Source organism: Deltaproteobacteria bacterium, from assembly GCA_029858205.1.
GTDB lineage: Bacteria > Desulfobacterota > GWC2-55-46 > GWC2-55-46 > DRQE01 > JAOUFM01.
The window spans coordinates 57,672-114,972 of the sequence record JAOUFM010000005.1; the positions used below are offsets into that span (position 1 = coordinate 57,672).

Consider the following 57,301-nt stretch of genomic DNA (forward strand, 5'->3'; position numbering starts at 1 on the left):
ATAGAGGTAAACGGCAAGTACTCGATGGAATTCCAAAAGAACCTCGTCTTGAGCTTTGGCGGCGGCGCATCGCTAAACTACATCGACGAGACGTTCAAAGTGGGCAACTGGCTCTCCGACTCGACCACGGAATGGAACCTTGGCTTGCAGATATTTGGCAACATAGACTACAAGGTCCAGGACAAGCTCTTTATCGGAGGCGAGCTTAAGATATCCACCATAGACAACCTCTTTATCTTCGGCACCGGATACAACACCTACAAGCTCGGCGTGCGCGTGGGGACTACCTTCTAAAATAACGCCATTATATGCCCTTCGACGGGCCGGCCCGCAAGGGCCGGCCCGTTATTTTTTATAACGACAAGAAAAACACTTGCCGCCCTCTGCTATTGACAAGCGCGGCTCCTTGTGTAATTATTTATAAAACCACGGAGGTCAGCACAAAGTGAAAAAATTCATAGTTCCAATCATACTCTTTGCCGCAATAGCGCTTATGCCGCAGGCATCCGGTGCAGCCGATACATACCCGCTGGGCGACGCAACCATAGAACTTAAAATCGCAAGAATCAACTTCACCGACAGCGTTGTAAAACGCGCCAATGTCGACAGCGGCCTCTACCTCGGGCTCGAGGCCTACACCGCGGCAGCGCCAAACATCTACCTTGGCGGCGAGTTCGGGTACTCTAACCTCGACGGTTCCTCAACCGTGTTCGCCGTAAGAACGGAAAACGAGATAACCTACGTTCCTCTCGAGTTCAATGCCAAATTCGCCATAGGCAACCCGAATAACCTCGCATTCTCCATGGGCGGCGGAGTTTCGCTAAACTACGTCAAGGAACGCGCAACACTGCCAAACAGTGTCATCAAAACATCGAGCGACTGGCTCCTTGGGCTCCAGCTCTTTGCCGCAATACACTACGTGCAAGATCAGTTCTTCTTTGGCGCGGACTTAAAACTCAAGCTCACCGAAGAGTTTCACAGCGCCGGGTACGACTATAACAACTTCGTCTACGGCATACACGGCGGCCTCAAGTTCTAAAAAAACAACCCGCAGTTTAACGCGTTACGTTTTTGCCGATAAAGCAAGCGTAACGCGTTTTTCTTTGTTATTTCAAATAACTACGAATTTGAGAGCCCAAACTCCGACATAAAATATTTGACTACCACTTGAATTTACCGTATCATTTAATGCATTACGATAGCTCTCACTGGATACAAGGAGGATATACGATGCTCGAATGGAAAAGTTCATTTCTCGTAGGCGTTGATGCGATAGACTCCCAGCACAAGGAGCTCTTCGATAAGGTAAACAGCTTTCTAAAGGCAATGGGCCCTGATAAGCGGGCCGCGGAGTTCGAGGAAACGCTTAAATTCCTAGAGGACTACGTCATAAAGCACTTCTCTGATGAGGAAAAGCTCATGCACCTGCACTGCTTTCCGCACGCGGACTCGCACATGATGCAGCACAAGGAATTCAAGAACAGGCTAAACGACTTTAAAGCCGCATACGCCGCAAAGGGCATCACCTTGCCGTTCACCGTGGAGGTAAGCGGTTATCTCACGAACTGGCTGATTAAGCACATAAGTGTGCTCGATAAGGAACTCGGCGCATTCATAAACACCAAGAAGTAGGGCCCCCTATCCTACGAACCCTTCCTTCACAATCGCGCCGTCCTTGTTCATTATAAAGGCATAGGATATGGGCGTATAGCAATCCATGGTCTTCTCGAAGATTACTATCTGCACCCTTATGTCGCCGCCCTCTTCCTCTTCCCACATGCTCTCGACCTCGAAGTCGTACTCCATGCCGGAAGCCCCTCTGCCCTCGTAACTAAGAGCACTGGCAGCGCCGCCCATGTACCCGGTAAGCCTCGTATAAGGCATCTTCTTTAACCTGTCGACCTGTATCTTAAGCAGCCCTTCGGCCTCTTGAACGTCCATTTTATATTCCTACCTCCGTTTTTTAAGTTGTATATTTTAATATATGGCGGGCTTGTGAGGCAAGTGTTTTTAAAAGACCTCGGTTCCTGGCCGGAAACCGCGGCCCTACCCGGCCTTCCTTGAAAACCTGGCGGCAAAGAAGCCGTCGGTATTATGCAGATGCGGCAGGGTCTTTACAAATCCTTCGTCCGTAATAAGCCCTGAGGCAGAGGCAGGCAAAAAGGCCGCCGCGTTCTCGGCCGCATACTCCGGGTTCTCAGCAAGGAACGCCTTCGCGACCTCGATTGTTTCCTCTGGCTCTATCGAGCACACCGAGTACACGATGCGTCCTCCGGGCCTCACGAGCTTTGCCATGTTCCTTAGAATCCTGACCTGCTCCGTTGCCATTCTTTTTATATCGGCCTCGGTCTTTCTGTACTTTATCTCGGGTGTGCGGCGTATTACGCCAAGCCCCGTGCACGGCGCATCAACGAGCACGGCATCGAAGAACTCCGGAAGCTCTGCGTCTTTACCCGGCAAAAGAGAGGGCTGAAAGGCAAAGCTTACTGCGTCGGCAACGACTGTTCTTATGCTCTTTAGAGAGAACCTTTTGGCCAGCTTTTCAACTGTCTTTAACCTCGACGGGTTCTTGTCGAGCGCGAACACTGCGCCCTCATCCTTCATCATCTCGGCCATTTCCGTTGCCTTGCCTCCCGGGGCTGCGCACGCATCACAGATTATCTCGCCCGGTTTGGGTGCAACAAGCAGCGCTACTAGCTGCGAGGCCTCGTCCTGAAAATAAAACCTTTTATCATCCGTATCGAGCCTTGCCCAGGTCTTTTCCAGCACTTCTATGCCAAGCGGCGAGTACTCTGTCGGCCTGGCCACTATGCCGGCGCTGCCAAGCTCCTCGATTAGCCCGGCCCTGTCCTTATAGATGGTATTTACCCTTGCAACAGTCGGAGGCACCCTAAGATTGGCCTGGCACATTTCGAGCGCGTCCTTTACTCCGTAATTGGCAATCCAGCGCTCAACTAGCCACTCCGGGTGGGAAAAAACTATCGAGATGTATTTTACCGGCCCTTTCGATAAGACCGGGAAGTTGACGGAATTTTTCGAAGCGTCCGCTGCCCTTAGTACAGCGTTCACAAAGCCTCTTTTCTTGTCATTTGCTCCGCCAAGCAGCTCGACACTCTCGCCCACAGCAGCGTGCGATGCAACACCGCCGAGGAAAAAGAGCTGATACACGCCAAGCCTCAATGCAGTCAGCGCGTCGTGCTCGAGCTTTTGTGTCTTTATCTTGGAGAAGGCGTCTATTATCCAGTCTATCTTAATGAGCCATCTAAGCGTGCCGTAGACAAGCTCCGTTGCAAAGGCCGCGTCGCGCGTAGAGAGCCCGGCTGCTTCCCTCGAAAGCAGCACATCCGCGTACGAATCCGCGCTCTCGACCCGAAGGAGCACGTTAAATGCAACGCTACGCGCGGTTACCGGGCGCGCTGCCGCCTTCTTCGCCCTTACTTCCTTATCGTTCTCTGACGCCATGTGCGAAAACATCAAACTCCAGCCGAATATGATTTGCGTACAGTTTACCATATACCGCCAAAGCGTCAATATCCATATTTGCGCCGTGCTTCCTTGCAAACAGACGGCATCTTCTGATACTATCTATGGATGATAGAGGAGCGCGCTACAGTTGCATCCATAAGGGAAAACGGCCTTGCCGTGCTACGGGCAAAGAGGACGAAGTCCTGCGACGGATGCACCTCAAAGGACACGTGCCTAAGCGTTAGCGACGAGGAGATGGAAATCGAGGCAATTAACGAGGCAGGCGCAAAGGCAGGCGACAGGGTCGTCTTCACCATGCCAGAGGGTGCGGTGATACGGGCGGGAGTGCTTGTGTACCTTGTGCCGCTTATCGGGTTTATCATCGGAGTCGTGGTGGCGCAAATAGCTACTCCAAGCCTTTTCCCGGACATGAACGCTGACGCGGCATCGGCAGTACTCGGTTTTATCGTAATGATCGCGGCATACTTCGCCGTATCCGCGTACTCGAAGAAAGCGGGCGCAACAAACGACACGGCTCGCATAATCAGGATAGAATAGAGCATGAAAAAGCAAAAACCGGAAAAGAAAACAACCGCGCCAAAGACAGACGACAAGCCAGTTTACAAGACCGTGTGCCAGAATAAAAAGGCCTTCCACGATTATTTTATCGAGGAAACAATCGAGGCAGGCGTGTGCCTTGTGGGCGCGGAGGTAAAATCCCTTCGCCAGGGCCAGGCAAACCTTCGCGACTCATACGCGCGCGTAAAGGACGGCGAGATGTTCCTCATTGGCGCGCATATCTCTCCCTACAACCAGTCCGACGTGTTCACGCGGCCTGACCCGGACAGGACAAGAAAGCTGCTTTTAAAAAAAGACCAGATACGCCGCATGATTGGCAAGATTGCGGAAAAGGGCTTTACGCTCGTTGCAACACGCATATATTTCAAGAACGGCAAGGTCAAGGTGGAACTCGGGCTCGCAAAAGGCAAAAAACTCTACGATAAGAGAGAAACCCTCAAGGAACGAGACGTGTCAAGGGAGATAGCAAAGGCAACAAAGGTCGCAAAATAATTTTATTACCCCTAATGTAACTTTATACTATAATAGATACATCCAATCCAATCTAACTATGGACTTTATAGCTAATGCTTTAAATGGCAAATATATAAATCTCCCTCCCACAAACACTCCGTGGGTTAAAATTGCTGTAGCCTATGCCAGTGACAATACGCAGCTCCTCAGTTTTTGCCTATCAAATAAAATTCCTTTAACATTCTGGTGCAGATACGACAACACGGTTCCTGTTTCATTGAAAATATTAGAAAAATTTCTAACCGAAGGATCCTCAAATTTCACATGTAAACTAGTTCAAAATTTTCATTCTAAAGTAATATGGTATGCCGACTATGGTGTATACATTGGGTCTGCAAACCTAACAAAAAACGGATGGGAAGCCAATATCGAGTCTGGCCTTTTCTTAACTCACAAAGAAATTATAAGTAATAATCTCTTGCCAACCTTAGAGGACTTCTTTTTGCGACTAGACAGCAATTCCCATCCCCTCACAAGGGAAGCTTTTGACCATCTTGCAAACCACAAAAACAAGTTATCATCTTTTGAAAGCAAAGAAAAACAGCAGGAAGATAATAACTTCTGGCAACATGGGCCGATTAAAAAGGAGGGATTTTTAATTTCTCGCTCTCCAGAAGAGAGCATAGACAGTCAAAAAAAGTTGTTTTTAAAAGAGTGGTACGAAACGTTGCAAATTACAAGAAATATAGCCGAAAAAGTTTCATTAGATACTTATAGACCGTCTTGGGTGCCGAAAACAACACCTAAAGGCGTGCAAGTCGATCAGTTCTTACATGCATATTACTATAACAACGTTTTTGATGGAAACAGATCTATGCACGAACAGTTTTACAATAAACATAACGCGAACCCAGAAGCAGCCTTAGGGCGAGCTCTTTGTTGGTGGCAAAAATTAACAGAAGCGCCTGATGAAGAAGATATTATGATTCGAGAATGGGCGCCTTTTCTATCAGAGAAAACAGACAAAGTTAATCTATTGAATTTGTCAGAAGACGACTTTTGCAACGTATGTGCCCGAGTGCATGCTATAAGAAATCATGCCACTAGGGTTAGCAATAGAACTCTCGGCATAGCAGAAAGTGCTGTTACAGAAAAGGAATATCGTATAGAACTGTTTGCCAGATGGCTTTATAAACAACATTCAGAAGACAACAAAACCCCACTAGACGTAATTTATTATGTTTTACATGGCGGAAACTCTGACCGTTTGCCAGAAAGGCTTTGGACCGCAATTAATGACTCCTCCTTTAAGATACCTCATTTAGGACTCAGTTGCTTAGGAGAAATTACTGGGTGGGCACTACCTGATAAATTTCCTCCAAGAAATGGCAGAACAAGCAAGGCCCTGAAATCATTGGGGTTTAACGTAAAAATATATTCCGAAAAGTAGCTTTGCTTGAAAAATATATTTACAGATAAATACAACTTGATATTTTTTCCGCAATCCCCTTGACTCATGTGATATAATATTTAAATGGGGGCGACTGGTTTCGACGGGTCGTTCTGAGGCCGAAGGAAGCATACCGAGGTCTGCTACCTCGTAAAAAAGGCAGACAACAATAGTCGCGAACAACGACAACTACGCTCTAGCCGCCTAAGGCTAGACGTCCTTATGCCGCTCTCCCGCGGCTGTTTAAGGACGTAAAAATGCGGGATGGCTGTTGGTGCTAAGTCCTTAGGAACTAACGGCGAGACTCAATTGGACTGGCTTCTTAGGACCCTGCCTCTGGGGGCCTTGGAGGCGAGATTAAAACAAAGGCTAAGTATGTAGATGCCCCGGTCGAAGCGTTCTCGGACGCGGGTTCAATTCCCGCCGCCTCCACCAAGTTTAAGCAAAGGCCGACAAATGTCGGCCTTTGGTGTTTTGAGAGGAGAGTTTTTCTTGAGAGGATTTATCAGCCTTCTTAGCGCAACCATAGTAGGCGGCATCGGCTGGTGGGCCGGAGAGAAAACGCTTGGCATCTGGGGCGCGGTTGTGTTGAGCGGCATAGGCTCGGGCGTAGGGCTCTACTACGGCAGAAAAATCGCAAAGGACATGATGGGGCTGTAGGGTGGACAATGCCCGCCATACAAGCTAACTTAACACAAAGGACATGAACTCAAAAACAATAAAATACCTACAACACAGAACAGCCCAACTATCCATCGGAAGCTCCACACTTAGAAATCAGGGGGCGCCGGGGGTCGCCAAGGCCACGCGGACTTTTCTCTCTGAACTCAACCTAAAATCCTTCTCCGTTACTTCAAAGCAAAAGTTTTCCAAAGCGCTTGACCACACTACTATTGCCCTATCCAAAGCACTGCCAAAAGGGGCACGCAACTGGGGGACAGCCAGAAAAGCTGTAAATATTTTCCTAAGGGACTGTGTTTACAACCGGTTTTTATGTTCGCACTTTGCTATTCATCTCATTCATCCTTGGCTTGAAGTGCCACTCGACAGTCATGTAGCCAATGGACTTCGGGAAACTTCCATGAGAAATACCCTCCCAAAGTGGACAACCATTAAAAAACTTGAACGTAAAGTAAGCGACAAGTATCAGGAAGCAGCCACCAAAGTAGCCGAGAAGGTAGGATGTAAGCGCGTTGATTTAGATATCTATCTCTGGCGACAAACAGGCATCAAAGAATTAAAAAATATCTAATCACGCGGAAGACAGGCACACCCCACCACAAACCTGCAAGTTTAGCGGTTAGGCGCGGCGCACGAAGCATCACGGCAAAATCGCAGGTTTCCATTACCGCAAAAATCAACGGCCTCCATACGCCAATCCTTGCCAAACCCGCCCCCAGATGCTAAAATCCCCCTCAAGCCGCATATACCAAGGAAATATCCAAACATGGACATCGTACACACCCTGACCGAAGCCGACATTGACAAACTCGTAGCGCTCTATTCAAACGAGTACTGGTGCAAACACAGGACAAGGGCCGATGTCGCCAGGATGCTCAAGAATACGGATATAATCATCGGCGTAAAGGACGGCGAAAGCGGCCTCATCGGCTTTGCGCGCGTGCTTACGGATTACGTGTACAGGGCGACAATATACGATGTCATCGTTGAGAAAAGCTACAGGGGTAAAAACATCGGCAAGCTCATCGTGGATGAGATAATCGGTCACGAAAAACTAAAGAACCTCGAAAGCCTCGACCTCTTTTGCAAGCCCGAGATGTTCGAGTTCTACGAAAAGTGGGGGTTTACCACCGACATAGGCAAGCTAACCCTCATGCGCCGCAAAAGAGGAACATAAATTTCGCCGGTTAAGGTGCGCATCTTATGTGTCTGGCGGTATATGTAACCACGACAAACAGCAGTATAGAGAAAAAACAGCTGGCGCAAATTTCGGGCTTGTCTGTATGCAACATCTCGGATCAACTTCATTTTGTAACTGGTTGGTGTGCCTGTTCTTTGCTGAAAAAAGGGTCTTCGTGGAGCAACCCGACATGGGAACTCCAACCGGAAATACTGCCAGGCCTGGCAGCGTCCGTAAAATTATTGTACGACAAATCCCACGAGTTCACGTTTCAGGCAGTCTGGCTTGACAAGAAAACCACGTTAATCGAACAACGCAGCACGATAGAAGAATTGTTAAACGACATAGAAAAGAACGCAATCAAAAGAAACTATACATATATTGTCAGCCGCAAAACCAAGAAGCGCAGGGAGTGTAGAATCCGCCGATAAAGCCGCAGGATTCCCGCCGGAGTTTACCCCGTACTCAATACGGGGCGGGAATAACGGTTTTTAGATGCGGTGGCAGGCGTCATGCCTGCCGTAAAATCGCCGCCAAGCCCCCAACCCACACAAACCTGCAAGTTTAACCGTCAGGCGAGGCGCACGAAATTTTTGACCGCAGGCGTATATGGAATATACGTCGAGGATCGAAAATTTCCGTGCAACGAAGCATCACGGCAAAATCGCAGGTTTCCATTCCGAATCGCAGGCTTCCTTAAAACGACACTCCCACCCCTATGCCATACACGGTATTCCGGTGGTGCGACCCTGGCGAAAACTCGATCATCGGCGCAAGCGTTATCCACGGCACGTGCTTCAATCCGTCTCTGCGCCTGCCGTAAAACGGAGCTTTCTCGCTAAGCACGATATTGGACCTGAGGCGCACGCTCGTACCAGTATTGGACAGCCCGAGCTGCGTCTGAAACAGGCCGCCGAGCCCCAAACCCAGATACCAGGTAAGTTCTTTTTCAATATCATGCCCCTTCCACCCAACAGCATCCTCACCCCACTTACGATACCCGATACCCGCATTTAAAATAACAACTGTCATATTAAAATCAACGCCATTTGCGGACACATCATGTTTTCTGTCAACATGCCGCGTAACCGTAAACGTAAACCCCGACAATTCGGCGGCGCCTTCTAACGCGCTCCCCATAGCATGCGGTCCGGCAAATGACTCGGACGATGTAAAAACAATAACTACGGCAATAGCAAAGAGACCCGCAATCAATCTTCCAAGCAGCGCCATAAACACACCTCCCGATGTATTTTGTCCGGCAAAATAAAAGTTCCTGCGATTGATTGCGCCATTATACCATGCCTGGCTTAGAAGGCAATACCGCCTGCCTTGTTGCCAAAGCAGGCCTTAGATGCTAAACTCTAATAAAAGGAGACTGACCTGCATGGCGAGGGAACTGATATGCATAGACTGCAGCTTTTGCGGTAAACCTCACAGAGAGCTTCGCGGAAAGACGTCTGTTGAGATAATCCTCTGGATACTCTTCATCGTGCCCGGGCTTGCCTATTCGATATGGAGGAGGATGATATCGGGCGGCAGGTTTTGCTCGCGCTGCGGCAGCCCGCGCGTAATATCGCCGGATTCGGAGTTTGGCAGAAAGCTACGCGGGTTGTAGCTCTTTTTTCCCGCACTGTCTAACCAGTGTTTTTTCAACATTTAAAAAACAGCAAGTCTGCCGCCAGACGAAGCGACCGCATCCCACTCTAATATAGAAAAGGAACATCCGTCGGCAGGCATCACGCCTGCCGCACGCCCCATACCCAAAAGCCGCCCCGCAGGGGCAAATATTTTTAAAAGTGGATTCCTGCTTTTGCAGGAATGACAAAGGCAAGACACTGGATTCCAGCCCAAAAGAGAGCGGGAATGACAATCTTTTACATTTGGGTGCAGGGGTCACCCCTGCCCACGGATTCCCTTGTCAAACCCGTATAGTATGTGTTAGAATTGCTGGTTATGATTCAGGTAAGCAACCTATCCAAAGCCTACGGCGCAAAAACACTGTTCGAGGACGTGTCCTTCTCTGTCGGAAGGGGCGAGAGAATCGGCCTCGTCGGCAGAAACGGCGCGGGGAAGTCCACCCTGCTAGAAATACTCATGGGGCTGGAGAGCTACGACTCCGGCACACTGATGATACCCAAGAACTACCGGCTCGGGTACCTTGACCAGCACATACACTTCACCAAGCCCACGCTTCTCGAAGAATGCTGCCAAGTGCTTAGCGCTGACGAGCAGTACGACTACTATAAGGCCGAGAAGATACTCTTTGGCCTGGGCTTTAGCGAATCGGACATGGATAAGGCTCCGGATACATTTTCCGGAGGCTATCAGCTCCGCATAAACCTCACCAAGACGCTCCTTCAGAACCCGGACATGCTTTTACTCGACGAGCCGACGAACTACTTGGACATTGTGAGCCTTAGATGGATGCGCCGCTTCCTAAGGAGCTTTCGCGGCGAGGCAATCATCATCACGCACGACAGAGACTTCATGGACTCTGTCTCGACCCACACAATGGGCATCCGAAGGGGCCGGCTCCTGAAAATCCAGGGGCAGACCGAGAAGTACTACTCGCAGCTTGCCGTGGACGACGAGGTGCACGAAAAAACGCGCATAAAGCAGGAAAAGAAAATAAAAGAGCTCCAGAGCTTCGTAGACAGATTCAAGGCAAAGGCATCGAAGGCCACTCAGGCGCAATCGAAGATGAAGCAGATAGCAAAGCTGGCAATATTCGACGAGATAGAGCCGGAGTACCAGATGGGCTTTTCCTTCCATTACCTTTCCATGCCGGCCAAGACCTGCATGCAGGTAAAAGACCTCGCCTTCTCATATACAGGCAAAGCTGAGGACAATCTCTTTAGCAATATCACATTCGACCTTCAACCGGGCGACAGGCTCGCTGTAATCGGAAAGAACGGTAAAGGTAAAACCACTCTTCTAAACGCCCTCTCCGGCGAGACGAACCCCACGCACGGCTTCGTCAGGACGCATCCGTCCGTTGCCATAGGCTACTACCAGCAGACGAACAGAAAGGACTTAAACCCCGACAACACCGTTGCCGAGGAAATCGCCGAGGCAAACCCGGAGCTCATGACCGCGAACGTAAGGGCGATATGCGGGGCCATGATGTTTTCTGGCGACCAGGCCGATAAGAAAATCTCGGTACTCTCAGGAGGCGAGCAGAGCAGGGTGCTTCTTGGGAAAATTCTCGCGCACCCGACGAACCTTCTTATGCTAGACGAGCCCTCTAACCACCTGGACATGGACTCAATCGAGATAATGATAGAAGAGATAAAGGATTTTGCCGGCGCTGTCATCCTCGTCACGCACAACGAGGAGATGCTAAGAGAGCTTGCCAACAAGCTCATCATCTTCCACAAGGGCACGGCGGAGTTCTACCCCGGCACGTACGAGGAGTTCCTCGACTCCATAGGCTGGGAAGAGGAAATGGATCTAGCGAAGGCTGGCAAGAAGGCGGCAAAGAAGACGCAAAAGGAAAGCAGCCCGGAAGCGGACAAGGAAAAAGAAAAGAAACTCAAGGCCGTTAAAAAAGAATATACGGCCCTTGAAGAAGAAATAATAAAGAACGAAGAAACACTGCGGGAGAAAAACGAAGAGGCGCTGAAACTGACGACCCTTGGCGGAAGCGCCCTACGCATAAACGAAGTATATAAGGAAATCGCCTCTCTGCAATCGGAACTCGAAAAGCAGAACAAGCGCCTTGAAACGCTTCTTTCTCAGATGGAAGGCGCGTAAAATATCTTTACCTTGCCCCGGCCTTTTTTGCTATAATAACTCAACCACATGATAAAAGAACTTAAAAAACTGCTGGCCTTTTTTTCGCCCTCGCGCGTGGCGTCCCTGTTAAACAGCCGCCACACGCACGACAAACCGCTTACCGAGGAGGACTACAAGCGCATAATCCGCGAGCAGACCTTTGGCATAGACACGACAAACGAGCTCGGGCGGCGAAAGGCCTACATCAAGTGCATCGACTACGCCAAGAAAAGCACCCTTGACATACTCGACATAAACCCGTTCATCGCAGCTGCTGCCGAAGAATTCAAGCAAACGCGCGTAATGACCGGGGCCATGGAGGAAAACATCGAGCCAACCGGCAAGGAACGCATCTACCTTACGCATTCTAACGAGTACGGCCCGGAGTTCGTCGGCAATAAAGAAGGCCTTCTCTACATGGCCCGGGTGTTTCTAAACCTCTCGAGGTCCAAGATGGAAGGCGAGCATGTGCACCTCTACGACAACGAAGCCCCTCTCTCGGAAGGTTCCTATCCGTTCACCGTCTACTACGAGGACAACAAGTGGTTCGACGAATACGCCGAAGATGAGGACGGGGAAGACGGCCTTTCCGGCCCAGAGCCGAGGCAGCGCGGCATCCGCGCAGAAGACATAGCCGCCTTTATGCTGCTCGACGAAGCGCCGCCGACGATGCTCGTTACAGCAAATAAAATATACAAGGTCTCGGCGTGCAAGGAAGTGACCGATGAGAACATAAAGGTCATTGCCGGAGCCGGCGAGGCGGAGCGGGCCTTTGCAGTCACCTTCGTGCAGGACGACGGAAAGAGCGGAAAAATACTGCTCGGCGCAAACGACGACGGCGTTGTGTTTTTCAGAAAAAAAGACCTCGAACAGATATCGTAACTCCGCAAAATGACAAAACACGCCGCAAATCCGATTGGCACAGCAAACCTTAAAATGGCCTTTGGCGTAGAGCCCTCGAACAGGCTCTTCAGGCTGCGCCTTGCGCGCTATAAATCGCTTGCCGAAACGGTTGCCTCGTACGTAAACGAACATCCCGGAGCCCTGAGACTACTGGATATAGGGCTCGGAAGCGGCCGCTCCTTAAGATTTATCGAGGGCGAAGGCGCGGACAAAAATATCGACTTTAGCGGCCTTGACCTCGACCCGGACAGGCTCTCGACGGTTTACTCGCCGAAAAGATGGACTCTCTACAAGGGGGACATCGAAAAAGGCGCGCCGTTTAAGGACTCGGAGTTCGACATCGTGATATGCGAGCAGGTGCTAGAGCACCTTGTCGACCCGGCAGCCGCGCTAAGAGAGATATCGCGCGTACTCAAAAAAGGCGGGCTCGCGATAATCGGCGTGCCGACATTCCCGCCTCCGATAACATATGTAAGGCGCCTCTACGTTGCGCTCACAACGGCGCTACTTAACAAGAAACACTCCCACGTGCAGACCTTTAGCTCGTTTTCCATCTTAAGGCTCTTGAAGGACAACGGAAGTTTTTCGGTGCTCTCGTGCCACGGGGTGCGCGTAATATCGGGCGGGATACTCTCGAAGCTTGAGGACTTTGAGGGCTGGTACAGGTTCAACAGAAGGCTCGGGGCCGCACTGCCCGTTATCTGCACAGAGGTGCAGATAACGGCGATAAGGAAATAACGCGGTTAATCGCCGACTATTTCCTTTGGCACGCCGTAGTACCTTGCGTCCCTTTTCAAATCCTTTAACTCTTCCTCTACGTCCCTTATTCTTTTTTCGATATCAGGGATGTCCTTTTTAAATGCCTCGTACGCCTTTATTTCATTATCCTCGTACGTCTGACCAAAACGGCGGCCCCTCTCGAAGACCTCTATATACTGTTTCTTGCCGGAGAGTTCGTCTTTTGAGTTCCTCAACCGCTCATTTTTCCCGTCAAACAAGGTCTTCCACTCGTATGCGGTTTTATCTCCGTAGGTTTCGACCCCTGGCTGCGACGAAGCAGTCGCAGGCGGGGTGTACGACGGCTTGAAGGCCGGCGGGGGCGGGGCAGACGGCTTGGACTCTACGTGCGTTGCCTTTTCCTTGAACGCCTCCGGAACCTCGTCCTTATTGGTCGTTACGTGAAGCTTACCGTCCTTATCGGTCCAGTAATACAGGTCCGCGGCTGCGTACCCGGCCCCTGCAAAAACAAAAAAAACGCAAAAAGCAAATACGGCAAAAATCCTTCCTGTGCCGGTCATAAAACCGCCCTTTCTATCTCCATGCCTCAAACGGCACGCCGTAGTATTTAGCATCGCGCTCGATCTTGGATATCTCCTTATCGAGCTCCTCCAAACGCTTCTCGATTCTTTCCACATCTTTTTTGAAAACATCGTATGCGGCTATTTCCTCGTCCGTATAAAGCCGGCCTTCCTTGACGGTCTTTATATCGATACTGCGCATATGCTCTGGCGGGGCTACAAGCTTACCGGTTCTTATGCTCTCGGAACACATATAGCGCATTACCCATCCGCGCTCATAAACATCGACGTATAATCTTTTGATATTCCACTCGAACTTCAATTCCGCGCGTTCAGCATTTTTTACGGCGAACTTCTTTTTCCACTCCTCGATGGTTTCGCCGCCGTAGAGGGTCTCTCCATTGGACGCAACAAGTTGCGGCTCCTGGTCCTTGATATCCTGCCTCTCGCAAGCGCCGTCGATTGCAAGCGCATCGCAAGCGCCTGATACAAATAACGCCGCGCCAAAGAAAACTGCAATAAGCCGCATTTTACGCTGATACGCGCTCATATTGAAATTATACCCTATCTTGGCGCATTGGTCAAACCCGCTGCCCTTACGGCTTTACCGTCCACTACTACGGCAAAGGCACCGTCAATATCCGTTCTCAGGATTTTTATACCGCGTTTTTTGAGGCTTTCAATCGTTTCCTCGGCAGGAAATGAAAAGGCATTATTATACCCTGCTGATATGGCGGCAAAGCGCGGAGCAACTGCATTCAAAAACACCTCTGAAGACGAGTTCCTGCTTCCGTGGTGAGCGATTTTGAGCACATCGGCCTTTATGTTCTTTTTAAGAAGCGCGGCCTCTGTCTTTGCAGGTATATCGCCTGTGAAAAGAAAGGACACATCATTAACGTTCACCCTGAAGACAAGCGAGGCGCTGTTTACGTCCTTACCCGAATATCCGGGCTCTGGAGAAATAAACTCAAGACGCGTCCCGTTTATGTATACCGGCTCAGAAGCGGCGTTTTTAACGCTTACCGGAACATGTCTTTTGCCAAGCTCGTTTTCCAGCAAAGTATCCAGCCTGCCAGGGCCGCTCCACCAGAACTCTGATGGAGCGAAGTTTTCGGCAATAAACCCCATGCCTCCCATGTGGTCCTGCTGCGGATGCGTGAGCACGAGGTAATCGAGCTTTTTTATGCCCCTTGACCATAGATACGGCGCAACGATCCTCTCCCCGGCGTCAAACCCCGACGATACGTACGCACCGCCCGCGTCTATGAGCATGGTCTTTACTCCGCTCCCTCTATCCTGGAACTCGAGCAGTATGCTCTCGCCCTGGCCAACGTCCAATACGGTCATGGTAAAATCCTTTGGCCATACATAAGCATAGTGCCTGTAAACAACCGCGAATACGAATACAGCGGCAATTGCGGCAAAATAGTACGCGAGCCTTCTTCTGTCAGTTACAAACACAACCGCCGCAAGAAGACAATAATACAAAACAATCTCGACTCCGGACATCCCTGTTACCCGCATATTGGAGTACGGGATGGAGGAGAGAAAATCCGCGAGCCGCACGGACAACGTAAGCAGGATATCTGCGCTGTGAAAGAACACCGCTGCCAACGGGGAATATAGTAATGAAAAGAATACGCCAAGAAGCGAGAGCGGCACCGCAAGCATCCCGGCAAGCGGCACTATAACGAGGTTCGCTGGCACGGATATTGGCGTAAAACTGTGGAACACCGCGGATATAATAGGAAGCGTTGCAATCCACGCTACAATTGAAACAACGCACATGCCCTTTGCGTATAGCACAACGCGGGATTTGAGCGTATAGCCGCTCTCCGCTGCCTTCTCGTACGACGGCCTCATAATGCGCGGCACAAAGACTATGAGCGCAATAACAGCCGCAAAAGAAAGCTGAAATGAAGTGTCCCAGAGCGCTCCGGGAGTAAAAACAAGGATTACGAGCGCCGCAAGGGCCGCTGCAGAGTAAATATCGCGAAAACGCCCTATGCCAGCTGCCACGAGCGCTGCAACAGCCATTATGACCGCCCTTTCGGATGGAACGGAAAACCCGGACACAGCGCCGTAGAAAAGCACAGGGAATATGGAGAGAAGGAGCGCGAGCTTAACGACATTATACTCGAGCATCAGGCGGCGGCTACGCTTAAGCAGCCAGAGAAATATAAAATAAGACGCGGCCGCCACAAGCCCCACATGCAGCCCTGAGATGGAGAGTATGTGCGTTGTTCCCGTGTCCCTGAAGGCACGTTCAACGTCAGAGGGCACACCTGCCCTCTCGCCTATGGTAAGGGCCTTTATGATGCCGGCATTTTCAAGGCCAAGCGTATCTATAAACGCCGCTCTCTTGGTTCTGAAACTATCAAGCGCGGCAAACGGGCTTCGCATGTCCTCTATCTTCCTTAAACCAGGGCCCCGCGTCCACGCCGAGGCGTCTATGCCGTTTCTCCTGCTCCACCATTCGTAATCAAAACCGCCGGGGGTCTTAAAGTTCCTAGGAAGAGTAAGCCTCGAAGAGAAGGCAACGATATCGCCCCTTGAAATACTGCCTGAGTCTCCGTCGTAGGAAAGACTTATCTTTGCCTCTGCGCCCTTCATATCCCCTTGCCCATACCCCATGGAGCGCACGTCTATGACAAAACGCGTCCTGCCGTCTTTTCTTGTTTCGTATTTTTCCGCAATCACGCCTTCGATATCCACAAAGGCCCTGCTTTGGGCAGCTTCTCTTATAAAGGCAATCGAAGCGCCGGTTCTTTCGTTCACAAGCGAAGAGGCAAACAAAAGCCCTAGCGAGAAGAACAAGGCAATAGAGGGATATAGCGGGGTTCTTATTGGCGGAGACAAGGGATTCTTACGAGATAAAAAAGCAAGTGCAACAAAAACAATGAACGCGATTACAAACAGCGCTACGGAAGCTGCAACCGAAAGCCCAAGCCAGGCCTCAAGCGCGAGACCTGTTATAAAAGAAACGGCTATGGGCACCAACGGACGCATAAGCCTCCATACTCACAACACGCAGCGCCGCATCCGAAAATCGGCGCCCTTACGATTCCTTCTTCGAGGTAGCCTCTTTTATGAGCCGCGCGGTTTCCGGAGTTATCCCCGAAAGCGCGGCTATATCATCGATACTTGCAGCCCTTAAGCCGTCAAGGTCAACGAATTTTTCGAATATCAGCTTTTTCTTGGCAGGGCCGATGCCTGGAATATCATCCAAGACCGACCGGACGGATTTTTTACCCCTAAGCTTCCTGTGATACGACACTGCAAAGCGGTGCACCTCGTCGCGCACGCGGCGGAGCAGCAAATCCCCCTTGGAGCCCTCTTTCAAAACAACAGGGTCCTTTACGCCTGCAATAAACACCCTCTCGCCCTTTGAAACCTTCTTGCCCGGACGCGGCGGCAGCGCGCCTTCCCTGTCCTTTGCAAGGGAAGCAATTGCCGCGCCTTCCATCTTAAGCTCGGAGGCGACCTTCAGGGCAACGGCAAGCTGCCCCTTTCCGCCGTCAACGAGGATTAGATCCGGCACAGGCACGTCATTGGTATTTAAGTACCTTCGCTCCATGACTTCACGCATCATGGCGTAATCGTCAGGGCCGTCCACGCCTTTAATTTTATAGAGGCGGTAATGCTTTTTCTCCGGCACGCCGTTTTTAAAGCGCACCATTGCGCCTACCGCGCTCTCGCCGCCGATATTGGATATATCGAAGGCCTCGATTGTCACAGGGGTTCGCGAAGTATTGAGCTTCTTTCCTATCTCGATAAGCGCTGCGTTCTCTGCCGTAAGCGCAGCCTTTATGAGCGCTTCCTTTGCGTTTAAAAGCGCCATGTCCATGAGCCGCTTCTTGCCGCCGCGCTCGGGCCTTCTTATCTCCACCCTCTTTCCGCCAAGCTCCGAGAGCCATTCTTCCATCACATCAGGGCCATCCGCATCAACGGAGAGAAAAACAAATGCCGGAATATTGTTCTCGCTTCTTCTGTAAAACTGCGAGAGAAACGAGGCCATGATTTCCGAATCCTCGACACCCGTGTCCTTGAAGTTAAAGCCTCGCTTGGAGATGAGGCGGCCCTGCCTGACATTTAGCACCGCTATGGAGAGCGCGCCGTCCTCCCGCTCGAGCGCGAAGTAGTCTTCGTCCTCGCATCCTTCGCTAACTACCTTCTGCTCTTCGAGAGAGGCCTCTATGGCGCCAATCCTGTCCCTTATAACAGCCGCGTCCTCGTACCTTTTTGCCTCGGATGCAGCAAGCATGTTCTTTTTAAGCTCCCTTACAAGTTCCAAGTTCCTGCCCTCGAGAAACATTATTGCGCCGTCCACGATTTCTCTGTATTTGCCCTCGGATATAAGCCCTGTTGCAGGGGAGGCGCAAAGACCAAGCTGGTAGTCGAGGCACGGCCTTGTGCGGTTACGAAACTCATGGAGAGAACACACGCAAAGCGGAAATATGCGGCGAAGGAATTTTAGCGTCTCCCTTGCCTGCGAGGCAGAGGCATAGGGGCCAAAGTAGCGCGACTTGTCGTCCGCTGTCCGCCTCGTTATCTCGATTCTCGGAAACGGCTCCTCAACCGTAAGACGTATGCTTACGTAGGTCTTATCGTCCTTAAGGCGTATGTTGTACGGGGGTTTGTGCTTCTTTAAAAGAGTGTCCTCGAGTATGAGGGCCTCTTTCTCCGTGGTTGTGATGATGCAGTCGATGTCCTCGGTTTTCGAGGCAAGAAAACGGCTCGCGTAGCGTCCGTCGTCAGCGCTTCCTCTAAAATACGACCTTACGCGGCTCTTTAGATCCTTTGCCTTGCCGATGTAGAGAATCTTTCCCGAGGCGCCCTTCATGAGATAGACGCCCGGGGTCTTTGGAAGCGACTTTAGCCTGGCCTCGATGTCCATAAAAGGTAGAGAAAAAACCCGGCCAACAGGCGTTTTGAAAAACGCCCGTTTACCTGGCCCGCTCGATGTACTTAAGTTCCTCTGTGTCTATGCGTATGACCTCGCCGGTCTCGATGAACGGAGGCACTCCTACCGTAAGCCCGGTTTCGAGCTTCGCCGGCTTATAGGAGCTCGAAGCCGTAGCGCCCTTCATGTTTGGCGGCGTGTCGACAATCTTAAGCTCCACAACCTTTGGCGGCTTCACCGAGACGGGCTTGCCGTCGTAGAACTCGACAGCGAACTTGACGTTCGGGATGAGGAAGTACACAGTGTCGCCAAGATCTTCCGAGCTAATCGGCATTTGCTCGTAATTGGCGGTGTTCATGAAGGTATACTCTCCGCCGCTCTCGTATAAGTACTCCATCTCGTGCTCTTCAAGCACGGCCTTCTCCACCTTATCATCCGACCCGAAGCGGTTCTCCGCTCCCGAACCTGTAATCAGGTTCCTGAGCTTGGTTTGCACCATGCCCCTCCAGTTACCAGGCGTCACGTGCTGGACGCTTAGCACCTTGTGAGGCGCTCCGTTGAACATGATGGTCATACCCACCCTTAACTGTGTTGCCGATATCATTTAAGTATTGCTCCTTTCGAAAGAACTCAATATTTTATGGTAACACAACAGGGGCCTGCATTTCCAGCCCCGAAGCCCTATTTTACGTACTTCTTTACGTGAGCGGAGGTGTTTACGGCATTGAGCTTTTTAAATATCAGATCAAAGCGGTCCTCGAGCTCTTTACCGATAGCGTCGATTGTCGGCCTCGGGAGCATCCACATCTTTTCCTTGAACGGCCCGAACCCCTTTTTCCTGGTCTTGTATATGAACTGCTCGTCCGTTTCCCCCGCCTTTTTCTCGTCAGAGTGCACCTTCCTAAGATGCTCGTATATCTCTTCTTTTAGCGCCTTTGGAAACGACGCGCTGTCGTAGGTAAGGTTCTGGAACCCGGTGGCAAGGTGCACCTCGGCAGCAGCCTTTTCCCTGAATATATGGAAGGCATCATCCGGGAGAGTGGACGCGCCGTGCTGCACAACACCCGAGAGCCCGTAGACCTCCCTCGATACCCTGGAAAGCTTTTCTATTGTGTCGAAGTCGACCTTCACCTTGGCTATGCTGCCGTCGGGGAGAACCACTCCGCCGTGCGAAGTGCCGGTCTGCACGCTTATCTTGCTTATGCCAATGAACTTTTTATCGAGCGCTGCCTTGTAGCCGTCCATGAAAGCTCTGAGCTCTTCCTCTGTCGAGTTCTTTCCGCCGACCTCGCCGATTTCGCCCCCAATCGAGACAACGGACAGCCCCTTTTCCTTTTCCTTATTTCTTATGAAGGCCGTAAGCTCTGCCGTGTTCTCGAAGTTCGGCCTCTGCTGCTCGGTAACGCTTGGCTTGCTTAGATCCACGATAGTGGAGGCGTCTATGTCGATGTTATAGAACTCGGCCTCAAGCGCCTCGGCAATGAGCTTTTTAAGGCCGTCTATCTCAGCCTTCTTATCTTCCCCGTACTTCTTTGCGTTTATCTGGAAGTGGTCGCCCTGTATGAACACGGGGGCCTTGTAGCCTTCCTTTATGGCAGCTGCAAGCACGCATGCCGCGTACTCCTCTGGCCTCTGGTCTGTGTAGCTTATCTCGCTCTTTGCTATCTCGAAGAGCACGGTTGTCGAGTCGTTCTTCTTTGCCGCGCGAAACACGGCCCTCGATGTGTCGTATGTAAGGCCGCGTATGTTTATCGCGGGAACGGTAAAATCCTTGCAATCACCCCTGCCCATTGCCTCGTATAGCCCCTGAATGGAGGCGGAGGGGGAGCCGAATGCCTTTGCAGCGGCCCTTATAATGCGCTTTGCCTCTGCTGCCACGGCCTTGTCTTTATTAATTGCCGCGTTGTAGGCAAGTATGTCGATTGCCTCAAAGCATAATTTCTTTTCATCGGTAATTGTAGCCTTGCCGCCTGCGTCTACCGTAAGCGCGGCCTTTACGGAATCTTTAAGCTCATCAACGGATTTTTTCAGCTGCATAATACCTTCTCCTTTTTAAAGGTTTTCCGTTAAAAACGGTCACGAATAATACCTCTTATACAGGGCCGCTGCGTCGCGGCGAAAGAAATAATCTATAAACAGGCCCCAATTCCGAAGCGTCCTCTTTAATACGCCGTCCCTTTGCCACCTTCTTGGCGACACAGTGACCGCCTCCTTGAGTATACACAGCGTTTTGGCTTTCTTCAACCTCTTAATGAGTTCCAGGTCTTCCATAATCGGAAGCCCATTAAAGCCGCCTGCGTCGGTAAAGGCCTGCCTTGTTACGAAAAGTGCCTGGTCTCCGTAGGCAATTTTAAGGGCCCTTGCCCGAAGGTTCGCGCCAAATTCTATCAGCCTGTACGAAAACCCTTTTGCATCTATGCCAAGAGAGAACATGCCTGCCTGAAACCCTCTCTCGATCGCGCTGCTTACATCTTTGGCCCAGCCACCCGGCAGCCTTGCGTCCGCATGAAGAAAGATAAGCACATCGCCGGTTGCCACCTTTGCGCCTTCATCCATCTGGGCGCCGCGGCCTTTTTTAGCGCTTATAACCTTTGCGCCAAGGGCCTTGGCCTTTTTTACCGTGCCGTCACTGCTGCCAGCGTCGGCAACTATAACTTCGGCTCCATCTGCCGACCTTACGGCCCTTTCTATGTTTGCCTCTTCATCAAGGGCCGGTATTACGACGGAAAAACTCCCCATCCCCGTTCCACCTACTCGCCTTTAAGCTCCCTTGTCATAAGGGCCATGACAGCGTCCCTTGGGCTTTTACCTTCGTTTAATACCTTACAGACCTCTTCGGCAATTGGCATCTCGATATTACTGCGCCTCGAAAGCTCTACAACCGAGGCTGCGGTCATAACGCCCTCTGCAACGGTCTTTCTGCCTTCCATAAGTTCCTTTAAGGTCTTGCCCTGCCCTATCTCGAAACCAACGGTATAGTTCCTGGAGAGCGGCCCTGTGCATGTAAGCACAAGGTCTCCCATGCCGGAGAGCCCGTAGAAGGTCTCTGCCTTTGCGCCAAGCTTTACGCCAAGCCTCGTCATCTCTGCAAGGGCCCTTGTAATGAGGGCGCTCCTTGAGTTGAACCCGAGCCCGAGGCCGTCGGATATGCCGGAAGCTATCGCCATTACATTCTTTAATGTCCCTCCAAGTTCGACACCCACCGGGTCTGTGTTCGTATATACTCTAAAGTACTTTGTCGAGAAAACATCCTGCGCGGCCTCTGCCGCATCAAGGCTTGGCGCTGCAACGCAGGCTGCTGCAGGAAGACCTTTTGAAAGTTCCTTTGCGAATGTCGGGCCGGAAAGCACGCCGAGCCTGTCGCCAAATTCTTTGCCAAGGGTTTCAAGAAGCACGCTACGGCAAGTAAGAAAGGTCTTTGCCTCGAGCCCCTTTGAGGCGTTTATAACGACAGCATCAGGGCCTATCAGCCCCTTTGCGTCCTTGAAAACGCTCCTTATGGCCTGTGTGGGCACAACGCACACGACCATTCCTGCGCCCAAGAGCGCGTCGTTAAGCGAATTAGTTATTTTTAGAGATTCGGGAAGCTTAACACCCGGAAGATAGGTCTTATTCTCTCTAACTTCGGGCATCTCCTTTGCAAGCCAGTCCTCATAGGCCCAGAGTGTGGTATCCACGCCCTTAATAGCGAGCATCGCGGCAATCGTCGTGCCCCAGCTTCCGGCTCCTATGACCGAAACGCGCATTGTCAGTCCGTCTCCCTAAGCTTCATCTGCGTGTTGCCGCCTTCTGGAAGAGGCACGGCTATTATCTCGCTCTTCATCCTCTCCTCCACTGCGACCATCTTGATTCTCACGATACTCTTATTCGGGTACTCTTTTTCGAGTTCCTTTAGAAGCTTCATCGCCTCGCCAAGGTATCCGCCGGCTATGAGCGAAGACGCCTTCTCGAGCTTTGCCTCCATGGCAACGGGCTGTCCGGCGTACTTCTTCATGACGTAATCGAAGGAATTCGCGGCCTCGAGGTACTCGCCTCCCATGAAGTACGTCATTGCGATAAGGAAATGCGCCCGTTCGGTGTATTCGCTCGAAGGGCGTTTTTTAAGAAGGTCGTCGAGCTCGATTCTTGCCTGCTTGAAATCGCCGACCCCCATGTACTCGTTTGCAAGCTCGAAGCGGTATCTTGCGGCATTGGACTCGGGCCCGGCCTTGACGAGCCATATGTATTCCTCGACCGCCTGCCTGTGGTTATCGCCATCGGAAAATATGGCGGCCCTGTCCTCTCTTGCGTTTATCACATAAGAGCTGTCCGGATAAACGTATAAGAGCACGGCATAGGCCTTCAATGCATCTTTCGGCCTCTTGAGGAACTTGTAGTTTATGTACCCTGTCTTGTACTGGCTCGCTGCGGCAAGCTGGCTGTCAGGGTACTTATCGACAAAGACCGAGAACTTCTCGATTGCGGTCGCATAATCCGAAGCGGCAAGATGGCGCTCTGCGTCGTAAAATAATTTTTCCTCTTCCCTGCTTACGCGCTTGCAGCCAAAGGAGGCGGAAATAAGGACTGCCGCGACGGCTATCAATACGCCGGCTAGAAGAACGCGGCCAACGCCTATTTTGCCAGGGCCCTTGTAAGGCACGGCATCTACTCTTCGGCCTCTTCTTCTTCCGCGCCCTCTACTATCGGGGCCAGGCCGCCTATCTTCTCGTCCTTGTCTATGTCCATAAGCCTAACGCCCTGGGTGTTCCTGCCTATGACAGAGACGCCCTTCATGGCGATGCGTATGATTTTGCCCTTGCTCGTAGAAAGCATTATCTCATCCGAGTCCGTCACCTGGGCTATGCCTACGACAGGGCCGTTTCTCTCCGTTACCTTGATGTTTATCAGGCCGCTACCGCCTCTGGACTGCGTCCTGTACTCCGAGAGCTCGCTTCTCTTGCCGTAGCCTTTCTCGGTGACGGTGAGCATGGTGACGTTATCGGCAAGGGTCTCCATGCCGACCACCTCGTCGTCCTTCGATAGGTTCAAGGCCTTGACGCCCCTTGCCTGGCGGCCCATCTCCCTCACGTCCTCCTCGTTAAAACGTATGGACATGCCCTCCTTGGTGGCCACGAAGATATCCTTCTTGCCGTCGGTAAGGCGCGCGTTTATGAGGCTATCGCCCGCATCCAGGCTCACGGCTATAAGGCCGCTTGTGCGGATGTTAGAGAAGCTCATCAGATCGCTCTTCTTTATGACGCCCTGGCGCGTGCCCATGACTATACAGGAGCCTTCGGTAAACTCCCTGACGGGCAGGAATGCCGTGATCTTTTCGCCCGGAGAAAGGCTAAGTATGTTAACTATCGCCTTGCCCTTTGCGGCCCTGCCGGCCTGCGGGATGTCGTAGACCTTTAGCGCATAGGCCTTGCCTTTGTCGGTAAAGAAGAGGATGTGGCTGTGCGTCGAGGCAACGAACATGCTCGAGACAAAGTCCTCGTCCCTGGTCGTCATGCCGGTCTTGCCCTTACCGCCCCTCTTTTGAATTTTAAAGAGGCTCGTCGGGTTCCTCTTTATATAGCCGTTACCGGTGATGGTGACGACCATGTCCTCTTCGACTATTACGTCCTCGAGGGTTATTTCCTCTGCCTGGTCAACTATCTGGGTACGCCTCGGGTCTGCGTAGCGCTCCCTTATTGCCTTAAGCTCGTCGACGATGACGCCCATAAGGAGCTTCTCGCTTGCCAGTATTTCCTCGTACTTCTTTATCAGCGCTATCACTTCCTTGTACTCTGCAATTATCTTCTCTCTCTCGAGAGCGGTCAGGCGATGGAGCCTCATATCGAGGATGGCGGTTGCCTGTATCTCCGAGAGCTTGAACTTCGTTATGAGCCCTTCTTTGGCTTCCTGCGGGCTCTTGGATGCGCGTATCAGCTTTATCACATTGTCGAGGTTGTCTATGGCGATCTTTAGCCCCTCGAGTATATGGGCCCTTTCGCGGGCCTTTTTTAAATCGAATACAAAACGCCTGGTAACGACCTCTTTACGGAACTTGACGAACTCGTTTAAGAGGTCTGCAAGCGGCAACACCTTTGGCTGGCCTTCGACGAGCGCGAGGTTGATGATGCCGAATGATGAACGCATCTGCGTGTGGAGATAGAGGTTATTGAGTATTACCTCGGCCACCTCGTCGCGCTTTAAATCCACCACAACCCTCATGCCCTCTCTCGAGGACTCGTCTCTTATGTCCGAGATGCCCTCTATCTTCTTGTCGTGCACGAGCTCGGCGATTCTCTCGATGAGCTTTGCCTTGTTGACCATGTAGGGTATCTCTGTGATGACGATGCTCTGGCGCCCGGTCCGTGAATTCTTCTCAACCGTTGCCTTTGCCCTCATCTGCACGACACCCTTGCCGGTCTTGTAGGCATCCACGATGCCTTCCCTGCCGTATATGAAACCGCTTGTCGGGAAGTCGGGGCCGGGCACTATCTTCAAAAGCTCCTTAACGGTCGCATCGGGCTTCTTTATGACGTAAATTATGGCGTCGATTATCTCGCCAAGGTTATGCGGCGGCATGTTGGTTGCCATGCCAACGGCAATACCGGAAGAGCCGTTTACAAGAAGGTTCGGGAATGCCGCGGGTAAAACGCTCGGCTCTCTTTCCGAGCCGTCGTAGTTCGGGACAAAGTCGACGGTTTCCTTGTCTATGTCGGCAAGGAGCTCGCTTGAGAGCCTCGCCATCCTTACTTCCGTGTACCTCATGGCAGCAGGCGAGTCGCCGTCTATGCTTCCGAAGTTACCCTGACCGTCGATGAGCGGGTACCTCATGGAGAAGTCCTGGACAAGCCTCGTAATGGTGTCGTATACCGCTATGTCGCCGTGCGGATGGTATTTACCTATGACGTCTCCGACCACGCGGGCTGACTTTTTATAGGGCTTATTCCACTCAACCCCCATCTCGTGCATGGCGAATATGACACGCCTGTGCACGGGCTTTAATCCGTCACGCACATCCGGGAGCGCCCTTCCTACGATTACGCTCATCGCGTAATCGAGGTACGAGCGTTGCATTTCATCTTCTATGGCAACCGGAATTTTCTCTTGGGCCATTGCTAAAAAATACCTCCGTAACCGGGGAGTAAAAAGGCGGAAATCTCCTTAAAAATCAGACTCTTTATAATATTAGGGATTCGCCGACATGTCAAGTAATAAAGGCCGCTTGGGGGCCGTAAAAAAGCGCCTCTAACAGCTTGAAAATGCTAAAAAATCTTGCATTCTTTGCCAGTTCTGGTAAATTATCAAGTTGAACCGTATAGTAAAACACCATGGCAAAAGACCTCATACTCGAACTCGGCTCAGAAGAGCTGCCGGCAAGATTTATAAACCCATCGCTTGCCGCCCTTAAAACAGGCCTTGAAAAGGCCCTGAAAGAGCATAACATCGCCTTCGCGTCCCTGGAGACCTATGGCACTCCCAGGCGTCTTGCCGCCATAATAAAAGGTCTCGAAGAAAAACAAGCAGACTCGGTGCTTGAAGCAAGAGGCCCGAGTAAGCAGGCTGCCTTTGACAAGGACGGCAATCCAACGAACGCGCTCATAGGGTTCGCGAAATCCCACAACGTAAAACCAGCGGACGTAAAAACAATAAAGACCGAAAAGGGCGAGTACGTCTGCATATCCAAAAAAATCAAGGGCAAGAAGACCTCTGAGATACTGCCGGCACTCTTGAAGAACGCTGTAGAGAAACTCACTTTCCCCAAGTCCATGCACTGGGGCTCATTCGACGTGACCTACGGACGGCCGCTTCACTGGATACTGGCAATGTACGGGACATCGAAAGTTGAGTTCGACTACGGCCACATAAAAAGCTCCAACACGACCTGCGGCCACCGCTTCAAGAGTCCGGCAAAGATAAAGATAACCTCGGCCTCGGCGTACCTTAAATCCCTTAAAAAGGCATTCGTGCTTGCCGATATAGAAGAAAGAAAGGCAATCATTCACAAAAACCTCAAGATAGAGGCAGAGAAGTCCGGCGGAGAGGTGCTCTACGACGACGGGCTTATGGAAGAGGTTGCCAATCTTGTCGAGTACCCGACCGTTGTAAAAGGCTGCTTTGAGAAAGAATTTCTCACGCTGCCGCGCCAGGTCGTTATAAACGCCATGCGCGAGCACCAGAGGTACTTCTGCGTGATAAGCAAGAAGGGCGAGCTCTTGCCGTATTTTCTTACGGTATCGAACACGCCGGTCAAAAAAGTAAAGACCGTTAGCTCGGGTAACGAGCGCGTTCTAAGGGCCAGGCTAAACGACGCCAAATTCTACTACGAAAAAGACCTCAAGACGCCGCTTGCCTCACGGGTGGATGCGCTAAAGGGTGTCGTATTCCAGGCAAAGCTTGGCACGTCATACGAAAAGGTGGTGCGCTTTACGCGCCTTGCCGTTGCAATAGGCGAAACAGTCGGGTTCTCGGCCCACGCAAACGGAGACGAACCGCTTCACTTCCTAAATAACTCCTCTGTAAAATCCGGCATAGCAGAGGGCATGCTCGACGTCACGACCATCGGGGATTCCAAAGAATACAACAAGTACGTGCTCGGACGGGCATCGATGCTTGCAAAGGCGGATTTGGTAAGCGGCATGGTCGGAGAGTTCCCGTCACTCCAGGGCCTCATGGGCATGGAGTACGCGCTAAAGGACAACGAGCCTGAAGAGGTCGCAACAGCCATATTCGAGCACTACCTGCCGACGACATCCGGCGGCGCGCTTCCGACTACAAAGGCAGGTGCAATAGTTAGCATCGCAGACAAGCTTGACACCATCTGCGGCTGCTTTGGCGTTGGGCTCATCCCAACCGGCGCAGCTGACCCGTACGCGCTAAGAAGGTTCTCTATCGGCATCATGGCCATCATACAGGACAAGGGCCTTCACCTGCCACTTGACTGGGCAATCGACCGCTCTCTCGACATACTTGGCGACAAGCTAAAGCGCAAAAAGAACGAGGCGACTTCCGACATACTCGAGTTCTTCAGGGAAAGGCTTAAAAACCAGCTCACTTCCCAGGGGCTTGGCGCAGATACCGTAGAGGCGGTATTTAGCGCGGGATGGGCCGAGATAAACGACGCCGTAGCGCGGGTTAAGGCATTGGAGGAGTTCAAGGGGCACGAGGCCTTTGGCAGGCTCGTGGTTGCGTTCAAGCGCGTCTCCAACATTCTAAAGGGATTCGACGCCGAGGACACTTCAGTTGATACGAAACTCTTCAAGGAAAAGGACGAAAGCTCGCTTCTTGGCGCAATAAAGGCCGCCTCCCCGGAGGTAGAAAAGTACCGGTCAGCAGCCGATTATAGCAGGGTGTTTACCTCGCTTGCCTCAATAAAGGAGGCCGTTGACTCGTTCTTCGATAATGTGATGGTAATGACAGACGACGCGGCGCTAAAGACAAACCGCCTGAGGCTTCTTAACTCTGTAAGAGGGCTTTATATAAAGACAGCGGACCTATCCAAGCTAACCGTAGCAGAATAAAACTCTTTCCTGTAGAAAAATCTGTAAAATCTGGTATTATTACAATTTAAGACCAATCTGGTCGGTATGCTTTCCTGTTCGCGCACCATGCACTTGCGTTTTCATACTACCTTACCGCGCGAATCGAAAAAAGACGAGAATACGCCCTCCCCTGCCGGGAGCTTGCTTTTGGGCCGTTTAATTTTGGCATACATGGGGTGTATGCCGTGAATAAGGCCGCAACAACACTCACGCGAACCAATGAAAGCGTAATGGGGTTACGCTTCATTGCCCCCCTTTATCTTGCAGGGAGGCCGGCTCGTGTAAAAGGGCGTATTCCCGCGACTCACGCTTTTTCCGTGCAGGAGGCGCAAGTCTCGTTAGCAAAGATAACATTGTTAACATTATTTTGTCAACCTGTTTATTGCGGGTATATAGATGAAAAATACCGACCTTATAGGCGTAAGACTTTCAAAAAAGTTAAAGGACGTCCTTCAACGCATGGCTGAGAAGGACGAGAGAAGTGTTTCGTGGATAGCAAGAAAACTCATCGTGGACTCGCTTTCCAAGCGCGGAATACTGCCGAAGGAAGGGTCGCGGCCAAAACCGCCGAAAAGGCCGCGCTAAGACGCGATAATTCCGGGGTTACAAAAGATCAAAGCTTTTTTCTCTGATAAAGCTCGGCAAGGGCTTCGTCCTGCTTTGTAAAACTAACCCCCATGCCGCACTTTACCACTCCCGAAAGCCCGGGCGGCGCAACCTTTGCCCACATCACAACGCCCTCGGCCCTGTAGAGCTTGCCGCTGCTCTCGAGTTCCATGACGAGCTTTTCGCCTTTTGCATAAACTTCACTGGTCTTTATGCAAAGACCGGTGCCAGAGATATCGGTAACAAGGGCCATGTACTCAAGCCTGCCCTTCCCATACCGTATCTTGCACCTGAAGGCAACCCTGTCGCTACTGCGACCGTCGCTGCCGCCGACGCTATCGCCAATATAGACACCCATGTCCTGTATGGGTATATATATACGGCATCGACTATAAATTGTCAACCTGGATGTGCGCGCATGGCTATGGATTTCGCGCTAAGGGCTTCCTTTAGAAACTCGCCTGTATACGACCCCTTTACCTTCGCAATCTCTTCGGGCGTGCCCTCGGCCATCAAGCGGCCTCCGGCCTCGCCGCCCTCGGGGCCAAGGTCTATGACATAGTCAGCGGACTTTATGACGTCGAGATTGTGCTCGATGATTATTATCGTATTGCCCGCATCGCGAAGCCTCATAAGCACGCTTATCAGCATCTTTATGTCGGCAAAGTGCAGTCCCGTGGTCGGCTCGTCAAGTATATAAAGGGTCTTCCCGGTTGCCCTTTTCGAGAGTTCCTTCGATAGCTTTATGCGCTGCGCCTCGCCGCCGGAAAGCGTTGTAGCAGACTGACCAAGCCGTATGTACCCGAGCCCGACCTCGGCAAGTGTATCCAACTTTTCCTTTACCTGAGGCACATTCTCGAAAAACTTCGCTGCCTCCAAAACAGTCATCTCCAGGCACTCGGCGATGTTTTTGCCTTTGTACCTCACCTCGAGCGTTTCCCTGTTGTAGCGCTTCTTGGCGCATTCCTCGCAGTGCACGTACACGTCCGGGAGAAAATGCATCTCGACCTTTATCACGCCGTCCCCTGCGCAAGCCTCGCACCGTCCGCCCTTGACGTTGAAGCTAAAGCGCCCGGGGCCGTAGCCTTTGAGCTTTGCCTCGGGAAGGCGGCTATAGAGTTCCCTTATGGGCATGAAAACGCCGGTATATGTGGCGGGGTTGCTCCTTGGCGTTCTTCCTATGGGAGTCTGGTCTATGCCAATGACCTTATCGACATGCTCAAGGCCGCTTATGGAATCGAGAGCGCCTGCCCGCTCCTTCGAGCCGTAGAGACGGCGCATCAACTGCCTCTCCAGCGTGTCGATTACAAAGGTGCTTTTACCGGAGCCCGAAACCCCTGTAACGCAAGTCATCAGCCCGACAGGGATGCTTACGGTAATATCCTTTAAATTATTGGCCTTCATTCCTGAAAGCGTTATCATACGGCCATCAGCGCGCTTTCTAGTCTTTGGCACCTCTATAGAGAGCTCGCCGTCAAGGTACTTTGCCGTCATGGACCTCTTCGATCCGAGTATGTCTTTAACAGAGCCGGAGGCAACGACCTCTCCGCCAAGCTCGCCTGCGCCGGGGCCCATGTCTATTATGAAGTCGGCGCTCTCGATAGTGGACTCATCGTGCTCGACAACGATAACGGTATTGCCCATGTCGCGAAGCCTCTTTAGCGCGGCAATCAAGCGGCGGTTATCCCTCTGATGAAGGCCTATGGACGGCTCATCGAGCACGTACAGCACGCCCGTTAGGCTAGAACCTATCTGGGTCGCGAGCCTTATGCGCTGCGCCTCGCCCCCTGACAATGTGGCAGCGGCCCTCTCGAGCGAAAGGTACCCGAGCCCGACGTTTACGAGAAAAGAGAGCCGCTCGGTTATTTCTTTTAAGATGCGCCTTGCTATAGCTGCCTTTGTCTCGTCGAGCTTCAAGGAAGAGAAAAACGCGAACGCATCGGCAACCGTCGCGCAAACGCTCTCACGTATGGTCCTGTCCCCGACCTTAACGCAAAGGGCCTCGGCCTTTAGCCTCGAGCCCAGGCACACGTGACAGCTCTGCGCGTTCATGAACCTCTCGAGCTCTGCCCTCGCCTCTTCGCTCTCGGTTTCCTTATACCTTCGCTCAAGGTTCGCTATCAGCCCTTCGAACGGTTCATGGAACGTGTACGAGCTCTTGCCCTTTTTGTACTCGACTTTTATCTTTTCCTCACCGGAGCCGTGTAAAAGGGCGTCCTTGACCTTTTTCGTAAGCTTTGCAAACGGAATATCGGCATCGAAGCGGTAGTGGCGGCAAAGCGACGGGATTATCTGCTCGAACCACGCTGCATTCGAGGCCGCGCCCTTTTTCCTCCACGGTAAGAGCGCGGCCTGGTTTACCGAAAGGTTCTTATCTGGCACGGCAAGCTCCTCGTCGAAAAAAAACTTCTCGCCAAGGCCGTTACATTCCGGGCACGCGCCGTGCGGGCTGTTAAAGGAGAACATCGCCGGCGTTATCTCCGGATAACTTACGCCGCAGTCGGCGCAGGAGAGGCGTTCGTTAAAGAACAGCCCTTTTTTGCCCTTTGGCGCGTCTGCGTACTCTATTGCGGCAAACCCTCCGGAAAGCCTTGTAGAGCTCTCGAGGGCCTCGGCAAGGCGGCCCCTTACGGCTCCACCTATGACAAGACGGTCCACTATTACATCTATAAAATGCTTTTTACGTTTGTCGAGAGAAACTACTTTATCGAGTTCCACGACCGCGCCGTCTATACGGGCGCGGGTGTACCCCATGCGCCGAAAGCCATCGAGCTCTTTTTTATATTCGCCCTTTCTGCCCCTTACCACAGGGGAAAGAATAAGCACGCGGGAGCCGGGCTCGAGCGCCATGGCGCGCTCGGTCATCTGCGTTATGGTCTGGAAGTTTATGGGCTTGCCGCATTTATGGCAATAGAGCGAGCCCACGCGCGCGTAAAGAAGCCGCAGGTAATCGTATATCTCGGTTATTGTGCCAACAGTTGAACGCGGATTCCTGCTCGTTGTCTTCTGCTCAATTGCTATGGCAGGAGAAAGACCTTCTATGCTCTCGACATCTGGCTTATCCATCTGCTCCAGGAACTGCCTTGCGTACACCGAAAGGCTTTCGACGTAACGCCTCTGGCCTTCGGCGTATATGGTGTCAAAGGCAAGAGAAGACTTTCCGGAACCGGAGACGCCGGTAATCACAACGAGCTTTTGCTTTGGTATCTCTATATCGAAGTTCTTTAAGTTATGCTCTCTGGCGCCTTTTATGATTATGCTCTTCATTACCGGCGGCCCTTTCGCTTCCCTGCCATGGCGGCTGCAGAAAGCACCGCGGCTGCCATGCTCTCGGGCCGTGCCACACCCTTCCACGCGATATCGTATGCAGTGCCGTGGTCAACGGAAGTGCGTATTATCGAAAGCCCAAGTGTCGTATTAACCCCGTCCTCGAAGTGAAGAAGCTTAAGAGGTATAAGGCCCTGGTCGTGGTACATGCAGACAACCGCGTCGAATTCCTTTTTTCGCACGGCGCGGTAAAACACCGTGTCCGAAGGAAGCGGGCCGATTGCGTTAATGCCGGCCTTTAGCGCCTTTTTAACAGCAGGGGCGACGATGCGCTCGTCTTCGTCGCCAAACATCGCGGCCTCGCCTGCGTGCGGGTTAAGGCCGCACACGGCTATGCGCGGCCTCTTCATGCCGAAATATTTTTTAAACGATTCATCGGTTATGCGTATTGTTTTCAAAATATTCCCGACTGTAAGAAGGCGCGGCACGTTCTTTATTGCCTCGTGTATGGTCACGAGCACGACCTTTAGCGACTCCCCGCCAAGCATCATCGCGTACTCATCCGAGCCGGTAAGATGGGCTATGAACTCGGTATGCCCTGGGAACTTGAAGCCCGCGAGCCTTGCGGCCTCCTTGCTTATCGGCGCCGTAACGATTGCGTCCGCCTCGCCTGTCACGGCCATGTCAACGGCCAGCTCTATGGCAGCTATCATGGCCTTCGAGCCTTCGATGGACGGCCTGCCGGGCTTTACGGCAGCAGCATTTATCTTCGATGCGCTTATTATCTCTACGGAGATGGGAAACGGTATGGAAAGTTTCTTGGAGACTCTTGCAAAGACACCCTCATCGCCGACAACGCGTATATCGGCGCTCTCTCTTACGCGCCTTATCCCGAGGGCCTTTAAAATTATCTCCGGGCCGACCCCGGAAGGGTCTCCCATGGTTATGGCTATGCGGGGTTTCATAGTGCGGACGGGGCCTCTAAAATGGACTTGAAGATAACCTGCCTAAAGCCTTACCTCGATGGATGCTATTTTCTTTACCTCGTCTATCCATAAATCGTACTTCTGCTTCATGAGCTTCGAATAAAGCCTGTCGGCGAGCTTATCCTTCACCTCGTTAAACGGCACGGCCTCGCCCTTTCTAACGTCCACGAGGTTGAAAAAATACACCCCGTCCTTCGATGGAATGGGGCCGGCTATCTTTCCCGACAAAAGCCCTTCGATGGCAAGGGCGTAATCGTCGGAGAGCTCGCTCTTTTTAAGATACCCCATGTCGCCGCCTTTATCTCCGTGGCCGCCGTCGGAATGCCTGCCGACGAGCACGGCAAAGTCCTCTCCGCTTGCAAGGGCCCCGCGTATGGCCTCTATCCTGGCAACGTTTTTCTTGTCGTCTATCTTGCCGGAAAGGAACAGCACCATCAGGCGCACCTCTTCCTCGCTTCTAAACTCGTCTATATTGTTGGCGTAGTAGTCGCGCACGTCGTCTTCGCCCATCTTCACCTTCGTGCGTATGAACCTGTTCATAAACTTGCTTCGCCTGATGTCTTCCTTCAACTGGTCCCTGTACTCCTTGTACGTTATGCCGCTGTTGGAGAGCGTTAGGACAAGGGCCTCGTGCGTGAACCTGTTTTGCCGCTTTATGTCCTCTACGGCGTTGTCTATTTCCTTTTCGCTCACGTCTATGCCCGCGCGCTCGGAGTATATCTTTACGAGCTTTTCCTCGATAAGGCCGTCGAGCACCTTGTTTCGTATCTCGGCGTCCTTTGCCTCCGACAGCTCGCCCTTGAAGCCTCCCTTTATGGCGGCAACCGCGGCATCGAGTTCGACGAGGGTTATTATCTCGCCGTTCACAACGGCGACTATCCTGTTCACGGTCTCCGAAGACGCCTGTTGCGAAACCATCACAATGGCCGCAAGGAGCGCGGCCGCGATGACCGCCGTTTTATGCGAAAAAAGCCGCCTCACTGCAAGAGCCCCATGTCCACGTCTATCGATACCGTCTTCTTTAATTCCATCATCCACGTATTATAAGCGTCCTCTGCGCGTTCTCTCTTCAATCTTTCGGTTATCTTGCCCTTTACGTCCTCGAACTTAAGATTGCCGCCCTCGGCCTTTTCCTCGAGCTTGAATATATGGTAACCGTACTCGGTCTTTATTACCTGGCTTACGCCGCCGACGTTCAAAGCGAATATCGCGGCCTCGAACTCGGGGGGCATGTCGCCCCTGGCAAAGTATCCGAGATCACCGCCGCTTCTGGCCTCTATGCCAACAGATACCGCAGCGGCAACGCTCTCGAAGCTTTCGTTTTTAAGCCTCTTCTTCGCGTTCTCCGCAGCCTTCTCGGACTTGACGATTATCATCCTGGCCCTTACCCGTTCCGGTACCTCGTAGTCCCTGCGGTTGGCGTTATAATAGGCCCTCGCATCTGTCTCCGTTACCAGTATCTTCGTGCCGACCACCGTATCCACGGTCTTCTTTATAAGGAGCTTTCGAGAAAGCTCGGCCTTCCAGTTCTCGAAGCTGTCGTAGCGGCTCTCTATGGCGGCCTTGAAGTCGGCATCTCCGGAGGCCTCTTTTAAAACATTTATCTCCTTCGAGAGCTCGGCCTCGTTTACCGAGATATTACGCTTTGCGGCCTCGTCGAGTATTATGGCCTCGTCAACAAGCTGGCTAAGAAGGTTCTTTCTTAACTCGCGAAGCTCTTCCTCCGAGGCCTCGTTATCGGCCTCGGGCACGAGCCTCTTTAGCGAGGCCCTGAACTCTCCGAGCGTAACGACCTGAGAGCCGACCTTGACAAGCGGCTTCGAATTGTTTTTCTCGTCCTCGGCCCTGCCGCCAAGATTGCACGAAACGAGAAAAACAAGGGCCGCGGCTGAGACAACAACCGCACGGTTCCTATACATGCTCCCAAATATACGCATAATTATGAAATTTTACCCTACCCGCCGAGTTCTTTCAACATATATCTGGCCTGGTCAACGGAATCCCTGCCCTGCTCCATTACATAAACGAGCCTCGAATCCGGCATGAGCCGAAACCTGTCCTTATTATCCCTGGCAAGACGCATTATCCTGTCTATCAAAGCAGGGGCCTTCTCTGCCACATCGGGCCGAAACGACACATAAAGCCTGCCGCCCCGTTCGGCGAGTTCGGTTGCGTGCAAATCCCTTAGAAGAAGCTCTATGCGCTTTGTCTCAAAAAGGTTCGTTGCAAGCGCCGGGAGCTTACCGTACCTGTCCTCGGCCTCTGCCATGAAGTCGAAGAGCTCGTCATCGCTCTCAGACATGGCAACGCGCTTATAGAATATCAGCCTGTCACGCGCATCTGGAACGTACTCATCTGGCAGGTACTGCGACACCTTGAGCTTTACCTCGACTCTTTGCGTCTCTTCTGCAGCCTCGCCCTTAAGCTCGGCCACTGCCTCGTTTAGAAGCTCGGCATACATGTCAAAGCCCACCTCCGTGATATTGCCCGACTGCGCCGTGCCAAGCATCTCGCCTGCGCCGCGGATTTCCAAATCATAGGCCGCGACCCTAAACCCCGAGCCGATTTCCGAGAGCTCTCCCATTACCTCCATCCTCTTTACCGCGTCCGCTGTCATAGAGACCTTGTCCGGGCATATGAAGTACGCGTAGGCACGGTGGCTGCTTCTTCCAACGCGGCCCCTTAACTGGTAGAGCTCGGCAAGGCCGAAGCGGTCTGCGCGGTTCACGATAATGGTGTTGGCAGATGGTATGTCCAGGCCGGATTCTATTATAGTCGTCGAAAGAAGCACGTCGTATTCCCTGTTTATGAAGGCAAGCATTATGCGCTCGAGCTCTCGTTCATCCATCTGCCCGTGCGCAACCCCTACCCTCACCTTCGGCGTTATTGATGCGGTTATCTCCTCTATCCTTGCCTTAACCGCGCCTATGCCTTCGACCCTGTTATGCACGAAGAATATCTGACCGTCACGCCGTATCTCGCGCTCTATGGCCTGGCGTATTATTTCATCGTCATCCCTTACAACGCGCGTAGTAACGGCAAGGCGGCCCTCTGGAGCAGTGCTCATTATGCTCAAGTCGCGCACGCCTCCAACCGCCATATGCAGCGTCCTTGGTATTGGAGTTGCGCTAAGGGTCAGCACGTCAACCGACCTTCTTATTTCCTTTAGCCGCTCCTTATGCCTTACGCCGAAGCGGTGCTCCTCGTCTATGACCATCAGCCCGAGGTCTTTGAAGATAACGTCCTTTTGAAAGAGCCTGTGCGTGCCGATGATAACGTCGATATTCCCTGCCGCGAGTTTCTTTAGCGCCTCGCGCTGCTCTGCCACGCTTCTAAAGCGGCTAAGCACTTCGATAGTTGCCGGAAATGACGCAAAACGTTTTCTGAAAGTGCGAAAGTGCTGCTCAGCCAAAATGGTGGTCGGCACGAGCACTGCAACCTGCTTTGAATCGATGAGGGCCCGAAACGCGGCCCTCATCGCCACCTCGGTCTTGCCATACCCTACGTCCCCGCAAACAAGACGGTCCATGGGGGATGAGCTTCCCATGTCCTTCATAACGTCGTCTATGGCTCTTCTCTGGTCCGGTGTCTCGTCATACTCAAAGGCAGCCTCGAACTCGTTAAACATGTGGCCCGGAACACTGAATTGGTGGCCTTTGGCAGCCTTTCTCTCGGCATAGAGCTTTATGAGCTCTCCGGCGACCCGTTCTGCCTCCTTCTTTGCCCGCGCCTTTTTCTTATTCCACGTCTTTGCGCCGAGCTTATCGAGCTCTATCGCCCTGCCCTCCAAAGCGCCGTAGCGCGATATCTGGTCAAGGGCGCTTACCGGCACATAGAGCCTGTCGCCGTCCTTATATTCGAGACGAAGAAAATCGGCCTCGACCCCGTCGGCAGCAATACGCTCAAGCCCCTTGTATATGCCCACACCGTGAGCAAAGTGCACGATATGGTCGCCTTCCTTTAAGTCTGACAGGTCGAAGAAAAGTTCTTCGGCTTTTTTCTTCTTTGGCGGCCTTCTGTCTATACGCTCGCCAAATATCTCTTCCTCCGTGATAACGGCAAGCCCTCGTATACGAAAACCTGCGCTTAGCGAGCCTATGCGTATGTTAACAGCCCCCGGCATGGGCGCGGCGGCAAACCCCTCGCCAACAAGCACCCTTAAGCCGCTACCTGCGCCTTCATCCAGAAATATCTCGCTCATGCGCTCGGCCTGACCCTTGTTATGCGCCGTGAGCACGACAGTGACGCCGTCGTTTAGCATGGAACGAAGCTCTGCGCGAAGAGGGGTAAGGTCTTTTTTAAGGGCAATATCCTGACGAAGCTTCAGGTTCGTTGAAACGTCAACTGTCGCGCCGCGCTGCGCAAGGGTATCGAGCTCGACTACCGGCATATTCGAGAGCGCGGATTCAAGCTCCTCTCTTCGGGCATACAGGTCAGCGGGGTTTATAAACGGCACCTTCGGCGCGAACGCTTCTATATCCGAATACAGTGAATCTATCGAGGATTCCGTTTCCAGGGCCTCGCACACGACGACCGTCAAATTATCCTTTGAAAAAAGTTCAAGAAGCGTCCTGCCCTTTTTATTGCCAAAGAAAGGCCTTAGTATGGAAAGCCCCTTTACCTCTGCCCTGTTGGCAAGCATGTCGTAGAAGCGGCCCCAGGTGCTTCTATCGGCCCCTGTCTCGGAAGCGCGGTCAAGGAGCTTTTCCCGTGCCGCGCTTCTTGCCGCTTGTGAAAGCTCGACACCAGATACCGCCGTTATAACGGCCTTATCAAGAATCCTGACAGACCGCTGGGTCAGAGGGTCGAAGGTGCGTAGAGACTCTAACTCGTCGCCAAAGAACTCGAGCCTTACCGGGTAATTCCCTGTCTCAGCAGACGGCCTCGCGTACACATCTATAATGGAGCCGCGAACACTCATCTCTCCAAGCTCCTCGGCCATTTGCATTTTCTCATAGCCAAGCGAGAGGAGTTTGTCTATCAAGTCTTCGCGCTTATATTCCTTGCCTTTCTCAAGAGCGAGCGGCAGCTGCCCCGCGTCGTCGAACACAAGCTCTGCCATGTTATCTACGCTTGTTACGGCAAAGACACGGCTGCCACAGGCAGTAGCGGCCTTAATAGCGCTTATGAATGCCTCCCGCTTTGCGACTATCTCGGGGTGCGCATCGTCTGTTTCGAATGGAAGAAGTTCGGTTGAAGGATAAAAAAAGACGTTCTCAGGGCCAAGAAAGAACTGCGAGTCCGAGTAAAACCTCTCTGCCCCGGCCTCGGTCGGAAGGATTACAATGATAGAGGCTTTCTTTTTTCCGTAAATCGAGGCTACGAAAAAGGCCTTTGAAGCGCCGGTAACCCCTGAAAAGACGCACCTATGCCCCGGTGCTAAAGAAGCACCCCCCTCTACGGCCTTTTCAAAGGCCAGGCGCTGCGTAGTATCGTTATCCGGCATGACCTATTACTGATAATATTATACACGGAAAAAACAAGGTTTGCAAAAAAGTCTGCCGGACGGGAGAAAATATTTAGAAATCCCTTGGAACAGCTAGCATCTTATCAAGTGCCTTCTTTGCGCGCACGCGGATTTCTTCTGATACCTTGACGACGTTCTTCATCTCTTTTAAGCTTTCCAGCACGTCCTCAAGCGTTATAAGCTTCATGTTCGGGCATATAAGCGCCTTTGAGGCAAGGATAAATATCTTCTCCGGATTTTCCTTTTTAAGCCTCCAGAGGATGCCCATCTCCGTGCCGATTATAAGAGTCTTTGCCTTTGACTCTTTCGCGAACTTGTACATGCCGGAGGTGGAGCAGACATGGTCGGCAATGCTTACGACCTCGGGCGTGCACTCAGGGTGGCATACAAACAGCGCGCCCGGGTGCTCTTTTTTAGCTGCCTCGACGTCGCTAACCGTAAGCCGCTCGTGTGTTGGGCAGTAGCCGTCCCACCACTCGAGCTTTTTCTTCGACTTTAGAGATATCCAGTGCGCAAGGTTTCTATCGGGGATAAGGTAGGCGCTGTCTTCCTTAAGGGATTCAACGACCTTTGCGCCGTTTGCGGAAGTGCAGCATATATCCGACTCTGCCTTTACAGCGGCAGTGGTGTTCACGTACGCGACAACAGGCACGCCGGGCCGCTTTTTCTTCTCTCTTATAAGCCCTTCTGCGTCTATCATATCGGCCATGGGACAGCCGGCATCAAGCCTTGGAAGTATCACGGTTTTCTCAGGCGATAAAATCGCAGCGCTCTCGGCCATAAAGTGCACTCCGCAAAACACGATGACATCTGCCGCTGATGAGGCCGCGTTCTGGCTAAGGGCAAGCGAGTCGCCGGTGATATCGGCTATCTCCTGGACCTCGTCCCTCTGGTAATTATGCGCGAGCATGATGGCGTTACGCTCCTTCAAGAGCCCGCGTATCTCTTTTTTTAGCGCTTCTCTTTTGTCCTCAGGCATAGTATCCCCTGTCTAAAACATTCTAAAGAAAGATTATATATGATATCATATAAAAAGTGAAAGGAAGTTTAAGGGGGCATTCCCGTGTCAAACTCCGCGCTCACAACAAACGAAAAGAAAATACTCCTCAATATAGCCAGGGGCTCGATAAAAGCGCACCTTGATAAAGAACACTTCGATATGCCGCTCGGCCTGCCTTCGGTACTTTCCGAGAAACGCGGAGCATTCGTTACCCTTACAATCGACGATGAGCTAAAGGGCTGTATCGGCGTTTTCGAGCCTGAGACCGCGCTAAAGGACACGGTAGCGCAAATGGCCAGAAGCGCTGCCTTCCATGACCCGCGCTTTACGCCACTTACGAAAGAGGAGCTTCCTTTAATAGAAATCGAAATCTCGGCCCTTACGCCGCTAAGGAAAATCCCGGACGTAAAAGAAATAGAGATAGGCCGCCACGGCCTCTACATCATAAAAGGCAAAAGACGCGGCGTGCTTTTACCGCAGGTAGCTATAGAGCACGGCTTTGATAGAGAAGAGTTCCTCAAGCAGACCTGCCTCAAGGCAGGAATAGAGAAAAACGCATGGAAGGATAAGGATACGGAGATATACGTGTTCGAGGCCGAGATATTTTCCGAGGCAGAATTCAAAAACACTTAAAGCCTCTACTTTAGCTTTGCCACTGCCTCTTCGATTCTCTTTAGCCCCTTCTTTATATTGTCCTCGGAACACGCGTAAGAAAGCCTTACGCAATTGTCGTCGCCAAAGGCAACACCGGGAACGAGCGCAACAAGGGAATCCTCCAGAAGATACGTTGCAAGGTCGAATGAGCCGTTTATCTTCCTATCTCCGGCCTTTTTCCCGAAAAGCTTCGATACATTGGCAAAGGCATAGAACGCGCCGCCCGGCTTTACTATGCTTATGCCGCTTATGCCGTTTAGACCGTCGGTTATCAGGTCGCGTCTTTTCTTGAAGGCCGCTATCATCTTCACAACATCGTCTTGTGGCCCATTTAGGGCCTCTACAGCCGCCCACTGCGCAAGGGACGTTGGGTTCGATGTCGACTGGCTCTGGATCTTGGCCATCGCAGCTATTATCTCCTTTGGCCCTGCTGCGTAACCAATCCTCCAGCCTGTCATGGAATAGGTCTTTGATACTCCGTTAAAGACCATGACATTGTCCTTTGCACGCTTGTCTAACGAGACGATTGAAAAAGGCTCGGCATCGAAGGAAAGCTTCTCGTATATCTCATCGGAAAGAACGAATATGCCCTTTGAAAGCGCTATATCGAGTATCTCTCCAAGCTCGGCCTTTGTGTACACGCTTCCCGTGGGGTTGGACGGGCTGTTTATGACAACGGCCTTGGTGTTCTTGGTGATAGCGGCCTTGAACTCGTCTGGCTGCATCTTGAAGCCGTTTTGTTCTTTTGTAGGAACGATTACCGGCACGCCCTGGCCAAGCTTTATCATAGGCGGGTACGATACCCAGTACGGAGACGGCACTATGACCTCGTCGCCGGGGTCGAGGAACGCCAGACAAAAATTGAAGAACGAATGCTTACCGCCGCAGGATACAAGTATTTCCTCTCTCTTATACTCAACGGAGTTATCGCGCCGAAACTTTCCGATTACAGCGTCCTTAAGTTCCGGTATGCCGCCCACAGGCGTATACTTCGTCCGCCCCTTGCCTATCGCGTCGATTGCGGCCTTTTTTATGTTCTCAGGGGTATCGAAGTCCGGCTCGCCTGCTGCAAAGCTCAAAACATCTGCGCCCTTTGCCTTAAGCTCCGAGGCCTTTGCAGTTATCGCAAGTGTCGGGGACTCTTCGACATCCATCATTCTTTTCGCTATCTTCGCCATATATAATCCTTACTCCTTGAACTTGGCCCTTAGCCGTTTTTGAACGCCGGGGGTGACAAAGGCCTTCAGCTCGGCCCCGAGCCTGGCTATCTCTTTAACGAACCTGGAGCTTACGTGCGCGTAGTGCTCCGAGGTCATGAAGAACACTGTTTCTATATCAGGGGCGAGCTCGGCGTTCGTAAGCGCCATCTGGAATTCGTACTCGAAATCGGAAACAACACGCAGGCCGCGCACGACGACAAAGGCCTTTTTATCCTTTGCGTAATTCACCAAAAGGCCGTCGAAGCTTTCGACCTTGACGTTTTTAAGCCCCTTTACCTCGGCCCTTATCATATCGACACGCTCTGTAACGTCGAAAAGCGGCCTCTTTGTGGTCTCCTCGGCAACGGCGATAATGAGCGTGTCGAAGAGCTTCGCGCAGCGCCTTATTATATCCATATGGCCCCTGGTGATGGGGTCGAAGCTTCCGGGGTATACGGCTATCCTTTTTCTCGCCATAATCAGTTTTCTCTCAAAAATAAAACCACGGTATCTCCGTACGTTTTCTCTGTTTCTACAACGTAGCCGGGTGTATCCACATCCTCAACGCTTCTCTTTGCAACCTCGCAGACTATCAGCGCCTCGTCAAGCACGCCGGAAGTTTTAAGCTCCGCAAGGACGTTTTTTGTAAGTTCAACGTCCGCATACGGCGCGTCCACGAACACGAGCTGGAACTTAAGCCCCTCTTTACCGAGCTTTCTTACGGCCTTTACGGCGTCTTCCTTTATAACGCGCGCCATGGCTGTAAAACCAAGCCCTGCCGCGTTCTCTTTTATTATCTCAAAAGCCTCGCTTGCCGAATCGATAAAAACGGCCTTTGCAGCCCCTCTACTAATGGCCTCGAGCCCCATGGCCCCTGTGCCTGCGCACACATCGAGCACGTTTGCCGCCGGAAGCGTCTGCCCGAGGACGTTGAATATCGCCTCGCGCACCCTATCGGAGGTTGGCCTTGTCTTGTCGTGGACGACCGAAGCAAGCCTTTTACCCTTCTTCGTTCCTCCGACCACCCTCACGAAGCCAGGCCCCTTACTTGGATTTTCCTATTATCTTAACGGAGATGAGCCTGCTTCTCGGGCCGTCGAACTCCGAGAAGTACACGGCCTGCCACTGCCCCAAAGAGAGCTTGCCTCTTGTTATGGGAAGGTTTACGCCGCTGCCGACGAACACTGACTTAAGGTGCGCGTCCGCATTCCTTCCGTAATCGCCCTTATTGTGGCGAAAGGTCGGCTTGTTGGGTATGAGCTCGCTTAAATAATCCTGCAGGTCCTGCTCGAGTTCCTTATCGGCATTGTTTAGATGTATGCCTGCCGTAGTGTGTCCTGTCGAGACAAGCACCATGCCCTCCTCGATGCCGCTCTCGAGAACAACGGACTCTATCTGCTCGCTTATCTTGATCTCCTCGGTCTTCTTCGTGGAGTTAAGCCTTATGTTGCTTGAAAAGACCTTCATCTTGCCTCCTAATGGCCGTTAATAAAGTGTACCTTATTATAAACATCCCGGGGCAAAAGAGGAAGCAAAAAATAAACCCCCTCTTGCCAAAACAAAGCTACTCGATAAAGAACCCGTCATCCGATATCGCGCCGATAGAGAGGGCCTGCTCTATGACCTTTACGGCGTTTTTCGCCCTGTCCTCTTCAACGGAAAGTATTTTCTCCTCGTTTGCGCCCTCGAGATCGAAGTCGCTGTCATCCACGGCAACGCGCCTCACAACGAAGTCTATATCCTCGTCAGCGAGAAGGTCCTCGATTATATTGATATCCACGTCGCTTCTCGAGGCGTAGATATCTATATATTGTATACGGGTAGCCATTTTTAAAAGCAGTATATTTAAATACGTAACATTTGTCAATACCGGAAGGACTGCGGCAAAAATACAGGCAAAACGGCAAACAATCGATAAATGCTTGACTTTTTCCCTCTTGTCGTCTTAAATATTAGGGTTATGAAACCTTTTCGCAAACCGACGATAATTAAGACCCTCGCAGCATGCGTTGTTTCGCTATCTGCGGTCGTGCTTCTAACGGCCATGAGCCGCGTAACCGACGACACCATCCCATTGCCGGAGATGAACTTTACCGGCTCTGTTATTGACGAAACGGACGTCTCCACATCATGCACGAGCATGAGTTTCGAGGGCGAGACATTCTTCAAGGGCTTTCGGGGCTCGGGTGTTGTTTACGTGCCGTTCGAAAAAATTAAAAAAGTCGTAAGGGTAGGACGTCCGGGAAAGAACTCAACCGAGTTCAGGATACTTCTAAAAAGCGGAGAGACAATAGCCGTATCGTTAAACAACGACTCGAGGCTCTACGGGGTTGCGAGCTTCGGCACCTTCAAGATACTGGCAAGCAACATAAAGGAAATAAACTTCGACGAGGCGCGCCCCGTAGAAACAAAGAAACCGACTGCACCTGCCAAGGACACGGTAAAGGAAACTCCGAAAGATAACGGCGAAACGCTTCATACTCCGCCCCTGTCGCTGCCGCCGGAGGTAAAGACCAGGCCTACCGACGGCTCCGCCACTGGCACGGCCCCTGCTGCAAACAAAATCCAGGAAGATAAAAAATAACGCGCCAGGCATTTACGGACGCGTATCCTTTTCAAGACAAAAAACCTGTTTTTCCTCTGCCCACTCGCCGGGCTTGAGCGTTCCTAACGTTCTTTCTCCAACACTTACGCGTATAAGACGCAGCACCGGAAACCCCGCTGCAGCACACATGCGCCGCACAAGGCGGTTACGGCCTTCTGTCACCGTGACCTCTATCCATGACACAGGCACGGTCTTTCTAAAACGTATCGGCACCGAACGCTCCCAGAGCCAGGAAGGCTCCTCTACCATAGTAACGCGTACGGCCCTTGTAGGGCCGTCTCCCAGACTAACGCCGCCCAAAAGCCTCCCGAGCGCTTCTTTATCCGGCACGCCCTCTACCTGGACAAGATACGTCTTTTCGGTCTTGTGCTTCGGGTCGGAAAGTTTACTTTGCAGCGCGCCGTCGTTTGTAAGTATGATAAGCCCTTCGGAATCGTAATCGAGCCTTCCTGCGGCATACACGCCCTTTACATTCACGAAATCGCCGATTGTTTTACGGCCTTCGGAATCGGTAAAGGTCGAGAGAACGTTGTAGGGTTTATTAAAGAGAATGACGCGGCGCGGCGACTTGGCAGCTGCTGCTTTGGGCGGCTTACTTCTTTTCCTGGCGCCGCTACCTGCGGCGCGTTTCAAGGCTCTCTTTGGCATCAGAGCGAGGCCAGACGCGTCCTTATGGCCTTATCCCACCACTCGCCTTTATTATGCTTTAAAAGCACCTCAAGGGCCTCTTTTTCACCTGGGAATTTGCGCCTTACCAAATCGAAATCAGCATTCGACGAGCCCGTCTTTCTAAACTTATACGAACCCATGAACAAGAGCTCTCCCTGGCGTCCGGATACCTCTGTATCGCTCTTTATAAAATCAGAGGCATGGTACGTAGCGCCTTTTGCGCTCTCGAAGCTCAACAAACGGTACACGCCGGGAGAAAGCCCGCCGGCCCAGAATACATCGTCAACGGCAACACATTTATAGGTTTTATTGTTCGAGGCATTTTGTACGGTAACGGCAACTATCTTTGTCGAGACCTCGTGCATGTCTATATACCCGTACACAAGAGACCCTCCTGCCAAAGCAGGGGTAGCTGTGCGCGCCTCCGTCTTTAATTCCGGCGCTTCGGCTGCGGCAGCGCCCCTGCCTGTGCCTGCATTGGAAGAAGACTTTACCGCAGGCCCCTTTGACGGCGCGGCGCATCCGTAAAACGCAAGCAGCATGGCGAATACCGACATCGCCGCCAGGCCAGATACCCGTCTTTTCACATACGCTTCGTTCATAAAAATAAAACTCCACCCTTGATTACGACAACCCGGCAAGCAGGTTCTTTAAAAGTATCGCTGCGGCAGTATCTCCGTTTATCTCGAGACGGCGCGAGAAGAACACGGTATCCGGGTCGACACGCCCAAGAAATAGGTCGAAGAGCACCTTTGCCTCACCCCGCATAGTGACATCCGCAACTCCGGCATAATTTGGCACGACTTTGCCCCTGCCATCCTTGAACAATATATACACGCCTGCTGCAGCATCCGTTGCCTCGAAGTAAAAGACCTTGCCGTCGAGCTCGCGAAGCCGCTCGCCAAACCCAGGGTGCCTGTCTATGACGCTTCCGATAAGGGCGCCCGCGCCGATAGAGCCTATAAGGGCGGCCGCGTGGGCCGGGATAAACCGCGCAGGCAAAAGTGCGGCGCGAAACGCCTCTGAAATAATAATATCGACGCTGCCCTTACCGACGGCTTCGTTCCCGCTCATACCTTCACCCCCGAGTGCACGGCAGCAATGCCGCCGAATATATTATAATACCTTACCTTGAAAAGCCCGGCATCCTCCATCATGGCCTTGAAGGACTCCTGGTCAGGGAACTTCCTTATGGACTCGGCCAGGTACACATACGCGTCGCGGTTACCGGTAACGCGCTCACCGACTGCCGGAATAACGCCGAATGAATACGCGTCGTAGAGGTTTGAGAGCATCTCTGCCCTCACGCGCGAGAACTCGAGCACCATGACGCGGCCTCCGGGCCTAACTACACGCGCCATCTCGGATAGCGCAATGTCTATGTGCGTTACGTTCCTTATGCCAAAGGCAATGGTCGCGACATCGAAGCTGTTATCCTCAAACGGCATATGCTCGGCATCGCCCTGCACAAAGGATACGCCGGCCGCAACTCCCCTGTCAAGGCACTTATCCCTGCCCGCATCGAGCATATCCTTATTTATATCGTAAACAACGACGCTGCCCGTCTCCCCGGCCTTTGCAGCCATAAGAAGCGCGATATCCGCCGTGCCCCCTGCAACATCGAGGGCGCGCATGCCGGGCCTTACCCCTGCCTTTTCGACAAAGAACCTTTTCCAGAGCCTGTGCGTGCCAAGGCTCATGAGGTCGTTCATCAAATCGTACTTGCCAGATACCGAGTCAAAGACCTCTCTTACGAGCCCCTTTTTTTCGGTTACGTCGACCTCTTTGTATCCGAAGTTAGTTTTTCTGACTTCTTCGCCGCTCACGTATCAATCCTCGTCGTTATCAGCTGGCCGCTTATCGGCGCGCATTGTCATGGCCACTGTAAACGCGGCTGCGGCAAATAACGCCCAGCCAAGAAGCGGCAATCCGAAAAGCGTCTTTACCCCTGAAGGCGAGAAAAGCATGGCGAGAGTTCCGCCAATGCTTAGCGCTCCGGCAAGCATGCCGCCGCCTGCCATCCGCCCGACGCTCCTTACGCCTGCTGTCATCTCTTCCAATCTATGATGAACGAAGCCGACCTTCAAATCATCCTTCATTGCTGCGGATAGAAGCGAATGGAACTGCCCGGGAAGGTCGAATAAAGTAGCGCTCATCTCTCCGGCAAACTCCCTGCCGCGCTCAGCGTGCACGAACGGCGAGAACTTTTCTTTTATAACCCACCTGTATATCATGGGCTTGGCCACCTCCCAGACGTTTATGTCAGGGTATATCTGACGGCCGACCCCTTCGATTATGACCATGGACTTCTGAAGAAGAAGGAGGTTTGGCTGAAGCTTCATCCTGAACCTTCTGGCCGTATGTATGAGCTTCATAAGGAGCGAAGATATGTCGATATCCTGAAGCGAACGGCCAAATACCGGTTCGCTTAGATCCATGAGCGCGTGCTCGAACTCGTGTATGTCCACGTCGCGCTCGATAAGCCCCATCTCCCTATGTATGAGCGCCATCCTCCGGTAGTCCTTCTTCATGAGGCAGAAAAGCATATTCGCCAGATAGTAGCGCAGCTCCCTGTCGAGCCTGCCGACTATTCCGAAGTCGAGGTAGATGATGGTGCCCTTCTTGTCGATAAAGATATTTCCCGGATGAAGGTCCGCGTGGAAAACGCCGTGGTCAAAGACCTGCTTAAAGAAGGCCCTTAGCCCGTTGTTGGCAATTGTCGGCACGTCGAGGCCCATTGCCTTTATCTTCTCTATCTCGTCTAGCGGGAGGCCACTTATGCGCTCCATGGTGAGCACGTCGGTATTTGTCCGGCTCCAGTGAATTTCAGGCACCTTTACGGTCGTATCGTCCTTGAATATGCGCGTAAACGTAGTCGCATTCGCGCCTTCTATCGACAAATCGAGTTCGTTATGAATGACCCTGGCGAATTCGTCTATTATCTCTATTGGCCTGTAGCGCTTTGCGCCGCTTACATGCTTTTTAAGAAGCCTCGCAACCGTGTACATGACCGAGATGTCAGCGTCAACGACCTTCTCTATACCAGGGCGCTTTACCTTTACCGCGACCTCGGTTGAGTCGTTTAGCACGGCGTAGTGCACCTGCGCAATGGAGGCGCTCGCAACAGGAACTTCGTCAAAGGAGCGGTACACTTCGTTTATCGGCGCCCTGAATGCGCGCTCAACTACCTTCTTTGCCTCTGCGTACGATACCGGCGGCACGGAATCCTGAAGCTTCTTTAGCTCCTCTATCCACTCGGGCGGCAGCACGTCCGCCCTTGTGGAGGCCACCTGCCCGAGCTTTACAAACGTCGGCCCAAGCTCTTCAAGCACCTTCCTCACGCGCTCGGGCACCGGCATCCTGTGCGCCGCAATGCCTATGCCTGTGATACGCCCGATAAACGAGGCCACCGGCGCGAGCCCGAGCTCTGCAACAAGGCCTCCGAAGCCGTACTTCACGAGAACCCTGGCTATCTGGTTCAAGCGTATGATATTTCTTACTGTGGTAAACGCCATCTAATCCCTTCCCCTGCCGGAAGAGCCAGCACTCTCCTCGAGCCTTGCCAGCCGCTTTTCGAGGTCATCGGCCTTTTCCCTTGCCTTCCTCGCCATCTCCTTTGTTATCTCGAGTTCCGTTACCGTAGCGAGCCCGAACCTCGCGGCCATGCTCTCTGCCGAGTCTCTGACATTATCGCCGACCGTTTTCTTGCCTTCGGTAAGTATGGCGATAAGTTCCTTAACAGCCTTTGCGCCCTCTGCCGCTATCTTATTCTCGATTCTCTCTCTTGCGGTCAGGTCCTCTTCCTTACGCTCCGCTGCAGGAGCCTCGCCTTCCTTTGCTGCGGCGCGCTTTTCAGAGCCCCGCTTCTCGAGCTCTCCAATTAACTCCGAAAACTTTTTCTCCAGCCCAAACCCTATGTCCAATGCCTTTCCTATAAAATCCGTCATACAAACCTCTCCTTTCCTGAAAACAGCGCTATGCAACGCGCCCTATAAAATCCCTGCCTGCCGCCGAAAAAGCATACCCGTTCAAAAACCCGTGCGGATAAAGCTCATCGAGAGCCCCGGCAGCGTCCTCTCCCAAGAGACACCTTCTAAATACATCCACTACCTTTTTCATGTCCGCCTTTTCAGGCGACAGCCTAAGCGACGTAATGCTGCCAAGCCCTGCCGCGTCCTTTGCAAGGGACACGGGCCTGGAGCCTAGCACCGAAGTGCCGTTTACCGTAAACACATCGTCTTTACCAAGCGTTTTAAGCTCTATGCCCTCGGGATATTTCGCGCAGTCATTCTTGCATTCGTCTTTTGTGATGCCATGCGCCCTGCAGGTATAACATCTCCACGAAAAGGCAAGCGGCGGCCTGCCAAAGCCAAAGACCTCGGCCTCGACGCCAGTGCCCTCTACCGCGCATTTTATCGCTTCAACGGAAAGCTCCACAGGAAAGCTCACGCGGCCAACGCCAAGGGTCTTTAGAAACTCTATTGCCTCTTTATTGTAAGTCTCAAGATGCGGGCCTGCAAATATTTCTTTTTTAAGCCCCATGGTCTCGCTAATGCCAAAAACACTCATATCGTTTGCTTCTATTGCAAAGGGAAGAGAAAGAGCCTCCCGCACAAGCCCGAGGTCAGCTTCATTGGACACAACGGCAAGGGTCGAAATCACGACCTTTTTCCCGGCCTTCCTAAGTGTCTCGCCAATGGACGCGGCATCCTTCAAGGTCAAGGCGCGCCGCTTTGCGCATACAACTTCACCTATGCACACGGTGTCAACGTCGAGCGAGGCCGCAGCGTCATAGAACCTCATGACGTCGTCTTTCTTCCATTCGTAGAGTATGGGGCCAAGAGTAAGTTGCATATTATTTCCCTTTGTAACAGTTTACAGTATGCCCGGAGCCTTCGAACATGGCGTTTGTGCGGCCAATCCACGCATCCTTTATCGCAAAGCCGCTGCCTGATAAATAATACGCGTCAACTGCCTCTCTCACAACGCGCGTTACCTCTGCTGCGTAAGCCTTTGTCCGCTGGCGGCCTTCGATCTTAAGCGCAGCAACCCCAGCATCAAGAAGCTCAGGGAGCACCGGAAGGGCGTTTAACGACTCAGGGTCTTCTATTGCGTAGAACTTTTTACCGTCCGGCATTATGTAACGGCCTTTGCAGCATGTCGGGTACGGCGAGGACTCGTCCTTTGACAAATCATTTAAGAGTACATTATTCAAGGTGATGGTCATCCTGCCGTCGGGCGTGTTATTAAAGCGCACGAAACGCGACGGAGAACACGCACCTTCTGAATTCGTGGAAGCGCCTGTTACGTAGCTTGATAGAAAGCAGCGCCCTTCGATGTTGATGCAAAGCCCGCCAAGTAAAAAGACCTCTAACTCGACGTCAGTCTTTGCCTTTATTGCGCGGATTTCTTCTATCGTATGCACGCGCGGCAGCACAACGCGCCTGATGGCAAAGCGGCGCTTATAGAAGTTTATGGACTCGTAGTTCGATGCGCTTGCCTGCACGCTAAGATGGATGTTTATATCCGGATACTTCCGCCTCGCATAGTCGAGAAGCCCGAGTTCGGCAAGTATCACGGCATCTGCCTTAAGCGCAACTGCCCTGTCCACCGCGTCCTTCCAGACTGGCATGGAGGAGCCCTGCGCGAATGTGTTAACGGCAATATAGACCTTTTTGCCTTTTTCTCTGGCAAAGCGGATGCCCTGCCGTAGTTCCTGGTCAGTGAAGTTCAGGCCTTCGAAGTTTCTGGCGTTTGTCGAGCCGCTAAGGCCGGTGTAGACCACGTCCGCGCCGCTCTCGATTGCGGCCTTAAGGGAGGCCAGGTTGCCGGCAGGCGCGACTATTTCGGCTTTTTTCGCGTTCAAGTCAAAACCCTCCGGAAAGAAGACAGGCTTATACAAGTTATAAGTTTATCAGGAAATACAGGGGGTTGTCGAATGGAATTTATCTGGAAGACGGTGATTTAGCCGGGCAGGCCGAAGGCCTGCCCCAAACAGTTATTTTTTAGCAACAACATCTATAACGATACTATTGGACTCAACGGTTTCGACATTTTCCGAGCCGTCATCTATTACTTCAACTACATTTAAAGCAATATAAAAAAAATACCTGCCTGTACGAATAATATTGAAGATGGGACGATAATTTATTACGGAACTCTTTGCTTCCATCCACGTTGTATCTGTAATATTTATAGCTATTTTCAGCTCATCCCCGGCTAACAATCGAACGCCTCCAGGTGGTTCCTGTATAATTACTTCCTTGCCCTCCTGGAACTTTTCGCCCGACAACAACTTACCGCCACCAACATAGGTAATGCCTTTTTCTACAAACCTATCTCCTCCCAGATAATGTCCGATAATTTTAATGGACATAGCCTGCTGGGAAATATTTTTCACGACAACAAAAACGATATTATCTCTGCCCGTCAGCCACTTTGTTTGCCGCGATTCTAAAGATACGCGTATTTTTGCATTCCCTACATTATCTCCGGCATGGATTGAAGCTAATTCGCCATTACCGCCTCCGGTACCAACACCCGACCCCACACCACCACATGCCATCAAATAATTCAAAAGCATCGCAACAAGGCAAAAATTCACTACAGATACTCGATAATTTAAAAACATGATGCGCATAGAGAGCAAACACCTCCGCCATTCTATGGTGCGTCCCCATTCTACCACATCACCCATAAACCGCCAAGTTTTGTGCCAGGCGAGCAGGCTTCGCCTGTTTCATATGCCAACCCACCAAAACATAAGGCGCTACGCTGGTTCAGGTTTGCAACCTGAACCACAAAATTTTGGTTCAAGTTATAAACTTGAACCAGCAAGAAGTAATTTACTGTCTTAACCTATCCACGCCCGCAAGTTTGGCGTCAGGCGAGGCGCACGGAATTTTTGACCGCAGGCGTATCTGTTATGATACGTCGAGGATCAAAAATTCCAGTGCAACGAAGCATCACGCCAACATCGCGGGCGTCCAAGCAAACAAAAACCCCCTTCCGTCACAACCCGGAAAGGGGGCCCAAATACGTTTATATCGCTGTCACCGGACTCTTAATGCTTCTCCGAATTATCTCCTAAAGCATCAACTCTGGCCTTCGCAAGCTCCAGGTCAGCTACCAAAAGCTTATAGTTCTCAACATCCTCGGGAATGCCCTTTAAGGCCTCTTCCGCGTCTTTAAGCGCCTTTCTTGCCTCTTCCGGGTCTATGTCCTCGGGCTTTTCCGCGCTGTCGACTATTATAACGGTCTTCTCGGCAACGACCTCGGCATACCCTCTGCCAACGACATACGAAGCGCTCTGTCCGTCCTTACGGTAGCGAACTACACCGCTTTTAAGGGTCGTAAGATAGTCGGTATGGAGCTTAAGTACGCCGAACTCTCCCTCTGCGCCCGGGGCAGTTGCGTCGTCCACCTCTTCGGAAACGACCACGCCGTAAGGCGTGACTATTTCGAACTTGAACTTCTCTGCCATTTAATTAACCCTGCGCCCTAAGCTTCTCGGCCTTTTCGAGCGCCTCTTCGATATTGCCGACCATGTAGAAGGCCTGCTCAGGAATATCATCGTAATCGCCGTTTGCAATCGCCGTAAAGGCCTTTACCGTGTCCTTCACGCTAACGAACTTACCCGGGGCTCCTGTGAACACCTCGGCAACGTGGAAGGGCTGTGAGAGGAATCTCTGAATCTTTCTTGCCCTCGCAACTATCATCTTATCGTCCTCTGAGAGCTCGTCCATACCAAGGATCGCTATGATGTCCTGCAGGTCCTTATACTTCTGTAGTATCTGCTGGACCCTTCTGGCTGTTGCATAGTGCTCCTCGCCGACAACCTGCGGGTCAAGAATCCTGGAGGTCGAGTCGAGCGGGTCGACTGCGGGATATATACCAAGCTCGGCTATCTGACGCGAAAGAACGGTTGTAGCGTCAAGGTGCGCAAATGTAGTAGCAGGGGCCGGGTCGGTAAGGTCGTCTGCAGGAACGTAGATGGCCTGCACGGAAGTAATAGAGCCCTTTGTCGTAGAGGTGATCCTCTCCTGAAGCTCTCCGACGTCGGTTGAAAGGGTTGGCTGGTAACCGACTGCCGACGGGATACGTCCAAGGAGCGCCGAAACTTCCGAGTTCGCCTGGACAAACCTGAATATGTTATCGACGAAGAGAAGAACGTCCTGGTTCTCCTGGTCCCTGAAGTACTCGGCCATGGTAAGGGCCGAGAGAGCAACGCGGGCCCTTGCTCCCGGAGGCTCGTTCATCTGTCCGTAGACAAGCGCTGCCTTGTCGATAACCTTCGATTCCTTCATCTCGTGCCAGAGGTCGTTACCTTCCCTCGTTCTCTCGCCGACACCCGCGAAGACCGAGTAGCCGCCGTGCTGCTTGGCGACGTTATTGATGAGCTCCATGATAAGAACTGTCTTACCGACACCTGCGCCTCCGAAGAGTCCGATTTTTCCGCCTTTTAGGTACGGCGTCAGAAGGTCGATGACCTTGATGCCTGTTTCGAAAACTTCCATTGTGGTGGACTGCTCTTCGAAGCTCGGGGCCGGGCGGTGTATATGCCATCTCTTATCGACCTTTATGGGGCCTGCCTCGTCGACCGGGTCTCCGATGACGTTAACGATGCGTCCAAGCACGGGCTTGCCGACCGGGACCGATATGCCCTCGCCGGTATCTTCGGCCTCCATGCCTCTAACAAGGCCTTCGGTTGAGTCCATTGCTATGCATCTTACGGTATTCTCGCCGGTATGCTGCGCGACCTCGGCAACCAGGTTGCCCTTCTCGCTGCTGATAGCCGGGTTGGATATCCTAAGCGCGTTATATATTGCCGGAAGCTCTCCCGGCGGAAACTGCACGTCCAGAACAGGCCCGATGACCTGCGTGATCTTACCCTTTGCACCCATTTTAAAGACCTCCTTGAAGTAAAGCGTTCTCTATAACGTCTTGTACGTTAAATCCTAAAAAAAACCTGTTAACCTTTTAGCGCCTCTGCGCCGCCGATGATCTCCATAAGCTCTTTTGTGATGGCAGCCTGACGTGCTCTATTATAGAGGAGCGTTAGGCCGCTTATCATGTCGGAAGCGTTTCTTGATGCCGAATCCATGGCCGTCATCCTCGCGCCGTGCTCGCTAGCCGAGCTTTCGAGAAGCCCCCTGAATATCTGCACCTCTATGTATTTTGGCAAAAGCTCATCGAGCACCGCCTCTGGCGAAGGTTCGTAGATGTAGCCCTCGTAAGGGGCCTCTGCGCCCTTCTCCAGCACAGGAAGCACCTTCTGCGCAACAGGGCGCTGCGTCATCGCGCTCTGGAATTCGGAATATACTATGTAAGCCTCATCACAGCGGTCCTTCATGTAGCCGCCCGTGATATCGACCGCTATATCGGCCGCGGTCTTCATGGTCGGGCGACCGCTGCCGAAGTTCCTTCTGTTAAGAAGCTCTATGTCCTTACGGTTCTTGAAGTGGTCGACTGCCCTCCTACCAACTACATGGAGGCCGATTTTCTTACCCTTATTCTCGCGGATAAGGCGCTCGGTAGTCCTTATAAGAACGGTATTGAAGCTTCCGCAAAGGCCTCTGTCCGAGGTAATAAGTACTATCTCTATTGCCCCGCTATTGGCATTCTGCTTTGAGAGAAGCGGGTGGCTGTGCGGTAAGGATTTCTTGGAAATGGCATCGACTAAATCGCGCACCTTCTCTGCGTACGGGCGCGCGGCTACTATGGCCTCCTGCGCCTTTCTAAGCTTTGCGGCAGAGACCATCTTCATGGCCTTGGTAATCTGGCGCGTGTTCTTGACGCTCTTTATGCGTCTTTTTATATCGCTTAATGTCGCCATTAATTATTCCGCAACAAAGAGTTCCTTGAACTCGTCGAGCACGCCGTGGAGCCTGGACTTTACGGCGTCGTCTATTGCCTTCTTCTCCCTGATATCGGTAAGGAGCCCCTCGTGCCTGGACTCTATGAACTTAAAGAGCTCGTCCTCGTACCTTCTAAGAACCGAGGTCGGGTACGAATCAACATAGCCCTTTGTGGCCGCGTATATGATGATGACCTGCTTCTCGACCGGAAGCGGAGTATACTGGCCCTGCTTAAGAATTTCAACAAGCCTGCCGCCCCTTGCAAGCTGCCTCTGGGTAGCTGCGTCAAGGTCGCTTCCAAACTGCGCGAATGCCGCAAGCTCTCTAAACTGTGCAAGTTCGAGCCTCATCGTACCGGCGACCTGCTTCATGGCCTTTATCTGCGCCGCGCCGCCGACCCTTGAAACCGAGAGGCCGACGTTGATTGCGGGCCTGACACCCGAATAAAAAAGATCGCTCTCAAGATAAATCTGGCCGTCGGTGATGGAGATGACGTTTGTCGGAACGTAAGCGGAAACGTCGCCTGCCTGCGTCTCGATTACCGGAAGAGCGGTCAAGGAGCCTGCGCCGAGCGCGTCGCTAAGCTTTGCGGCCCTCTCAAGAAGCCTTGAGTGTAAGTAGAAAACGTCTCCGGGGTATGCTTCCCTTCCAGGAGGCCTTCTAAGGAGGAGCGAAAGCTGCCTGTACGCGACGGCGTGCTTCGAAAGATCGTCGTACACGACAAGGGCGTGCTTCGCGTTATCGCGGAAGTACTCGCCTATGGTGCAGCCCGTGTAAGGCGCAAGGAACTGAAGCGGAGCAGAAGAGCTCGCCGTTGCGGCAACGACGACGGTGTAGTCCATCGCTCCAAACTGCTTTAGCTTCTCGACTATAAGGGCTATGGTGGACTGCTTCTGGCCGATAGCGACGTAGATACAGAACACTCCCTTGCCCTTCTGGTTTATGATCGTATCGATTGCGACCGCGGTCTTACCGGTCTGCCTGTCGCCGATGATAAGTTCCCTCTGCCCTCTTCCTATCGGGATCATGGCGTCTATGGCCTTGATACCGGTCTGGAGCGGCTCGTGAACCGACTTTCTTGCAACGATGCCCGGGGCCTTTATCTCGACCCTTCTTGAAAGTTTCGACTTTATCGGCCCGAGACTGTCGATTGGCTGGCCAAGGGCGTTTACGACCCTGCCCGCAAGCTCCTCGCCTACCGGGACCTCGACGATTTTCCCGGTCCTCTTAACCGTGTCGCCTTCTTTAATTGTATAGTCTTCGCCGAATATCGCGGTGCCGACGGTGTCCTCTTCGAGGTTAAGGACCATTCCGTATATGGAGCCCGGGAACTCGACAAGCTCCCCTGCCATGGCCTTTTCGAGGCCGTATACCCTGGCTATACCGTCGCCTACAGAGAGGACTGTGCCTACCTCCTCGACGTTCACGGACTTTTCAAAGCCCTTTATCCGGGTTTTTATTATATCCCCTATCTCGCTTGCCTTGATCATACGCTATGCCACTCCTTCCAGTAATTTTTCCCGTATCTTCGAAAGCTGTGACTTAATGCTCGCATCGAGCGTCAGATTGCCTACCTTAACAACAAGCCCGCCGATTATGGCGGCATCCTTCTTGAAAGTAAGAATAATGTCCTTTTTCGTCTCCGCCTTGAGCTTTGCCTTTACCGCATCAAGCGTTGCCGGAGATAGCTCGGAGGCCGCCTCGACCGTAACTCTCAAACGTCCGGAAACCTCGTCCTCGAACTTCGTGTAGGAGGCCGCGACGTCGTCTATGTACTTTATAACGCCGGTCTCGACAAGCAGTACGGTAAACCTCTTTATGGTATCGGAGGTGCCTACCTTTACACACACCTCGGAGGCAACGGCCTTCCTGTCCTCCATCTTGTACATGGGGTTTAATACCACCTTCATAAGCTCAGTGCCCTCGGCGAATGCCGCGGCAACCGAAGAAAGTTCCTTGCCTGTCTTCTCAACGGCCTTATCGGCGATGGCTATGTCGATTAGCGCCTTTGCGTACCTCTTCGCGCTCGAACCTTTTTTCATCAGTTAAGCCTCAATTTATCTATGTAGTTCTTGGTAAGACGTTCCCTGTCCTCGTCCTTGATTTCCTTACCAAGAATATCCCTGGCCATGTCGACTGCCAGATTGGATATCTCTTTTCTTATCTCGAGCCTTGCCCTGTTCATCTCCTGCTCTGCAGCGGACTTGGCAAGCTTCTTGATTTTCTCCGCCGCTTCTTCGGCGTCCTTTAGCATGCGCTTTTTCTCAGCCTCTGCCTCAAGCCTTATATTCTCCCTTATGGATGACACCTTGGCGTCAAGCCCGGCTATCTTCTCGTTATACTCACGAAGCTTTGCCTCTGCCTCGGCCTTTCTCTTGTCGGCGTCCTCTATCATGCGCCTTATGTCCTCGCTACGTTTTTCGAGCGCGGGCTTGCCAAACTTGAAGTAGCAATAGATAACGAGTATCGCAAGAAGGATGAAGTTAAAGACCTTCCAGTATATAGAAGTGTCGACATGCGCTTCACCGCCGCCACCGCCGCCTGCGAGCGCAACGGCCGGGGTCGAAAGTAAAAGGAACGCGATTACCGCCGAAGCGATGTTTCTATCCAGGAGTTTTTCGGCTATTGACTTGGAGAATGATTTTGTCTCGTCCTTAAGGGTCTTAACCGCCGCGTCCTTATTTGAGGCAAGCTCCACTCTCTGCCTTAATATTTCTTCTTGCGCGGCCTTTTTCGCCTTATCGAGAAGTTCGGCCTCAACCTTTGAAGCCGCAATCCTAACGGCATTTC

General features: G+C 52.2%; 58 protein-coding genes and 1 other RNA gene (2 of these 59 only partly in view). 19 read left to right on the forward strand and 40 right to left on the reverse strand.

Annotation, left to right across the window (positions count from 1 at the left end; all coding sequences use genetic code 11):
• From OEV59_05485 to OEV59_05495, 3 genes are all read left to right on the forward strand, one after another.
• Positions 1-294, forward strand: the final stretch of a protein-coding gene (locus OEV59_05485; GenBank protein ID MDH4227187.1) for a porin family protein. 318 nt of this gene lie to the left of the window's left edge; only the last 294 of its 612 coding nucleotides appear in the window; its start codon lies off the left edge, out of view; its stop codon occupies positions 292-294.
• Positions 295-445: 151 nt separating this feature from the next.
• Positions 446-1,039 (forward strand): hypothetical protein, encoded by a 594-nt coding sequence (locus OEV59_05490; protein MDH4227188.1) that lies wholly within the window; start codon positions 446-448, stop codon positions 1,037-1,039.
• A 191-nt stretch (positions 1,040-1,230) separates the two neighbouring features.
• The gene (locus tag OEV59_05495; protein ID MDH4227189.1) at positions 1,231-1,632 is read left to right on the forward strand and encodes a bacteriohemerythrin; all 402 of its coding nucleotides are present in this window, start codon (positions 1,231-1,233) and stop codon (positions 1,630-1,632) included.
• Positions 1,633-1,638: 6 nt separating this feature from the next.
• Here the strand turns inward: OEV59_05495 and OEV59_05500 are convergent, their stop codons facing one another.
• Both OEV59_05500 and rsmB read right to left on the reverse strand, forming a co-directional pair.
• Positions 1,639-1,941 carry a hypothetical protein gene (locus OEV59_05500; protein MDH4227190.1) on the reverse strand — a complete coding sequence of 101 codons (303 nt, stop codon included), beginning with the start codon at positions 1,939-1,941 and terminating at the stop codon, positions 1,639-1,641.
• 105 nt (positions 1,942-2,046) lie between these two features.
• Positions 2,047-3,462, reverse strand: a complete 1,416-nt coding sequence (gene rsmB / locus OEV59_05505; protein ID MDH4227191.1) for a 16S rRNA (cytosine(967)-C(5))-methyltransferase RsmB — start codon at positions 3,460-3,462, stop codon at positions 2,047-2,049.
• 129 nt (positions 3,463-3,591) lie between these two features.
• Here rsmB and OEV59_05510 point away from each other — a divergent pair, with 129 nt between their 5' ends.
• The 8 genes from OEV59_05510 (at position 3,592) to OEV59_05545 (ending at position 8,239) form a co-directional block, all read left to right on the forward strand.
• On the forward strand, positions 3,592-4,023 hold the full coding sequence (locus OEV59_05510) for a SoxR reducing system RseC family protein (GenBank protein MDH4227192.1): 432 nt from the start codon (positions 3,592-3,594) through the stop codon (positions 4,021-4,023).
• 3 nt (positions 4,024-4,026) lie between these two features.
• Positions 4,027-4,536, forward strand: coding sequence for an SsrA-binding protein SmpB (smpB, locus tag OEV59_05515; protein MDH4227193.1), 510 nt, complete (start codon positions 4,027-4,029; stop codon positions 4,534-4,536).
• Between the two features lie 58 nt (positions 4,537-4,594).
• Complete coding sequence (locus OEV59_05520) at positions 4,595-5,947, forward strand: phospholipase D family protein (GenBank protein ID MDH4227194.1); 1,353 nt, start codon at positions 4,595-4,597, stop codon at positions 5,945-5,947.
• 86 nt (positions 5,948-6,033) lie between these two features.
• Positions 6,034-6,382, forward strand: a transfer-messenger RNA (tmRNA) gene (gene ssrA, locus OEV59_05525).
• Between the two features lie 57 nt (positions 6,383-6,439).
• Positions 6,440-6,607, forward strand: a complete 168-nt coding sequence (locus tag OEV59_05530; protein MDH4227195.1) for a hypothetical protein — start codon at positions 6,440-6,442, stop codon at positions 6,605-6,607.
• A 43-nt stretch (positions 6,608-6,650) separates the two neighbouring features.
• Positions 6,651-7,199: a hypothetical protein gene (locus OEV59_05535; protein ID MDH4227196.1), complete on the forward strand. Its 549-nt coding sequence runs from the start codon at positions 6,651-6,653 to the stop codon at positions 7,197-7,199.
• A gap of 195 nt (positions 7,200-7,394) precedes the next feature.
• The gene (locus OEV59_05540; protein MDH4227197.1) at positions 7,395-7,805 is read left to right on the forward strand and encodes a GNAT family N-acetyltransferase; all 411 of its coding nucleotides are present in this window, start codon (positions 7,395-7,397) and stop codon (positions 7,803-7,805) included.
• Between the two features lie 158 nt (positions 7,806-7,963).
• Positions 7,964-8,239, forward strand: coding sequence for a hypothetical protein (locus OEV59_05545; GenBank protein ID MDH4227198.1), 276 nt, complete (start codon positions 7,964-7,966; stop codon positions 8,237-8,239).
• 265 nt (positions 8,240-8,504) lie between these two features.
• On the opposite strand, the gene OEV59_05550 is transcribed toward OEV59_05545, so the two are convergent.
• Positions 8,505-9,041: a hypothetical protein gene (locus OEV59_05550; GenBank protein ID MDH4227199.1), complete on the reverse strand. Its 537-nt coding sequence runs from the start codon at positions 9,039-9,041 to the stop codon at positions 8,505-8,507.
• Between the two features lie 154 nt (positions 9,042-9,195).
• Between OEV59_05550 and OEV59_05555 the strand changes: the two genes are divergently transcribed.
• The 4 genes from OEV59_05555 (at position 9,196) to OEV59_05570 (ending at position 13,226) form a co-directional block, all read left to right on the forward strand.
• Positions 9,196-9,426, forward strand: a complete 231-nt coding sequence (locus tag OEV59_05555) for a hypothetical protein (GenBank protein MDH4227200.1) — start codon at positions 9,196-9,198, stop codon at positions 9,424-9,426.
• Between the two features lie 338 nt (positions 9,427-9,764).
• A complete protein-coding gene (locus tag OEV59_05560) occupies positions 9,765-11,564 on the forward strand; it encodes an ATP-binding cassette domain-containing protein (GenBank protein MDH4227201.1) in 1,800 nt (599 codons plus the stop codon).
• Between the two features lie 48 nt (positions 11,565-11,612).
• Positions 11,613-12,467: a hypothetical protein gene (locus OEV59_05565; GenBank protein ID MDH4227202.1), complete on the forward strand. Its 855-nt coding sequence runs from the start codon at positions 11,613-11,615 to the stop codon at positions 12,465-12,467.
• A gap of 9 nt (positions 12,468-12,476) precedes the next feature.
• A complete protein-coding gene (locus tag OEV59_05570; protein ID MDH4227203.1) occupies positions 12,477-13,226 on the forward strand; it encodes a class I SAM-dependent methyltransferase in 750 nt (249 codons plus the stop codon).
• A gap of 5 nt (positions 13,227-13,231) precedes the next feature.
• On the opposite strand, the gene OEV59_05575 is transcribed toward OEV59_05570, so the two are convergent.
• The 10 genes from OEV59_05575 to gyrA form a co-directional block, all read right to left on the reverse strand.
• Positions 13,232-13,786, reverse strand: coding sequence for a DUF4124 domain-containing protein (locus OEV59_05575; GenBank protein ID MDH4227204.1), 555 nt, complete (start codon positions 13,784-13,786; stop codon positions 13,232-13,234).
• A 13-nt stretch (positions 13,787-13,799) separates the two neighbouring features.
• Entirely contained in the window at positions 13,800-14,336 is a 537-nt protein-coding gene (locus tag OEV59_05580; GenBank protein ID MDH4227205.1) for a hypothetical protein, read from the reverse strand.
• Positions 14,337-14,350: 14 nt separating this feature from the next.
• The gene (locus tag OEV59_05585) at positions 14,351-16,795 is read right to left on the reverse strand and encodes a DNA internalization-related competence protein ComEC/Rec2 (GenBank protein ID MDH4227206.1); all 2,445 of its coding nucleotides are present in this window, start codon (positions 16,793-16,795) and stop codon (positions 14,351-14,353) included.
• 49 nt (positions 16,796-16,844) lie between these two features.
• Positions 16,845-18,683: an excinuclease ABC subunit UvrC gene (uvrC, locus tag OEV59_05590; protein ID MDH4227207.1), complete on the reverse strand. Its 1,839-nt coding sequence runs from the start codon at positions 18,681-18,683 to the stop codon at positions 16,845-16,847.
• A gap of 49 nt (positions 18,684-18,732) precedes the next feature.
• Positions 18,733-19,293 carry an elongation factor P gene (efp, locus tag OEV59_05595; protein MDH4227208.1) on the reverse strand — a complete coding sequence of 187 codons (561 nt, stop codon included), beginning with the start codon at positions 19,291-19,293 and terminating at the stop codon, positions 18,733-18,735.
• 77 nt (positions 19,294-19,370) lie between these two features.
• Positions 19,371-20,726 (reverse strand): class II fructose-bisphosphate aldolase, encoded by a 1,356-nt coding sequence (locus OEV59_05600; GenBank protein MDH4227209.1) that lies wholly within the window; start codon positions 20,724-20,726, stop codon positions 19,371-19,373.
• A gap of 39 nt (positions 20,727-20,765) precedes the next feature.
• Positions 20,766-21,428, reverse strand: a complete 663-nt coding sequence (locus OEV59_05605; protein MDH4227210.1) for a TIGR04283 family arsenosugar biosynthesis glycosyltransferase — start codon at positions 21,426-21,428, stop codon at positions 20,766-20,768.
• A gap of 11 nt (positions 21,429-21,439) precedes the next feature.
• Positions 21,440-22,441 carry an NAD(P)-dependent glycerol-3-phosphate dehydrogenase gene (locus OEV59_05610; GenBank protein ID MDH4227211.1) on the reverse strand — a complete coding sequence of 334 codons (1,002 nt, stop codon included), beginning with the start codon at positions 22,439-22,441 and terminating at the stop codon, positions 21,440-21,442.
• Positions 22,438-23,328: a tetratricopeptide repeat protein gene (locus OEV59_05615; GenBank protein ID MDH4227212.1), complete on the reverse strand. Its 891-nt coding sequence runs from the start codon at positions 23,326-23,328 to the stop codon at positions 22,438-22,440. Before OEV59_05615 ends, OEV59_05610 begins: the two co-directional genes overlap by 4 nt.
• Positions 23,329-23,333: 5 nt before the next feature.
• Entirely contained in the window at positions 23,334-25,775 is a 2,442-nt protein-coding gene (gyrA, locus tag OEV59_05620) for a DNA gyrase subunit A (protein MDH4227213.1), read from the reverse strand.
• 215 nt (positions 25,776-25,990) lie between these two features.
• Here gyrA and glyS point away from each other — a divergent pair, with 215 nt between their 5' ends.
• Positions 25,991-28,180 carry a glycine--tRNA ligase subunit beta gene (gene glyS / locus OEV59_05625; protein ID MDH4227214.1) on the forward strand — a complete coding sequence of 730 codons (2,190 nt, stop codon included), beginning with the start codon at positions 25,991-25,993 and terminating at the stop codon, positions 28,178-28,180.
• Positions 28,181-28,597: 417 nt separating this feature from the next.
• Positions 28,598-28,786 carry a ribbon-helix-helix protein, CopG family gene (locus OEV59_05630; GenBank protein MDH4227215.1) on the forward strand — a complete coding sequence of 63 codons (189 nt, stop codon included), beginning with the start codon at positions 28,598-28,600 and terminating at the stop codon, positions 28,784-28,786.
• A gap of 28 nt (positions 28,787-28,814) precedes the next feature.
• Here OEV59_05630 and OEV59_05635 read toward each other — a convergent pair whose 3' ends face one another.
• The 7 genes from OEV59_05635 to nadA form a co-directional block, all read right to left on the reverse strand.
• Complete coding sequence (locus OEV59_05635) at positions 28,815-29,165, reverse strand: PilZ domain-containing protein (GenBank protein MDH4227216.1); 351 nt, start codon at positions 29,163-29,165, stop codon at positions 28,815-28,817.
• 41 nt (positions 29,166-29,206) lie between these two features.
• Entirely contained in the window at positions 29,207-32,074 is a 2,868-nt protein-coding gene (gene uvrA / locus OEV59_05640; protein ID MDH4227217.1) for an excinuclease ABC subunit UvrA, read from the reverse strand.
• Positions 32,074-33,039 carry a 4-hydroxythreonine-4-phosphate dehydrogenase PdxA gene (gene pdxA, locus OEV59_05645; GenBank protein ID MDH4227218.1) on the reverse strand — a complete coding sequence of 322 codons (966 nt, stop codon included), beginning with the start codon at positions 33,037-33,039 and terminating at the stop codon, positions 32,074-32,076. Before pdxA ends, uvrA begins: the two co-directional genes overlap by 1 nt.
• Before the next feature lie 42 nt (positions 33,040-33,081).
• The gene (locus OEV59_05650; GenBank protein ID MDH4227219.1) at positions 33,082-34,041 is read right to left on the reverse strand and encodes a SurA N-terminal domain-containing protein; all 960 of its coding nucleotides are present in this window, start codon (positions 34,039-34,041) and stop codon (positions 33,082-33,084) included.
• Positions 34,038-34,979 (reverse strand): peptidyl-prolyl cis-trans isomerase, encoded by a 942-nt coding sequence (locus OEV59_05655; GenBank protein ID MDH4227220.1) that lies wholly within the window; start codon positions 34,977-34,979, stop codon positions 34,038-34,040. The genes OEV59_05650 and OEV59_05655 overlap by 4 nt, the downstream gene beginning before the upstream one ends.
• A gap of 35 nt (positions 34,980-35,014) precedes the next feature.
• Positions 35,015-38,506 (reverse strand): transcription-repair coupling factor, encoded by a 3,492-nt coding sequence (gene mfd, locus OEV59_05660; protein MDH4227221.1) that lies wholly within the window; start codon positions 38,504-38,506, stop codon positions 35,015-35,017.
• Between the two features lie 73 nt (positions 38,507-38,579).
• Positions 38,580-39,506: a quinolinate synthase NadA gene (nadA, locus tag OEV59_05665; GenBank protein ID MDH4227222.1), complete on the reverse strand. Its 927-nt coding sequence runs from the start codon at positions 39,504-39,506 to the stop codon at positions 38,580-38,582.
• 84 nt (positions 39,507-39,590) lie between these two features.
• Between nadA and amrA the strand changes: the two genes are divergently transcribed.
• Positions 39,591-40,160: an AmmeMemoRadiSam system protein A gene (amrA, locus tag OEV59_05670; protein MDH4227223.1), complete on the forward strand. Its 570-nt coding sequence runs from the start codon at positions 39,591-39,593 to the stop codon at positions 40,158-40,160.
• A 5-nt stretch (positions 40,161-40,165) separates the two neighbouring features.
• Here the strand turns inward: amrA and OEV59_05675 are convergent, their stop codons facing one another.
• The 5 genes from OEV59_05675 to OEV59_05695 all read right to left on the reverse strand — a co-directional run bounded on the left by OEV59_05675 (position 40,166) and on the right by OEV59_05695 (position 43,208).
• Positions 40,166-41,359 carry a pyridoxal phosphate-dependent aminotransferase gene (locus OEV59_05675; protein MDH4227224.1) on the reverse strand — a complete coding sequence of 398 codons (1,194 nt, stop codon included), beginning with the start codon at positions 41,357-41,359 and terminating at the stop codon, positions 40,166-40,168.
• Positions 41,360-41,368: 9 nt separating this feature from the next.
• Positions 41,369-41,857: a pantetheine-phosphate adenylyltransferase gene (gene coaD / locus OEV59_05680; protein MDH4227225.1), complete on the reverse strand. Its 489-nt coding sequence runs from the start codon at positions 41,855-41,857 to the stop codon at positions 41,369-41,371.
• Positions 41,858-41,859: 2 nt separating this feature from the next.
• Positions 41,860-42,411 carry a 16S rRNA (guanine(966)-N(2))-methyltransferase RsmD gene (gene rsmD, locus OEV59_05685; GenBank protein MDH4227226.1) on the reverse strand — a complete coding sequence of 184 codons (552 nt, stop codon included), beginning with the start codon at positions 42,409-42,411 and terminating at the stop codon, positions 41,860-41,862.
• 13 nt (positions 42,412-42,424) lie between these two features.
• Positions 42,425-42,847: a secondary thiamine-phosphate synthase enzyme YjbQ gene (locus tag OEV59_05690; protein MDH4227227.1), complete on the reverse strand. Its 423-nt coding sequence runs from the start codon at positions 42,845-42,847 to the stop codon at positions 42,425-42,427.
• A gap of 97 nt (positions 42,848-42,944) precedes the next feature.
• Positions 42,945-43,208: a hypothetical protein gene (locus tag OEV59_05695; protein ID MDH4227228.1), complete on the reverse strand. Its 264-nt coding sequence runs from the start codon at positions 43,206-43,208 to the stop codon at positions 42,945-42,947.
• Between the two features lie 132 nt (positions 43,209-43,340).
• On the opposite strand from OEV59_05695, the gene OEV59_05700 reads away from it, so the two are divergent.
• Complete coding sequence (locus tag OEV59_05700) at positions 43,341-43,964, forward strand: hypothetical protein (GenBank protein ID MDH4227229.1); 624 nt, start codon at positions 43,341-43,343, stop codon at positions 43,962-43,964.
• 12 nt (positions 43,965-43,976) lie between these two features.
• Here the strand turns inward: OEV59_05700 and OEV59_05705 are convergent, their stop codons facing one another.
• The 15 genes from OEV59_05705 to OEV59_05775 form a co-directional block, all read right to left on the reverse strand.
• On the reverse strand, positions 43,977-44,633 hold the full coding sequence (locus OEV59_05705; GenBank protein MDH4227230.1) for a pseudouridine synthase: 657 nt from the start codon (positions 44,631-44,633) through the stop codon (positions 43,977-43,979).
• Entirely contained in the window at positions 44,633-45,256 is a 624-nt protein-coding gene (locus OEV59_05710; protein MDH4227231.1) for a hypothetical protein, read from the reverse strand. Before OEV59_05710 ends, OEV59_05705 begins: the two co-directional genes overlap by 1 nt.
• 22 nt (positions 45,257-45,278) lie before the next feature.
• Entirely contained in the window at positions 45,279-45,728 is a 450-nt protein-coding gene (locus tag OEV59_05715; protein ID MDH4227232.1) for an SCP2 sterol-binding domain-containing protein, read from the reverse strand.
• Positions 45,725-46,480: a bifunctional demethylmenaquinone methyltransferase/2-methoxy-6-polyprenyl-1,4-benzoquinol methylase UbiE gene (gene ubiE, locus OEV59_05720; protein MDH4227233.1), complete on the reverse strand. Its 756-nt coding sequence runs from the start codon at positions 46,478-46,480 to the stop codon at positions 45,725-45,727. The genes OEV59_05715 and ubiE overlap by 4 nt, the downstream gene beginning before the upstream one ends.
• Positions 46,481-46,483: 3 nt before the next feature.
• The gene (gene ubiB / locus OEV59_05725) at positions 46,484-48,169 is read right to left on the reverse strand and encodes a 2-polyprenylphenol 6-hydroxylase (protein MDH4227234.1); all 1,686 of its coding nucleotides are present in this window, start codon (positions 48,167-48,169) and stop codon (positions 46,484-46,486) included.
• The gene (locus tag OEV59_05730) at positions 48,170-48,601 is read right to left on the reverse strand and encodes an accessory factor UbiK family protein (GenBank protein MDH4227235.1); all 432 of its coding nucleotides are present in this window, start codon (positions 48,599-48,601) and stop codon (positions 48,170-48,172) included.
• 28 nt (positions 48,602-48,629) lie between these two features.
• Entirely contained in the window at positions 48,630-49,508 is an 879-nt protein-coding gene (locus OEV59_05735) for a U32 family peptidase (protein ID MDH4227236.1), read from the reverse strand.
• Between the two features lies 1 nt (position 49,509).
• Positions 49,510-50,520, reverse strand: coding sequence for a U32 family peptidase (locus tag OEV59_05740; protein MDH4227237.1), 1,011 nt, complete (start codon positions 50,518-50,520; stop codon positions 49,510-49,512).
• 132 nt (positions 50,521-50,652) lie between these two features.
• The gene (locus OEV59_05745; GenBank protein MDH4227238.1) at positions 50,653-51,294 is read right to left on the reverse strand and encodes a hypothetical protein; all 642 of its coding nucleotides are present in this window, start codon (positions 51,292-51,294) and stop codon (positions 50,653-50,655) included.
• A 423-nt stretch (positions 51,295-51,717) separates the two neighbouring features.
• Positions 51,718-52,137: a F0F1 ATP synthase subunit epsilon gene (locus tag OEV59_05750; GenBank protein MDH4227239.1), complete on the reverse strand. Its 420-nt coding sequence runs from the start codon at positions 52,135-52,137 to the stop codon at positions 51,718-51,720.
• A gap of 4 nt (positions 52,138-52,141) precedes the next feature.
• On the reverse strand, positions 52,142-53,557 hold the full coding sequence (atpD, locus tag OEV59_05755; GenBank protein ID MDH4227240.1) for a F0F1 ATP synthase subunit beta: 1,416 nt from the start codon (positions 53,555-53,557) through the stop codon (positions 52,142-52,144).
• A 68-nt stretch (positions 53,558-53,625) separates the two neighbouring features.
• On the reverse strand, positions 53,626-54,489 hold the full coding sequence (gene atpG / locus OEV59_05760) for an ATP synthase F1 subunit gamma (protein ID MDH4227241.1): 864 nt from the start codon (positions 54,487-54,489) through the stop codon (positions 53,626-53,628).
• 3 nt (positions 54,490-54,492) lie between these two features.
• Complete coding sequence (atpA, locus tag OEV59_05765) at positions 54,493-56,001, reverse strand: F0F1 ATP synthase subunit alpha (GenBank protein ID MDH4227242.1); 1,509 nt, start codon at positions 55,999-56,001, stop codon at positions 54,493-54,495.
• Between the two features lie 3 nt (positions 56,002-56,004).
• Entirely contained in the window at positions 56,005-56,553 is a 549-nt protein-coding gene (gene atpH, locus OEV59_05770; protein MDH4227243.1) for an ATP synthase F1 subunit delta, read from the reverse strand.
• Positions 56,553-57,301: the 3' portion of a hypothetical protein gene (locus OEV59_05775; GenBank protein ID MDH4227244.1), read on the reverse strand. The gene runs 229 nt beyond the window's last position; 749 of the gene's 978 nt are visible here — the last part of the coding sequence; its start codon lies off the right edge, out of view — the gene reads right to left on this strand; its stop codon occupies positions 56,553-56,555. The genes atpH and OEV59_05775 overlap by 1 nt, the downstream gene beginning before the upstream one ends.

Bases quoted from the DNA above. Each gene is read 5' to 3' on its own strand.
- OEV59_05495 (MDH4227189.1), top strand. From the start codon at position 1,231: ATGCTCGAATGGAAAAGTTCATTTCTCGTAGGCGTTGATGCGATAGAC.
- OEV59_05500 (MDH4227190.1), bottom strand. From the start codon at position 1,941: ATGGACGTTCAAGAGGCCGAAGGGCTGCTTAAGATACAGGTCGACAGG.
- rsmB (MDH4227191.1), bottom strand. From the start codon at position 3,462: ATGGCGTCAGAGAACGATAAGGAAGTAAGGGCGAAGAAGGCGGCAGCG.
- OEV59_05510 (MDH4227192.1), top strand. From the start codon at position 3,592: ATGATAGAGGAGCGCGCTACAGTTGCATCCATAAGGGAAAACGGCCTT.
- smpB (MDH4227193.1), top strand. From the start codon at position 4,027: ATGAAAAAGCAAAAACCGGAAAAGAAAACAACCGCGCCAAAGACAGAC.
- OEV59_05520 (MDH4227194.1), top strand. From the start codon at position 4,595: ATGGACTTTATAGCTAATGCTTTAAATGGCAAATATATAAATCTCCCT.
- OEV59_05535 (MDH4227196.1), top strand. From the start codon at position 6,651: ATGAACTCAAAAACAATAAAATACCTACAACACAGAACAGCCCAACTA.
- OEV59_05540 (MDH4227197.1), top strand. From the start codon at position 7,395: ATGGACATCGTACACACCCTGACCGAAGCCGACATTGACAAACTCGTA.
- OEV59_05550 (MDH4227199.1), bottom strand. From the start codon at position 9,041: ATGGCGCTGCTTGGAAGATTGATTGCGGGTCTCTTTGCTATTGCCGTA.
- OEV59_05555 (MDH4227200.1), top strand. From the start codon at position 9,196: ATGGCGAGGGAACTGATATGCATAGACTGCAGCTTTTGCGGTAAACCT.
- OEV59_05560 (MDH4227201.1), top strand. From the start codon at position 9,765: ATGATTCAGGTAAGCAACCTATCCAAAGCCTACGGCGCAAAAACACTG.
- OEV59_05565 (MDH4227202.1), top strand. From the start codon at position 11,613: ATGATAAAAGAACTTAAAAAACTGCTGGCCTTTTTTTCGCCCTCGCGC.
- OEV59_05570 (MDH4227203.1), top strand. From the start codon at position 12,477: ATGACAAAACACGCCGCAAATCCGATTGGCACAGCAAACCTTAAAATG.
- OEV59_05575 (MDH4227204.1), bottom strand. From the start codon at position 13,786: ATGACCGGCACAGGAAGGATTTTTGCCGTATTTGCTTTTTGCGTTTTT.
- OEV59_05580 (MDH4227205.1), bottom strand. From the start codon at position 14,336: ATGAGCGCGTATCAGCGTAAAATGCGGCTTATTGCAGTTTTCTTTGGC.
- OEV59_05585 (MDH4227206.1), bottom strand. From the start codon at position 16,795: ATGCGTCCGTTGGTGCCCATAGCCGTTTCTTTTATAACAGGTCTCGCG.
- uvrC (MDH4227207.1), bottom strand. From the start codon at position 18,683: ATGGACATCGAGGCCAGGCTAAAGTCGCTTCCAAAGACCCCGGGCGTC.
- efp (MDH4227208.1), bottom strand. From the start codon at position 19,293: ATGATATCGGCAACACAGTTAAGGGTGGGTATGACCATCATGTTCAAC.
- OEV59_05600 (MDH4227209.1), bottom strand. From the start codon at position 20,726: ATGCAGCTGAAAAAATCCGTTGATGAGCTTAAAGATTCCGTAAAGGCC.
- OEV59_05605 (MDH4227210.1), bottom strand. From the start codon at position 21,428: ATGGGGAGTTTTTCCGTCGTAATACCGGCCCTTGATGAAGAGGCAAAC.
- gyrA (MDH4227213.1), bottom strand. From the start codon at position 25,775: ATGGCCCAAGAGAAAATTCCGGTTGCCATAGAAGATGAAATGCAACGC.
- glyS (MDH4227214.1), top strand. From the start codon at position 25,991: ATGGCAAAAGACCTCATACTCGAACTCGGCTCAGAAGAGCTGCCGGCA.
- OEV59_05630 (MDH4227215.1), top strand. From the start codon at position 28,598: ATGAAAAATACCGACCTTATAGGCGTAAGACTTTCAAAAAAGTTAAAG.
- OEV59_05635 (MDH4227216.1), bottom strand. From the start codon at position 29,165: ATGGGTGTCTATATTGGCGATAGCGTCGGCGGCAGCGACGGTCGCAGT.
- uvrA (MDH4227217.1), bottom strand. From the start codon at position 32,074: ATGAAGAGCATAATCATAAAAGGCGCCAGAGAGCATAACTTAAAGAAC.
- pdxA (MDH4227218.1), bottom strand. From the start codon at position 33,039: ATGAAACCCCGCATAGCCATAACCATGGGAGACCCTTCCGGGGTCGGC.
- OEV59_05655 (MDH4227220.1), bottom strand. From the start codon at position 34,979: ATGTATAGGAACCGTGCGGTTGTTGTCTCAGCCGCGGCCCTTGTTTTT.
- mfd (MDH4227221.1), bottom strand. From the start codon at position 38,506: ATGCCGGATAACGATACTACGCAGCGCCTGGCCTTTGAAAAGGCCGTA.
- nadA (MDH4227222.1), bottom strand. From the start codon at position 39,506: ATGCCTGAGGACAAAAGAGAAGCGCTAAAAAAAGAGATACGCGGGCTC.
- OEV59_05675 (MDH4227224.1), bottom strand. From the start codon at position 41,359: ATGGCGAAGATAGCGAAAAGAATGATGGATGTCGAAGAGTCCCCGACA.
- coaD (MDH4227225.1), bottom strand. From the start codon at position 41,857: ATGGCGAGAAAAAGGATAGCCGTATACCCCGGAAGCTTCGACCCCATC.
- OEV59_05690 (MDH4227227.1), bottom strand. From the start codon at position 42,847: ATGAAGGTCTTTTCAAGCAACATAAGGCTTAACTCCACGAAGAAGACC.
- OEV59_05695 (MDH4227228.1), bottom strand. From the start codon at position 43,208: ATGGCTACCCGTATACAATATATAGATATCTACGCCTCGAGAAGCGAC.
- OEV59_05700 (MDH4227229.1), top strand. From the start codon at position 43,341: ATGAAACCTTTTCGCAAACCGACGATAATTAAGACCCTCGCAGCATGC.
- OEV59_05705 (MDH4227230.1), bottom strand. From the start codon at position 44,633: ATGCCAAAGAGAGCCTTGAAACGCGCCGCAGGTAGCGGCGCCAGGAAA.
- OEV59_05710 (MDH4227231.1), bottom strand. From the start codon at position 45,256: ATGAACGAAGCGTATGTGAAAAGACGGGTATCTGGCCTGGCGGCGATG.
- OEV59_05715 (MDH4227232.1), bottom strand. From the start codon at position 45,728: ATGAGCGGGAACGAAGCCGTCGGTAAGGGCAGCGTCGATATTATTATT.
- ubiB (MDH4227234.1), bottom strand. From the start codon at position 48,169: ATGGCGTTTACCACAGTAAGAAATATCATACGCTTGAACCAGATAGCC.
- OEV59_05730 (MDH4227235.1), bottom strand. From the start codon at position 48,601: ATGACGGATTTTATAGGAAAGGCATTGGACATAGGGTTTGGGCTGGAG.
- OEV59_05735 (MDH4227236.1), bottom strand. From the start codon at position 49,508: ATGCAACTTACTCTTGGCCCCATACTCTACGAATGGAAGAAAGACGAC.
- OEV59_05745 (MDH4227238.1), bottom strand. From the start codon at position 51,294: ATGCGCATCATGTTTTTAAATTATCGAGTATCTGTAGTGAATTTTTGC.
- OEV59_05750 (MDH4227239.1), bottom strand. From the start codon at position 52,137: ATGGCAGAGAAGTTCAAGTTCGAAATAGTCACGCCTTACGGCGTGGTC.
- atpD (MDH4227240.1), bottom strand. From the start codon at position 53,557: ATGGGTGCAAAGGGTAAGATCACGCAGGTCATCGGGCCTGTTCTGGAC.
- atpG (MDH4227241.1), bottom strand. From the start codon at position 54,489: ATGGCGACATTAAGCGATATAAAAAGACGCATAAAGAGCGTCAAGAAC.
- atpA (MDH4227242.1), bottom strand. From the start codon at position 56,001: ATGATCAAGGCAAGCGAGATAGGGGATATAATAAAAACCCGGATAAAG.
- atpH (MDH4227243.1), bottom strand. From the start codon at position 56,553: ATGAAAAAAGGTTCGAGCGCGAAGAGGTACGCAAAGGCGCTAATCGAC.